General features: G+C 44.1%; 48 protein-coding genes, 1 tRNA gene and 4 pseudogenes (1 of these 53 cut by a window edge). 22 read left to right on the forward strand and 31 right to left on the reverse strand.

The features are described from left to right. The 3 genes in view from R7P36_RS11815 to R7P36_RS11825 are tightly spaced (at most 23 nt apart) and all read right to left on the reverse strand, a layout consistent with a single transcriptional unit that may run on beyond the window. Positions 1–976, reverse strand: the 5' portion of a protein-coding gene (locus R7P36_RS11815; RefSeq protein ID WP_213899584.1) for an acyl-CoA dehydrogenase family protein. The gene continues 179 nt to the left of window position 1, outside the view; only the first 976 of its 1,155 coding nucleotides appear in the window; its start codon is at positions 974–976; its stop codon lies off the left edge, out of view. A 19-nt stretch (positions 977–995) separates the two neighbouring features. Then, the gene (locus tag R7P36_RS11820) at positions 996–2,489 is read right to left on the reverse strand and encodes a CoA-acylating methylmalonate-semialdehyde dehydrogenase (protein WP_033906948.1); all 1,494 of its coding nucleotides are present in this window, start codon (positions 2,487–2,489) and stop codon (positions 996–998) included. Between the two features lie 23 nt (positions 2,490–2,512). Beyond that, a complete protein-coding gene (locus R7P36_RS11825) occupies positions 2,513–3,724 on the reverse strand; it encodes an acetyl-CoA C-acyltransferase (RefSeq protein WP_213899585.1) in 1,212 nt (403 codons plus the stop codon). Between the two features lie 275 nt (positions 3,725–3,999). On the opposite strand from R7P36_RS11825, the gene R7P36_RS11830 reads away from it, so the two are divergent. The 5 genes and pseudogenes from R7P36_RS11830 (at position 4,000) to R7P36_RS11850 (ending at position 9,004) form a co-directional block, all read left to right on the forward strand. Then, positions 4,000–4,374, forward strand: a complete 375-nt coding sequence (locus tag R7P36_RS11830; protein WP_017821195.1) for a MerR family transcriptional regulator — start codon at positions 4,000–4,002, stop codon at positions 4,372–4,374. A 66-nt stretch (positions 4,375–4,440) separates the two neighbouring features. After that, positions 4,441–5,610, forward strand: coding sequence for an isovaleryl-CoA dehydrogenase (locus R7P36_RS11835; protein WP_005387610.1), 1,170 nt, complete (start codon positions 4,441–4,443; stop codon positions 5,608–5,610). A 25-nt stretch (positions 5,611–5,635) separates the two neighbouring features. Continuing rightward, complete coding sequence (locus R7P36_RS11840) at positions 5,636–7,240, forward strand: carboxyl transferase domain-containing protein (RefSeq protein ID WP_065275375.1); 1,605 nt, start codon at positions 5,636–5,638, stop codon at positions 7,238–7,240. 29 nt (positions 7,241–7,269) lie between these two features. Continuing rightward, positions 7,270–8,096, forward strand: a pseudogene (locus tag R7P36_RS11845) (enoyl-CoA hydratase-related protein). Beyond that, complete coding sequence (locus R7P36_RS11850; RefSeq protein ID WP_213899586.1) at positions 8,096–9,004, forward strand: hydroxymethylglutaryl-CoA lyase; 909 nt, start codon at positions 8,096–8,098, stop codon at positions 9,002–9,004. The pseudogene R7P36_RS11845 and the gene R7P36_RS11850 overlap by 1 nt, the downstream one beginning before the upstream one ends. Positions 9,005–9,050: 46 nt before the next feature. On the opposite strand, the gene R7P36_RS11855 is transcribed toward R7P36_RS11850, so the two are convergent. The 4 genes and pseudogenes from R7P36_RS11855 to R7P36_RS24805 form a co-directional block, all read right to left on the reverse strand. Beyond that, positions 9,051–9,929 (reverse strand): DMT family transporter, encoded by an 879-nt coding sequence (locus R7P36_RS11855; protein ID WP_017634269.1) that lies wholly within the window; start codon positions 9,927–9,929, stop codon positions 9,051–9,053. 391 nt (positions 9,930–10,320) lie between these two features. Further along, the gene (locus tag R7P36_RS24795) at positions 10,321–10,857 is read right to left on the reverse strand and encodes a methyl-accepting chemotaxis protein (protein WP_372036153.1); all 537 of its coding nucleotides are present in this window, start codon (positions 10,855–10,857) and stop codon (positions 10,321–10,323) included. Beyond that, positions 10,855–11,634: pseudogene (locus tag R7P36_RS24800) on the reverse strand (PAS domain-containing protein); the annotation flags it as partial. The gene R7P36_RS24795 and the pseudogene R7P36_RS24800, both read right to left, overlap by 3 nt. 414 nt (positions 11,635–12,048) lie before the next feature. After that, positions 12,049–12,267 carry a hypothetical protein gene (locus R7P36_RS24805; RefSeq protein WP_213899587.1) on the reverse strand — a complete coding sequence of 73 codons (219 nt, stop codon included), beginning with the start codon at positions 12,265–12,267 and terminating at the stop codon, positions 12,049–12,051. Positions 12,268–12,441: 174 nt separating this feature from the next. Here R7P36_RS24805 and R7P36_RS11870 point away from each other — a divergent pair, with 174 nt between their 5' ends. Continuing rightward, entirely contained in the window at positions 12,442–12,882 is a 441-nt protein-coding gene (locus R7P36_RS11870; protein WP_005375731.1) for a phosphate-starvation-inducible PsiE family protein, read from the forward strand. A 419-nt stretch (positions 12,883–13,301) separates the two neighbouring features. Here the strand turns inward: R7P36_RS11870 and R7P36_RS11875 are convergent, their stop codons facing one another. Together R7P36_RS11875 and R7P36_RS11880 are read right to left on the reverse strand one after the other, a co-directional pair. Beyond that, entirely contained in the window at positions 13,302–13,910 is a 609-nt protein-coding gene (locus tag R7P36_RS11875; protein ID WP_017635732.1) for a MarC family protein, read from the reverse strand. A 279-nt stretch (positions 13,911–14,189) separates the two neighbouring features. Further along, positions 14,190–14,615 (reverse strand): TraR/DksA C4-type zinc finger protein, encoded by a 426-nt coding sequence (locus R7P36_RS11880; protein ID WP_017821066.1) that lies wholly within the window; start codon positions 14,613–14,615, stop codon positions 14,190–14,192. A 190-nt stretch (positions 14,616–14,805) separates the two neighbouring features. Between R7P36_RS11880 and zigA the strand changes: the two genes are divergently transcribed. After that, the gene (zigA, locus tag R7P36_RS11885; protein WP_064354627.1) at positions 14,806–16,005 is read left to right on the forward strand and encodes a zinc metallochaperone GTPase ZigA; all 1,200 of its coding nucleotides are present in this window, start codon (positions 14,806–14,808) and stop codon (positions 16,003–16,005) included. A 147-nt stretch (positions 16,006–16,152) separates the two neighbouring features. On the opposite strand, the gene R7P36_RS11890 is transcribed toward zigA, so the two are convergent. Together R7P36_RS11890 and R7P36_RS11900 are read right to left on the reverse strand one after the other, a co-directional pair. Continuing rightward, positions 16,153–17,367 (reverse strand): CobW family GTP-binding protein, encoded by a 1,215-nt coding sequence (locus R7P36_RS11890; RefSeq protein WP_053303729.1) that lies wholly within the window; start codon positions 17,365–17,367, stop codon positions 16,153–16,155. Between the two features lie 523 nt (positions 17,368–17,890). Continuing rightward, entirely contained in the window at positions 17,891–19,150 is a 1,260-nt protein-coding gene (locus R7P36_RS11900; RefSeq protein WP_213899588.1) for a peptidoglycan DD-metalloendopeptidase family protein, read from the reverse strand. A gap of 147 nt (positions 19,151–19,297) precedes the next feature. Here R7P36_RS11900 and R7P36_RS11905 point away from each other — a divergent pair, with 147 nt between their 5' ends. Next, positions 19,298–20,170 carry an aspartoacylase gene (locus R7P36_RS11905; RefSeq protein WP_017821070.1) on the forward strand — a complete coding sequence of 291 codons (873 nt, stop codon included), beginning with the start codon at positions 19,298–19,300 and terminating at the stop codon, positions 20,168–20,170. A gap of 207 nt (positions 20,171–20,377) precedes the next feature. Here R7P36_RS11905 and R7P36_RS11910 read toward each other — a convergent pair whose 3' ends face one another. The 6 genes from R7P36_RS11910 to R7P36_RS11935 all read right to left on the reverse strand — a co-directional run bounded on the left by R7P36_RS11910 (position 20,378) and on the right by R7P36_RS11935 (position 25,680). Continuing rightward, positions 20,378–21,391, reverse strand: coding sequence for a CobW family GTP-binding protein (locus tag R7P36_RS11910; RefSeq protein WP_213899589.1), 1,014 nt, complete (start codon positions 21,389–21,391; stop codon positions 20,378–20,380). After that, on the reverse strand, positions 21,381–21,941 hold the full coding sequence (locus R7P36_RS11915; RefSeq protein ID WP_017821071.1) for a carbonate dehydratase: 561 nt from the start codon (positions 21,939–21,941) through the stop codon (positions 21,381–21,383). Before R7P36_RS11915 ends, R7P36_RS11910 begins: the two co-directional genes overlap by 11 nt. 44 nt (positions 21,942–21,985) lie before the next feature. Next, positions 21,986–23,320 (reverse strand): dihydroorotase, encoded by a 1,335-nt coding sequence (locus R7P36_RS11920; protein ID WP_213899590.1) that lies wholly within the window; start codon positions 23,318–23,320, stop codon positions 21,986–21,988. Positions 23,321–23,402: 82 nt separating this feature from the next. Then, positions 23,403–23,873, reverse strand: a complete 471-nt coding sequence (locus tag R7P36_RS11925) for a Fur family transcriptional regulator (protein WP_017821073.1) — start codon at positions 23,871–23,873, stop codon at positions 23,403–23,405. Positions 23,874–23,877: 4 nt separating this feature from the next. Then, on the reverse strand, positions 23,878–24,546 hold the full coding sequence (locus R7P36_RS11930) for a DUF1826 domain-containing protein (RefSeq protein ID WP_025767648.1): 669 nt from the start codon (positions 24,544–24,546) through the stop codon (positions 23,878–23,880). A gap of 339 nt (positions 24,547–24,885) precedes the next feature. Then, positions 24,886–25,680 carry an AraC family transcriptional regulator gene (locus R7P36_RS11935; protein WP_213899591.1) on the reverse strand — a complete coding sequence of 265 codons (795 nt, stop codon included), beginning with the start codon at positions 25,678–25,680 and terminating at the stop codon, positions 24,886–24,888. A gap of 122 nt (positions 25,681–25,802) precedes the next feature. Between R7P36_RS11935 and R7P36_RS11940 the strand changes: the two genes are divergently transcribed. Beyond that, entirely contained in the window at positions 25,803–26,609 is an 807-nt protein-coding gene (locus R7P36_RS11940; protein ID WP_213899592.1) for a sulfite exporter TauE/SafE family protein, read from the forward strand. A 123-nt stretch (positions 26,610–26,732) separates the two neighbouring features. Here the strand turns inward: R7P36_RS11940 and R7P36_RS11945 are convergent, their stop codons facing one another. The 4 genes from R7P36_RS11945 to R7P36_RS11960 form a co-directional block, all read right to left on the reverse strand. Further along, positions 26,733–27,752 carry an alpha/beta hydrolase family protein gene (locus R7P36_RS11945; RefSeq protein ID WP_213899593.1) on the reverse strand — a complete coding sequence of 340 codons (1,020 nt, stop codon included), beginning with the start codon at positions 27,750–27,752 and terminating at the stop codon, positions 26,733–26,735. 400 nt (positions 27,753–28,152) lie between these two features. Continuing rightward, positions 28,153–28,455, reverse strand: a complete 303-nt coding sequence (locus R7P36_RS11950; RefSeq protein WP_054729353.1) for a hypothetical protein — start codon at positions 28,453–28,455, stop codon at positions 28,153–28,155. Positions 28,456–28,660: 205 nt separating this feature from the next. After that, positions 28,661–29,599 (reverse strand): alpha/beta hydrolase, encoded by a 939-nt coding sequence (locus tag R7P36_RS11955; protein WP_005375705.1) that lies wholly within the window; start codon positions 29,597–29,599, stop codon positions 28,661–28,663. A gap of 72 nt (positions 29,600–29,671) precedes the next feature. Further along, a complete protein-coding gene (locus R7P36_RS11960) occupies positions 29,672–30,586 on the reverse strand; it encodes an alpha/beta hydrolase (protein ID WP_213899594.1) in 915 nt (304 codons plus the stop codon). 128 nt (positions 30,587–30,714) lie between these two features. On the opposite strand from R7P36_RS11960, the gene R7P36_RS11965 reads away from it, so the two are divergent. Next, complete coding sequence (locus R7P36_RS11965) at positions 30,715–31,644, forward strand: LysR family transcriptional regulator (RefSeq protein ID WP_115386707.1); 930 nt, start codon at positions 30,715–30,717, stop codon at positions 31,642–31,644. A gap of 69 nt (positions 31,645–31,713) precedes the next feature. Here the strand turns inward: R7P36_RS11965 and R7P36_RS11970 are convergent, their stop codons facing one another. Continuing rightward, entirely contained in the window at positions 31,714–32,907 is a 1,194-nt protein-coding gene (locus R7P36_RS11970; RefSeq protein WP_005386205.1) for an acetate/propionate family kinase, read from the reverse strand. Between the two features lie 363 nt (positions 32,908–33,270). Here R7P36_RS11970 and R7P36_RS24810 point away from each other — a divergent pair. Beyond that, positions 33,271–33,591: pseudogene (locus R7P36_RS24810) on the forward strand (GGDEF domain-containing protein); the annotation flags it as partial. A gap of 402 nt (positions 33,592–33,993) precedes the next feature. On the opposite strand, the gene R7P36_RS11980 reads toward R7P36_RS24810, so the two are convergent. Next, complete coding sequence (locus R7P36_RS11980; RefSeq protein ID WP_054574370.1) at positions 33,994–35,925, reverse strand: DEAD/DEAH box helicase; 1,932 nt, start codon at positions 35,923–35,925, stop codon at positions 33,994–33,996. Positions 35,926–36,338: 413 nt separating this feature from the next. On the opposite strand from R7P36_RS11980, the gene rnb reads away from it, so the two are divergent. Continuing rightward, a complete protein-coding gene (gene rnb / locus R7P36_RS11985; protein WP_318122164.1) occupies positions 36,339–38,342 on the forward strand; it encodes an exoribonuclease II in 2,004 nt (667 codons plus the stop codon). A 71-nt stretch (positions 38,343–38,413) separates the two neighbouring features. Continuing rightward, a complete protein-coding gene (locus R7P36_RS11990; protein ID WP_213899596.1) occupies positions 38,414–39,223 on the forward strand; it encodes a helix-turn-helix transcriptional regulator in 810 nt (269 codons plus the stop codon). 33 nt (positions 39,224–39,256) lie between these two features. On the opposite strand, the gene R7P36_RS11995 is transcribed toward R7P36_RS11990, so the two are convergent. Further along, the gene (locus R7P36_RS11995) at positions 39,257–39,610 is read right to left on the reverse strand and encodes a DUF3024 domain-containing protein (protein ID WP_017821084.1); all 354 of its coding nucleotides are present in this window, start codon (positions 39,608–39,610) and stop codon (positions 39,257–39,259) included. Positions 39,611–39,876: 266 nt separating this feature from the next. On the opposite strand from R7P36_RS11995, the gene R7P36_RS12000 reads away from it, so the two are divergent. Then, entirely contained in the window at positions 39,877–40,701 is an 825-nt protein-coding gene (locus R7P36_RS12000; protein WP_017635752.1) for a phosphate ABC transporter substrate-binding protein, read from the forward strand. A gap of 63 nt (positions 40,702–40,764) precedes the next feature. Here the strand turns inward: R7P36_RS12000 and R7P36_RS12005 are convergent, their stop codons facing one another. After that, positions 40,765–41,445 (reverse strand): MaoC family dehydratase, encoded by a 681-nt coding sequence (locus R7P36_RS12005; protein WP_005375670.1) that lies wholly within the window; start codon positions 41,443–41,445, stop codon positions 40,765–40,767. A gap of 329 nt (positions 41,446–41,774) precedes the next feature. Between R7P36_RS12005 and R7P36_RS12010 the strand changes: the two genes are divergently transcribed. Beyond that, positions 41,775–41,865: transfer RNA gene (locus R7P36_RS12010), tRNA-Ser, on the forward strand. 161 nt (positions 41,866–42,026) lie between these two features. Here R7P36_RS12010 and R7P36_RS12015 read toward each other — a convergent pair. Then, positions 42,027–43,577, reverse strand: a complete 1,551-nt coding sequence (locus R7P36_RS12015; protein ID WP_033907145.1) for a PAS domain-containing methyl-accepting chemotaxis protein — start codon at positions 43,575–43,577, stop codon at positions 42,027–42,029. A gap of 285 nt (positions 43,578–43,862) precedes the next feature. Here R7P36_RS12015 and modF point away from each other — a divergent pair, with 285 nt between their 5' ends. Further along, complete coding sequence (gene modF / locus R7P36_RS12020) at positions 43,863–45,317, forward strand: molybdate ABC transporter ATP-binding protein ModF (RefSeq protein ID WP_161440990.1); 1,455 nt, start codon at positions 43,863–43,865, stop codon at positions 45,315–45,317. On the opposite strand, the gene R7P36_RS12025 is transcribed toward modF, so the two are convergent. After that, on the reverse strand, positions 45,305–46,777 hold the full coding sequence (locus tag R7P36_RS12025) for an EAL domain-containing protein (RefSeq protein ID WP_213899598.1): 1,473 nt from the start codon (positions 46,775–46,777) through the stop codon (positions 45,305–45,307). The two genes, modF and R7P36_RS12025, sit on opposite strands and share 13 nt — an antisense overlap. 348 nt (positions 46,778–47,125) lie before the next feature. Here R7P36_RS12025 and R7P36_RS12030 point away from each other — a divergent pair, with 348 nt between their 5' ends. From R7P36_RS12030 to R7P36_RS12040, 3 genes are all read left to right on the forward strand, one after another. After that, a complete protein-coding gene (locus R7P36_RS12030; protein WP_005386192.1) occupies positions 47,126–47,860 on the forward strand; it encodes an IclR family transcriptional regulator in 735 nt (244 codons plus the stop codon). A gap of 6 nt (positions 47,861–47,866) precedes the next feature. Then, positions 47,867–48,706 (forward strand): arginase, encoded by an 840-nt coding sequence (locus R7P36_RS12035; RefSeq protein ID WP_005375657.1) that lies wholly within the window; start codon positions 47,867–47,869, stop codon positions 48,704–48,706. A gap of 307 nt (positions 48,707–49,013) precedes the next feature. Next, the gene (locus R7P36_RS12040; protein WP_213899599.1) at positions 49,014–52,040 is read left to right on the forward strand and encodes a DUF6701 domain-containing protein; all 3,027 of its coding nucleotides are present in this window, start codon (positions 49,014–49,016) and stop codon (positions 52,038–52,040) included. A 64-nt stretch (positions 52,041–52,104) separates the two neighbouring features. Here the strand turns inward: R7P36_RS12040 and R7P36_RS12045 are convergent, their stop codons facing one another. The 4 genes from R7P36_RS12045 to pcp form a co-directional block, all read right to left on the reverse strand. Then, positions 52,105–53,397 (reverse strand): DEAD/DEAH box helicase, encoded by a 1,293-nt coding sequence (locus R7P36_RS12045; protein ID WP_025768979.1) that lies wholly within the window; start codon positions 53,395–53,397, stop codon positions 52,105–52,107. Positions 53,398–53,567: 170 nt separating this feature from the next. After that, the gene (locus R7P36_RS12050; RefSeq protein ID WP_017821090.1) at positions 53,568–54,554 is read right to left on the reverse strand and encodes a CobW family GTP-binding protein; all 987 of its coding nucleotides are present in this window, start codon (positions 54,552–54,554) and stop codon (positions 53,568–53,570) included. Between the two features lie 63 nt (positions 54,555–54,617). Then, positions 54,618–54,881: a hypothetical protein gene (locus tag R7P36_RS12055; RefSeq protein WP_053303741.1), complete on the reverse strand. Its 264-nt coding sequence runs from the start codon at positions 54,879–54,881 to the stop codon at positions 54,618–54,620. Between the two features lie 198 nt (positions 54,882–55,079). Continuing rightward, entirely contained in the window at positions 55,080–55,718 is a 639-nt protein-coding gene (gene pcp / locus R7P36_RS12060) for a pyroglutamyl-peptidase I (RefSeq protein ID WP_213899600.1), read from the reverse strand. A gap of 289 nt (positions 55,719–56,007) precedes the next feature. Between pcp and R7P36_RS12065 the strand changes: the two genes are divergently transcribed. The 3 genes and pseudogenes from R7P36_RS12065 to R7P36_RS12075 all read left to right on the forward strand — a co-directional run. Further along, a complete protein-coding gene (locus R7P36_RS12065) occupies positions 56,008–56,256 on the forward strand; it encodes a hypothetical protein (protein WP_005375646.1) in 249 nt (82 codons plus the stop codon). A gap of 306 nt (positions 56,257–56,562) precedes the next feature. Continuing rightward, positions 56,563–56,775, forward strand: coding sequence for a cold-shock protein (locus R7P36_RS12070; RefSeq protein ID WP_005375644.1), 213 nt, complete (start codon positions 56,563–56,565; stop codon positions 56,773–56,775). Positions 56,776–57,134: 359 nt separating this feature from the next. Further along, a pseudogene (locus tag R7P36_RS12075) lies at positions 57,135–57,441 on the forward strand (S1 RNA-binding domain-containing protein); the annotation flags it as partial. Positions 57,442–57,671: the final 230 nt, after the last annotated feature.

Here is a 57,671-nt window from a genome sequence, read left to right on the forward strand (position 1 = left end):
CCACATCGGTTGCGAACCGTTTTGCCATAGCGCAATAAGCCGTGGCATCCGGATCATTTCGGTCGAGCTTGCTGGCGGCATAGCGCACTAACTGCCGCGCAGCCACTAGCTCTGTTGCCATGTCTGCCAATTTGAATTGTAAGGCTTGAAACTGCGCAAGCGGTTTGCCGAACTGCTTACGCTCCTGAATATATTGTGTCGCCTGTTCAAGGGCCTGTTGAGCCGTACCGACGGAACAGGTCGCAATATTTATACGCCCTCCATCAAGCCCTTTCATCGCAAAAACAAAACCTTGCCCTTCTTCGCCCAGTAAATGGCTAGCTGGAATAACGACATTTTCAAAAGTAACCGCTCGTGTTGGCTGGCTGTTCCAACCCATTTTGGGTTCTTTGCGCCCATAGCTGATGCCATCTGCGTGAGCAGGGACAACAAATGCGGACACGCCTTTGGCACCCGCTTCTCCGGTTCGCGCCATCACGACCAAAACATTTGTCTCTCCTGCGCCAGAGATAAAGGTTTTGCCGCCATTCAGCACGTAAGTATCACCTTTTTTGCTCGCAGTTGTGGCCAACGAAGCGGCATCCGATCCCGCATTAGGCTCGGTTAAGCAATATGAACCCAACCACTCGCCAGAGACCAGCTTAGAGCAATATTTGGCTCTCACTTCTTCGTTCGAGAAACTCGCGATCATCCAACTCACCATATTGTGGATAGTCATGAAAGCGGTCGTCGACGTACAGCCCATTGAGAGTTGTTCAAAGATAATTGACGCATCCAAACGGCTTAACCCTAAGCCGCCATGTTCTTCTGGTGTGTAGAGACTGAGAAACCCCAGTTCCCCCGCCTCTCTCAATACGTCTTTGGGGAAGATCTGCTTTTCATCCCACTCCGCCGCCATCGGTGCTAAACGCTCATCGACAAATTGTTGAGCGGTATCGGCAAATGCACGTTGATCTTCATTAAGTTCAAAGTCCATAAAAGCTCCTTTTATTCACTCAGCGCAGTTGGATGGTCAGATTGGGCCCCGTTGGAATATCGTCATCAAACCAACGTGCCGTCACCGTTTTAGTCTCGGTATAAAAACGTACCGCTTGTTTACCATACGCATGTAAATCACCATAGAAACTGCCTCTCCAACCAGTAAAGGAGAAAAATGGTAAAGGGACTGGAATAGGCACATTGATCCCAACCTGACCGACTTGAATGTCATGCTGATATTTTCTCGCAGCAGCGCCATTAGCCGTAAAAATGGAAGTGCCGTTCCCGTATGGGTTGCGATTCACCAACTCAATGGCCTCTTGCAACGTTTCGACTTCCATACAAACTAAAACAGGGCCAAATATCTCTTGCGTGTAAATCGACATATTCGCTGTTACACCGCTAAACAAGGTTGGGCCAATCCAGTTTCCATCGGGAAAGCCTTCCACTTCACACTGACTGCCATCCAGTTCACACACTGCGCCTTGTTGTTTGCCATCTTCGATTAGGTCCAATACGCGTTGTTTGGCTTGCTCACTGATCAGTGGGCCATAAGCAGCCTGTTCATCATCCCAAGGCCCTGGGTGTACTTTCGCCATCGCCAGTTTCAGGTCTGCAATCCATTGTTTTGAATCGCCGACAAATACCGCAACAGAAATCGCCATACAGCGTTGCCCCGCAGCCCCTACGGAGGCTCCGATTAGGTTATTCACCACTTGATCTTTGTTTGCATCAGGCATGATCACCATGTGATTCTTTGCACCAGCAAAAGCTTGAACCCGTTTAAAATGTTTAGTCCCTGTGGTGTAGATATAACGGGCAACGGGAACCGAGCCAACAAATGACACCGCTCGAATATCAGGATGAGCCAGAAGAAAGTCGACTTGCTCTTTGCGGCCATGAACGATCTGCAACACTCCTTTCGGCGCGCCAGCTTGCTCAAATAGTTCAGCTAAACGAATAGAGGTCAATGGCACTTGTTCGGAGGGTTTGAGCACAAACGTATTGCCCGCAGCGATAGCGATTGGGAACATCCACAACGGAATCATGGCTGGAAAGTTAAACGGCGTGATCCCACAACACACACCTAAGGGCTGAATCATTGAGTAACTATCAATATCCGTGGCAACGTTTTCGACGGTTTCTCCCATCATGTTGCTAGCAATGTTTGCAGCCTGCTCAACAACCTCGATACCACGCCACACATCGCCTTTGGCATCCGCTAAAATCTTACCCGTTTCATGAGAAAGCAGTGTGGCAAGCTCATCATGATGATCTTTGAGCAAGTGCTGATAACGCAGCATAACTCGGGCACGCTCGGATATTGCCACTTCCTTCCAAGATTGGAATGTCTCTTTCGCATTATCAATGGCGGCTTCCATCTCGTGCTCTGTGGAACATGGAACGTACGCAATGACATCATTAGTGGCGGGATTGGTTACCTCAACCCAATCCGATGTTTGAGATTCACGAAACTCGCCACCAATAAACAAGGGAACCAAACGAGTCATCATTTACTCCTTTCTGATTTCAATTAAAGCGGTATTTCAATGCCTATCGCCGTGGCTTCTCCACCGCCGATACAAAGTGACGCAACACCCCGCATCACTTTTTTGGCTTCGAGATCACCATTGGTGCCTAACGCTTGTAGCTGACGCAAACTGTGAATCAATGTCACCAGAATTCGTGCGCCACTAGCCCCAATCGGATGCCCAAGTGCACAGGCTCCACCTTTAATATTTACTTTGCTCGTATCAAGCCCAAGTTCCGCCACCGCTATTTGTGTCACGACGGCAAAGGCTTCATTGATTTCCCACAGGTCCACTTCATAAATTGACCAATCTAGCTGGAACAGCAGTTGCTCAATTGCGTAGACGGGTGCCAAAGTAAATTCTGCAGGTTTTCTGGCATGTGTAGAGTGCGCCTTGATGATCGCAAGTGGTTTAAGCCCCTGATGACGCGCAGTGTCTTCATCCATAAGCACAAGAGCCGCCGCGCCATCTGAAATGGCACTCGAATTAGCAGCGGTCACCGTACCTTTTTCATCGAATGCAGGTTTGAGTTGAGGAATTTTACCAAGGTCAATCGAGCGTGGGGGCTCATCGTAGTCCAGCTCCGCTTGTTCTGACTTGGTATTGAGTGAAACCGGCGAAAGTTCATCGGCAAACAAGCCTCGCTCTTGAGCTTCCAACGCACGTTTTGCCGACATCACGGCCCATTCATCCATTTGCTCTCTGGTGAACTTAAGCCTGTCAGCGACTTGCTGAGCATAAACACCCATTAAGTGCCCTTCGTAAGCATCTTGTAGCCCATCGAGAAACATGTGGTCATACGCAGACTGGTGCCCCATACGCATTCCCTTTCTCGCCTCCCTCAGCAAATACGGCGCATTGGTCATACTTTCCATACCACCAGCAATGGCAGAGCGAATCGTTCCAGCTTTAATGAGATCGTGCGCTAACATGACGCTCTTCATGCCAGAGCCACACACTTTGTTAATGGTGGTGCACCCTACACCCAAAGGAAGATCTGCCCCCATAGATGCTTGCCTCGCAGGAGCTTGTCCACACCCTGCTGGAAGCACACATCCCATGAACACTTCATCCACCGAAGTCACATTCACTTCGTGCATTGCCGCCTTGATCGCCAGTGCGCCTAATTGAGGAGCAGAGTAAGTTTGCAACTTGCCTTGAAAGCGCCCAATTGGCGTTCTTTTCGCGCTGACAATCCAGATGTCTTTTCCCATGATTCGCATTCCCTTAAGGTATATGTGAACACTTGGCAGACTGATGACACCCTACATAGAATTACTCACCAAGCGCCACACCAGCCTTTATCGCCTTTTTCACTAACAAACTTTCATTCCGCGATTTCTTGACGTTTACGTAAGCATAGCACTAGCCTTTACAATGAGATGAAAAAACACACCAAGCAGACGTTTATATTTCAAAGTTGATGTTCGGCCTTCCCATTTAAGGTTCGATTTCCAGAAACTGGATTTTTATTCGAGGTAAGTATGTTATGGAAAAATACAAGATCAGTGACCTCGCCAAGGAGTTTGATATTACTACTCGCAGTATCCGGTTTTATGAAGACGTGGGTCTGATTGAACCAGAGCGAAAAGGCAATATGCGCGTTTATCAACGCAGGGATAGAATTCGCCTCAAACTGATTTTAAGAGGGAAACGACTCGGTTTTTCGTTGGCAGAAATTCGTGAACTTTTCGAGCTCTACGACATGCAACAAACCGAAGGACAGTTATTGAAAATGCTCAATATCATTGAAGAGAAACAAGCCGTCCTACAGCAACAACTCAACGACATCAGCGTCGTTATGGCAGAGTTGAATGCCGCTAAGGAGCGTTGTATTCAAACACTCAAAAGCAAGCAGACATAAACGCTATACTCAATTAGCAACACCGCTACAGGCTTTTCCACCTTACCTCTGATACCGGGAGACGTTATGAAAAGCACCTATACCCCACTCAATTTCGGACTTGGTGATACCATCGATATGCTCCGAGAACACGTTAATGCCTTTGCTACGGAACATATTGCGCCCATCGCCGCTGAGATAGACCGCGATAACCAGTTCCCGAATCATTTATGGCCTTTGTTGGGAGAAATGGGGTTGCTTGGTGTGACCGTCGATGAAGAGCTTGGTGGTGCAGGCATGGGATACCTCGCTCATGTTGTTGCCATGGAAGAAATCAGCCGTGCCTCTGCGTCTGTCGCTTTAAGCTACGGCGCTCATTCTAACCTGTGCGTCAACCAAATCTTTCGTAACGGCACGCCTTCTCAACGCGAAAAATACCTTCCAAAACTCATTGATGGTACGCACGTTGGCGCCCTAGCGATGAGTGAGCCCAATGCCGGTTCAGACGTGATAAGCATGCAACTGAAAGCGGAGAACAAGGGCGACCATTTTGTACTGAATGGCAACAAAATGTGGATAACAAACGGGCCCGATGCTGACGTAGTGGTGCTTTACGCTAAAACGGATGTCAGCGCAGGTTCACGTGGCATTACCGCATTCATTATTGAACGTAACTTCGCAGGTTTCACTCATGCTCAAAAGCTGGACAAACTAGGCATGAGAGGCTCGAATACTTGCGAACTTGTATTTAACCATTGCGTAGTGCCAAAAGAGAATATTCTTGGCGAGTTGAATCAAGGCGTCGAGGTGTTAATGAGTGGGCTGGATTACGAGCGCGTCGTCCTCGCTGCCGGACCACTCGGGATAATGCAAGCTTGCATGGACATTGTGGTCCCGTACGTACATGAACGAGAGCAGTTTGGAAAATCCATTGGCGAGTTTCAGTTAGTTCAGGGCAAGATCGCCGATATGTACTCTCGAATGAGTGCAGCAAAAGCGTATGTATATACCGTCGCAGCGGCTTGTGATCGAGGTAACGCAACACGCAAAGACGCCGCTGGCGCGATTTTGTACAGTGCAGAACTCGCCACACAAATGGCACTCGATGCAATACAACTGCTCGGTGGGAATGGCTACATCAATGAATACCCTGCTGGTCGTTTGTTACGTGATGCAAAGCTTTATGAAATCGGCGCGGGTACCTCAGAGATTCGCCGCATGTTAATAGGCCGAGAACTGTTCGAAGAATCTCGCTAACGGAACATACGACAAGGAAGTCATTGTGGCCATTATCAAAAGTAAAACTAAGCCAACTGACGAGTTATTTCTTTCCAATAAAGCTGCGATGGAAACGTTGGTCACTCAACTTAATCAACACATCGAGACCATCAAACAGGGCGGCGGTGAAAAAGCCATTGAGCACCAGAGGCAAAAAGGAAAACTCCCCGCACGAGAACGCATCGCGCGCTTGCTTGATGACAACACTGACTTTCTTGAAATCAGCCAGTTTGCCGCCTGGCAAGTGTATGACGAAGCGATCCCCTGCGCTGGTGTTATCGCCGGCATTGGTATCATAGAGGGGATTCAATGCATGGTCATCGCCAACGATGCTTCGGTAAAAGGCGGAACCTACTACCCACTCACGGTAAAAAAACACCTTAGAGCGCAAGAGATTGCCCAACGTTGCCAACTCCCCTGCGTGTACTTGGTGGACTCCGGTGGCGCAAATCTCCCTCATCAGTCCGACGTCTTCCCCGACAAAGAACACTTTGGTCGCATTTTCTTTAACCAAGCGAGAATGTCGGCGAAAGGCATCCCCCAAGTTGCTGTTGTGATGGGGCTTTGCACTGCTGGGGGCGCGTACGTTCCTGCCATGGCGGATGTGTCCATTATGGTTAAAGAGCAAGGCACCATTTTTTTGGCGGGGCCACCTTTGGTGAAAGCGGCCACTGGCGAAGTCGTGACGGGTGAAGAGCTCGGCGGTGCAGACGTGCATTGTCGAAAATCTGGTGTCGCAGATTATTACGCTGAAAATGATGAACATGCCCTAATGCTTGCGAGAGAAGCCATTGCCAATGCCAATAGAACAAGACCTGTTAAGCCAGAAAACACCGTACTTCCTCCCCGCTACGACGCAGAAGAAATCTACGGAGTCGTGAATGCCAACTTACGACTGTCATTCGACGTTCGAGAAATTATTGCCCGCATCGTCGATGATTCTGATTTCGACGAATTCAAATCCTTGTACGGCAGAACGCTAGTGTGTGGCTTCGCTCGTATTCAAGGACACTTGATTGGCATTGTGGCAAACAACGGTATCTTGTTTTCTGAATCGGCACAAAAAGGCGCGCACTTTATTGAGCTGTGCGCCAAACGGAAAACACCGCTTCTTTTTCTCCAAAACATTACCGGCTTTATGGTCGGAAAAAAGGTTGAAGAAGAAGGCATCGCAAAACATGGCGCCAAGCTAGTGATGGCCGTCGCTTGTGCTGACGTGCCGAAGTTTACCGTGATCATCGGTGGATCGTACGGCGCTGGTAATTACGGCATGTGCGGCCGAGCGTATGATCCAACCATGATGTGGATGTGGCCGAACGCGCGTATTTCTGTGATGGGCGGAGAACAAGCAGCAGGCGTTTTAACACAAGTTCGAAAAGACGCGAAGGAACGTCAGGGGGAAGCGTGGTCAGAGCAAGAAGAGCACATTTTTAGAGAATCGATCATAGACTTGTATGAAACACAAGGACATCCCTATTTTGCGAGTGCTCGGCTATGGGATGACGGAATTATTGACCCTAAAAAAACGCGTCAGGTGTTGAGTCAAGCGTTAACGGCAGCATTAAATGCCCCCATTCCTGATAGCGAGTTTGGCGTCTTCAGAATGTAAACATCCAAAGATGAATTAAGGAAGTTAGTATGCAGGAAATGCAACCAAGCATTATTCCCAACGCCCAAAGGCAAGATGATGTTCTTTGGCATGTCGATGATAATGGCGTAGCGACCATTACCCTAAACAGAACAGCTAAACACAATGCTTTTGACGCTTGTACGATCGACTTGCTGATCCACCGCCTAGATTATCTCGCTTTACGAACGGATGTGCGGTGCTTGGTATTAAGAAGTAACGGCAAGCACTTTTCATCCGGGGCCGATTTGAATTGGATGCAGTCGATGGCCGACAGCACGAGGCAAGATAACTTCGTTGATGCCCAAAACTTGGCAAGACTCATGGAAACATTAGATTCGTTCCCTCAACCCACCATCGCAGTTGTTCAAGGTTCCGCTTATGGTGGTGCTTTAGGGTTGATTTGTTGTAGTGATATCGCCATCGCAAGCCAAAGTGCCAACTTTTGCTTAAGTGAAGTTAAGCTTGGTTTAGTTCCAGCGACCATTGCGCCTTACGTCATGCGCGACAAGCTAGACGCTATATCTTAAGTGGTGAAGTCATTTCAGCCGAAGATGCCGAACGGTTTGGTATTGTGCACGAAGTGAAAGAAGCCAAACAGCTTGAAAATGCGGTCGATAGCGTAATCAAGACGTTGCTACTGAATAGCCCAGATGCGATGCGTAAAGCGAAAACGCTCTGCCATCAATGTCATCAAAACCCCATCGATCAACAACTGATTCACTATACTAGCAAGCTCATTGCGGACATTAGAGTATCACCCCAAGGTCAAGATGGGCTGCAAGCGTTTCTTGAAAAACGTAGCCCAAGTTGGGTCACCAAGTCACAGGACAAGTAATGCTACCTTCCAAAGTAAAGATTGTCGAAGTAGGTCCTAGAGATGGGTTGCAAAATGAATCTCCTGTTGCGACCCAGACTAAAATCCGGCTGATCAACTTACTCTCTGATACTGGGCTAACGCATATTGAGGCGGGCTCTTTTGTCTCACCCAAATGGGTGCCACAAATGGCGGACTCAACAGAGGTCATGAAAGCAATAACACGGCGAAATCATGTTACCTACTCTGCCCTGACACCAAACCTAAAAGGCTTAGAACAAGCGTTAGAGGCTGGTGTCAATCAGGTCGCGATTTTCACTTCATCCTCAGAAGGATTCTGCCAACACAATATCAATTGCTCGATTGCAGAAAGCCTAACTCGCTTCGAACCTGTAATGCGATTAGCCACCAAACACGGCATCCCTGTTCGTGGCTATCTATCCTGCGTTGCCGACTGCCCTTACGATGGCCCGACAGCCCCTAAACAAGTGGCGAGCGTGGTCAAATCACTCATCGATTTAGGGTGTTATGAGGTGTCTCTAGGCGACACAATCGGTACAGGCACGCCAAACCGTATCGCTGCTATGCTGGAAGCCGTCATGTTGGTTGCACCTCTTCGCCAGCTTGCTGTCCATTTCCACGACACATGGGGACAAGCTCTCACCAACATTTATCAGGCACTGAGTATGGGCATCAATACCATCGACAGTAGTGTAGCTGGGCTGGGTGGATGCCCATACGCTCAAGGCGCATCAGGAAATGTCGCAACGGAGGATGTACTGTATTTGTGCCAAGGGTTAGGAATAGAAACAGGGATCGACTTAGAGCTACTGGCTAAAGCTGGCTGGATGATCAGCGAAGAGCTGGGTCGGCAGCCTACATCAAAAGTGTCATTAGCATTGCGTAACCGAGTATTATCACTTTCGTAGAAGGCCATCCGGCACCTCAAATTCTCCCAACCCAAGTTAATTTGCTCTACTTTCGGGTAGGGAAGCGAAACCGCCCGCCAGTACGATAAATAATTAGAGAAAATAAGATAAGCACACAACCTACTAGTTTATTTGCCGTTAGTACTTCGCCATACCACAGCACGCTCAGAATAACCGTCCAAACTGGTTCTAATATCATAATTAGAGCAGCGTTACCTGCCTGAACAAATTTTTGCCCCATGGTTTGCATTACGTAACGCAAGCTCGTCGCTAATAAGGTACTCAACGCAAACCACCACCAAATAGAGGAGTCCACCTCTACCGGGAAAGATTCCATAAAAAATGAAACCAACAAACCTAAACAACCTGCTGAAAAAAGTTGCACGCAAGTAAGCAGCAGCACAGGTAGTTTTTGAGAGTATTTGCTGTTCACATTAAAATGAAGCGCCAAAACCAGTGCTGCACCAAGAAACCACAATTGACTGGCCGATTGTTTCCAGCCACCAACTAAAGAAAGACAAGCAAGACCTAATACAGCGATAGGCAAAGAAAGCCAGAAAATTCGTTGTGGTCGTTGACGAAACATAACCCATGCAACAATCGGCACAAACAGCATGGAAAGGCTCATGATAAATGCGCCTTCCCCGAGAGTATCACTGATAGAAATAGCGTAAATCCATGTCATAACGGCACTGCCTAACAGGAGCCCGACACCACCAGCAGAAAGCACATCTTTTAAGTTTGCTTTCAGCAAAGGTCGGTAACATAGAGGCAGTAAGCAGAGCGAAGCGATAGTAAATCGCGCCCCAATAAAGCCAAAAGGTGGTAAACCCTGTATTGTTTCCTTAGAGAATATCCAGCCAAGTGCCGCGATCATCGTCGTCGCAACCAGAATAACCGTCGCTTTGCGTTCTGAGTTAAACATAAGTACTCACAAAATATGGAACACACAATAGCGCAGCAAGAGAGTTTTACTGCGCTATTGTGTAAATTTGAAAGGGGTTTGTGTCGAGCGAAAAAGTGAAAGCCCGATCCTCTCCTGTATTGTTGTCACGCAGATTGAAGTTCTGCTGCTAGATACATTAAATGCAGGCAAAGTCTTAAGGCAAGCCTTTTCGCATACTAAATTACTTTAGCATTCTATACAGCAAGCAAACTGGCTAAAACCTGTACCAGGTGTCGAACTACCTCCCCTTCAAAACGCTTAACTTGACTGCGGCAGGAGTAGTATTGCGACTTCAGCGCTCCTCAATACAGGTTGAATAAGGCGAATTGCTTTTTACCCATCGCCCCTACAATGAAAACTTATTGATTAACTACAACGAGCGGTTAAATTGCTCCACGGCCTCTACAACACGGCTAGCGCCATCTTGTATTTCATTCATCACATTGCCTGCTTTTTCAGAGAGCTCTAGCGTATCTAGTGCTTCTTTTTGGCATTTAGCGATCAGCTTAACTGCGTTATCTGTTCGCTGTAGGTTTTCACTGACCATTGTGACAATTTCATCGGTGGTTGCATTGGTTCTTGTAGCAAGCTGTCTGACTTCATCAGCAACAACGGCAAAACCTCTACCATGCTCACCCGCACGAGCCGCTTCTATCGCCGCATTTAACGCCAATAAGTTAGTTTGGTCAGCGATACCACTGATGCTATTTACCAACTCGCTAATACGCGATGAGTGCGCTTTAAGCTCGTCAATCGCGGTGTTCGCTTGCTGCATTTGCTCGGAAAGTATCTGCATCTTTTCTAACGTTGAGCCTATAACCTCTTGCCCTTGCAGGGTTTGTGTTCCAGTTTCTTGCGAGATTTCATTCGCCAATTGCGCAGCCTGGGCCATTTTCTGTTCCTGCATCACCTGCTGGGTAATATCTGTCGCGAACTTAACGACCTTATAGAGCTCTCCTCTGTCGTTATGGATTGGGTTATATGAAGCCTCTAACCACACCTCTTCACCATAACGGTTAACTCGTTTGAATCGCTCTGATGAAAATTGCCCTTTTGCTAAACGTTGCCAAAACTCACGGTAAGCTTGAGAGCTCGACTCTTCCTGATCACAAAACATGCGATGATGCTTCCCTAGAATCTGATCAAGCGTATAACCCATTGTGTTTAGGAAATTATCGTTGGCTTTTAAAACATGGCCATCTAATGTGAACTCAATCACCGCCATAGAACGACTTAATGCATTTAGCATGTCCTCTTGCTCACGAGATGATTTGATCGTTCGCGTAAGTTCAGAAGCAAAAACAAAAAAGCTTTCTACTTCTCTGTGCTCATTTAAAACAGGCTGGATAATCGTTCTTAACCAGGCTTCCTCACCATTACCTTTCTGTACTTGCAATGCCCCATTCCAGAACACTTTATCTTGGACGGCTTTCTTCATTCGATGAAAGTGATCTGTATTGCGCGAATTTGACGGTACCAATTCATTAATTGATTTCGTTAAGATCTCATCATCATTTAAGAAAAGTTCTTGCTGTAGCTTAGTATTTGCAGAAGTAATGATGCTTTTACTATCCAATGTTAAGCGGATCATCTCTTCATCTAAACTGGTTTGGATTTGCTGCAGGATTTGCAACTCCTGCTTTAATCGTTGATTTTCTTGTTGAAGCGACTTATTAAAAAACATGACTTTCTCTCATTTGACCGACCTTCGGATTAGTCAAAGGTTTATTATTTGTATACCGAATAAACTGCAAGCGGCAAAATCGTTTGGTTGCATATTCAAACGCGATTTCTATTTCTTATCAAAGGACCCCGCAGGGAATACGGCGATTTTTTCTCCAGTGTAACCTAAGCGCAGTATACTGAAATTTCTTCAGCACCCAAGTTGTTTATATATTTATCAATATTAAAGCTCTTTATCGCCAATTTGAGGTTTGTATTTGTGGATATACTTATATGGAGAAGTGGTGTGTTCAGATCAATAAGCCTTTTCATTTAAAAAAAGGGCCTTGACTTAGTTCCAATAATTTTCGCCGTTTTACCGCTTTTCCACCCGACTTTTGAGCGATTACCCACTCCTTATTCGCTTGTATTTCTATTAACAACGCACGGAGGAACCAGCAACAAGCGCATCGATTTGCCCAGTATCAATACGTTGTGGTATCCGCTCATTCAGTTTGCCGTGAAGGTGATGAATCACCACCTCACCAGTCGACTCGTCACGATCAGAAATGAGGCAATGAGGTAATGAGGTAATGAGGTAATGAGGTAATGAGGTAATGAGGTAATGAGGTAATGAGGTAATAACGCATGACACCAGAGATTACATTATGTGTCCAACATTGTGCCCACTCCTAAGTTTCATAACTTCCTTCCCTCGGACGCTTCTATCTCTCACCACAGCAACTATGCTTTAAACGACATGTATTCAATTGTCTAGCTTCAACATATGAAGGTTAAGTGAACATAAACAAGCGAAGGAAACAGGGCCATGGAAGTCGATAAAAATGATAAGTTAACAAAAAAATTACAGATAGTGATTCATTGGTCTGTAAGAGTATTGTCGATAGTTATGTTGTTTGTAATCGTCATGGGTGTGATAGATGTTGCATGGACGATATATCAAAAACTTATCACGCCACCTAAACTCATTCTGACGATTTCAGATATGCTAGCCACTTTTGGTGCTTTTATGGCCGTTTTAATTGCTATTGAAATTTTCATCAATATAACTATTTACCTGAGAGAAAATGTTATTCATGTAAAAATCGTCATGGCCACCGCGCTGATGGCAATCTCCCGAAAGGTCATTATTATAGACTTTGAAACCTTGTCTCCAATGTACCTGATTGGAATTGCGGCTGTAGTTCTTAGTATGAGTCTTGGTTACTGGCTGATCCATAAACTGCCCAATAAGAGCCATACTGAATAAACTTCTCAGCCTCCCGAATTTTCAGATACTCTCAAGGCATGAAAAAGTCTTGTCTTGGCACGTTGGAAGCTAATAAATTCCTCCATGCTAGGCTCTATATACTGCGAGACTACAAGATTATAGAGTAGTGCCTAGGCGGAGAAATTATCGATATTATTTTCTAGCAGCTAATCTTTGAGTATTGGCACAGCTCAATGGGGCAAGTGTTGCTCCAGTTCCCCATCTGATTTATACCCTCAACATCTATGTATTTTAATTTCAACTTTTCCGTGATCCTCTTAAACAAGGTCGTCACGAATAGCCTGAAGGATTACATCCGGCTAAAAGTAACCGCCAGAAAAGTGATTGTCAGGTGGTCGGTCATCTCGCCGTAAAATTAGCTCTTAACGCATACCTTCAGCTCAGTTTGCGAAAAAGCCTTAAAGGTCAAAGTAACTTTCAATCCCATTCAGAGTGTTGGTCGTGGCCACAGCGGCTAATATCAACCCCATGATCCGACTTACAGCACTAGCTCCTGTATTCCCAATAATCCTGTGTATGCCGCTGGCCATTAATAGCAAGATATAAACAACCAATAGTACCAGCAGCATCATAGCCACTGTCTGGACTTGCTCCCAAATATTAAACCGCACGTTCTCTGTGAGTAAAACGGCGGCTAATATTGCGCCAGGGCTAGCAATTGATGGAATGGCTAGAGGAAAAACTGCTGTATCATGATGACTATTGAGCGTTCTGATTTCTTCTGCTGGTTTACTCTCACCAAATATCATAGTCAAAGCAAACAAGAACAATACGATACCGCCCGAGATTTGAAACGCAGACAAGGGAATACGCATTGCTGTAAGTATGATTTCACCAGCAACAACAAAAAACAGTAGGATAGCAGCGGAGAATAGAGTCGCAAACAGAGCGACCTTACGCTTTGCCACTTCTTCATAGCTTTTTGTGGCTGCGATAAAAACGGGCACAGTACCTATGGGATCGATGACAGCAAAGAAAAAGATAAAAGTTGCCACAAAGTCAATCATGCTACTTCTCCAGTACCAATTTAGCTTTAAGGATAGAAGATCAGCTTGAAGTAGCAGAGAAAATGTTTGACGCTAACATAGCGAGAGCTCATTCAGAAAAACAAAAATGGTGCGTTATTTACAATACAGAACTTACTTCTATCCTATCGATAACTATTAATATCTCAAAGGTAATGACTACCATACCTAACGGTAGTCGCCATCGCTTTAGACTTCTCAGAGAACATCAAAAAAAACAAGTGAACGAGAAGAATATCGACGTCATAAGATAGTGAGGCTTTAGTGTTTATACCAGTGCTCTTTTGACTCCATTTGAGCTTTTACTTCTGCACTATATTCAGCAGTAGGTCGTGCCAATAACCTTGGAATGCCGATAGGTTCTCCGGACTCTAAACAATAGCCATACTCCCCTGCGCTCAAGCGAGCCAACGATCGTTGAATCTTAGGTAACAGCTTTTGCTCTCTATCTATGATTCTTAATGCGATTGCAGATTGCTCCTCACTGGACGCCCTATCGCTTTCGTCACTGAATTCCATTGGCGCAATCATCTCTTCTTTCGCGCGTTCAATATGCGCTAACGTCAATTCATAAAGCTCAAATAATCGGTTTTCAAAAAACGCGAGCTGAGCTTCATTCATATAATCCGCCTCGGGCGCTGCAAGAATTTCTTCTTCTGTCATGACATGCTTTTTCTCTTCGTTCATAGAACCTCCACACCGAGATAAGAGTTCGATCTCTAAATTCCGGACATCTGAACCTGTGCAACTAAACGACAAATAAAGCCGCCAATAAGGTGCAGTGCTCGACACACTCACAAACTGCTTGATGCCAGAGTTAAGATCACCGACTATATTAATTGTTATATTATAACATTACACTATAAAGAGCATGAGCATGAACACCCAGAAACTCCCTGTTACGGTTTTGTCCGGCTTTCTAGGCGCAGGAAAAACAACCGTTTTAAGTCATATTCTTAACAATAGACAAGGCAGAAAAGTCGCGGTCATCGTCAACGACATGAGCGAAGTCAACATCGATGCAGCGACCGTTCAGAATGAAGTTTCTCTCAACCACAGTGAAGAAAAGTTGGTTGAAATGAGTAACGGTTGCATCTGTTGTACCCTGCGTGAAGATCTGCTTGAAGAAGTCACTAAACTCGCGCAAGAAGGCAGATTCGATTACTTAGTTATCGAGTCCACTGGCATCGCCGAGCCACTTCCCGTTGCAGAGACTTTTACGTTTGCTGATGAAAACGGGCTATCACTTTCAGACGTTGCACGTTTAGACACCATGGTTACGGTGGTTGATGCGATTAACTTTCTGCGTGATTACGATGAAGCTAAGTTCTTAACAGAGACAGCCGAATCATTAGGTGAAGACGATGAACGCAGCGTTGCTGACTTACTCGTTGATCAAGTAGAGTTCGCTGACGTTATCTTGATAAGTAAAACCGACCTTGCTGAGAAATCAGAAATCGAAAGGCTTCTTGCGATTCTTAAAACTCTTAATACATCGGCCACTATTCTTCCTATCTCGAATGGTGAAGTAGAACTTGATGCGGTACTCGACACACAAAGCTTCAGTTTTGAAAAGGCACAACAAGCCCCAGGTTGGTTGAAGGAAATGCGAGGCGAGCACATACCGGAAACCGAAGAATACGGCATTTCCAGCTTTGCCTATCATGCGAGACGCCCTTTCCATCCAGAGAAGTTTTACGACTTCCTCCACAATGCGAAAGATTACGGCAAACTGATTCGTTCCAAGGGTTACTTTTGGCTAGCAACCAGACCAGAGTTTGTCGGTCAATGGAGCCAAGCGGGAGGCATCGCACGTTATGGTGTTGCGGGTATGTTTTGGAAAGCGATTCCGAAGGAGGAATGGCCGACGGATCAAGATTACCTAGATGCTATAAACGACATTTGGCAAGAACCATACGGCGATATGCGACAAGAATTGGTGTTTATTGGTCAGGGATTAGAGCAAGAGAAATTGATTGCTCGTCTTAACGAATGCTTGTTAACAGAAGATGAGATAGAGCAAGGGCTCGACTATTGGTTATCTCTGGAAGACCCTTTCCCTGAATGGGAACAGTAAACGACTGAGATACAAAAAGCCTCCCACCATTCGGGAGGCTTTTTCGTTACACAGAGCCAATTTTGGTATACCGAGCCAATTCAGTAAGTCCGTTCTCGAAACAACCCGAGATTCAAACATGTAGCGAGGGAATCCTCACCAGTGCATTCAAACCGTCTTCTTCTGGCTCAACTTAGCTATTTTCTTTGGCCAAGGATCTTCAAATGTTGCCCCTTGTTGCCATTGCTCCAATTCCACATCCGTTAAAAAGCAGTTTTCCAGCGCATCAATAAACACATCGACTTCGTTTTCTTGCCCAATCACCGTTAAGCGACAACGACGATCACCAAAGCGGCTTTCAACGCTGTCTATCTTATCTTGTAGGATTTGACGATGTTCCTCTGTGAAGTTTTGCGATTCGTCATTGATTACCGAAGCGCGCCAAAAGCCTGTAATTTCAAGCCCCACATTGCCGTTTGCTTGGCTCCAAAGTAGTGAAACATCGTCTCGAGTTGGGAACCAAAAGAACCCCTTACTGCGGAACACACCTTTAGTTAAATACTGATGGCAGGTATTCCACAAACGCGCAGGATGAAAAGGTCGATCATCTTTGATCACTTTGGCGACAAGGCTTTGTTCGTCTTTATCAGAGAGATTCAACGGCTCATTCGCCGTCTCACGAAGTTCTGCGGTTAACTGCTCAACGAGGAAGAAATTGTAGTCTTGCTCACCTTTCAACATGCGGATATCTAAGTTTCCCCATGACGTTTTGATTATCTCGGTGTAAACATTAAGCGGGTGAATCGCCTGCGCGATGTTGCGAACGGTATTGTCGTCCACTTTGTCCGTCTTGGTGAGCATGATACGGTTTGAGAACATGATTTGCTCTACCAACAAGTTTTCAACGCCGCGAACACCCTGCTGCACGTTCTCCTGCCACTTAGGGATTAAGGCAGAACCTTGTCGATAGTCATCTCGCAACCAAGTCGCATCCACCAACGTAATTACGTCTTTGAGTGCGAATTGTGCGTTACTTTTGAAGTACTCGACCAAAGGTAAAGGATGACTGCTGCCCGACGTTTCAATCACAACCCATTCTGGCGATTTTTCTGCGCAGAGCTTTTTAAGGGCTTTATCGAGCTGCTTTACACCACTCAGGCTGCTGATGCTGTCTCCACTGATCGTAACAAAGTTGCCCTGCTCTTCACTCACCGCATCGGTATTTAAGATAAGCACGCCATCGACGTCTAACTCACTCATGTCATTAACAATAACGGACAGATCAATACCAGAAGAATCGGCTTGTTGAAGAATGTTGCGTAAAAACGTGGTTTTCCCGGACCCGAGAAACCCATGCAAAATGGTGACTGGAATTGATGGCATACTTTTGACCTACAAACTCTGGATGAACGCATGTTATAACATAACAGCTTAGTGAGTTATAGAAGGAATCCAATTGCTGTCTTAGACGCAAAACTTAAGAATCGGTAAAGATCACAGGGGCTGATTTCTCAGAACTCTCCTTCGTTTCTCATCACGTTTCATCACCAGCAAAGGTCTGACTATTGATAAAAATAATAAGTGGTTACAAAACGACCATTGCTTTGTTTATAAAATTGGAGAAAGATGACAATACAGCGATTTATAGGAGGTGGTGTTATGACTTTAGTTCTTACCGTTCTTATTTTCCTAAGTTGTATTGCGATGCTCGCGATTGGTGTGATGTTTTCACGTAGGCCGATCAAAGGCGGAGGTTGTTGCAAAGTGTCCGATGTTGCGGATGTGGGCGCACGTAAAAGAAAAAATCGCAGTCATTATTCTTCTAGGAACACATATTGACACTCACCTATTGCTCCAACCTCACAACACAAAATAGCATAACTGAGCCCTAACAAATTGTCGGGACTCAGTTTTTCGTTTCTACTAGATAATCAAACTCTGATACTCGCGCCAAAAACGAAGGTTTCTGGATGTTAGGAAGCGACTTCGCGATGGGTAAGTCGGCTTTCATTGCATCAACCGGACGATTACGAACTAAAACTTCAAAATGTAAATGTGGTCCGGTTGAACGACCAGTATTCCCAGAGAGGGCTATTTTTTGCCCACGCTTTATAACTTGACCTTTTTTAACCAAGATTTTATTCAAGTGTAGGTAACGAGTTTTGTACACACTGTTATGTTCAATCACTAAATAATTACCGGCATAAGGGTGCTTGCGGACCGCAATTACTTTTCCATCCCCAGTAGAATAAACTGGCGCACCGATTGGTGTCGCGAAATCCGTTCCGTTATGCGGGGTGACTCTTCCCGTCACTGGGTGTTTACGCTTAGGGTTAAACCCAGAGGTGATTCGGCGGTATGCCCTATCGACAGGATAACGGTTAAACGCTCGCTCCAAACTGTTACCAGCTCTATCATAGAACCGTCCATCCTCGGCTAGAAATGCAGCGACTTCGCCCCTCGCTAAGTTAAAAGAAATAGCCTTAATCTCACTATTGCCAGTTTTGTGTTCACCTAAATATTGCTGTTTCACTAATATATCGAAACGGTCACCGGCTCTAAGAGATCGCGCAAAATCAATCTTATCTTTCATCACCTGCGTAATATTTGCGACGTGGCCTGATGCCAATCCTACTCGATGTGCCGAGACTGAAAAACTCCCTTTGATTTCTCCCGAAAATAAGGTTTCACGCCATTCCCCTGAAATTTCCTGAAATTCGTAAGAGAAGGAGCCATCGTTTTCTCTAGTGTAGATAGCCTTCTCTACAAGGCTCATATGATAAATTAGTCGACTCAATTGCCCCATGTCATCCATCACTAATTCAAGCTCTTCTCCGGGCTGAATCATATCTAGCTGGAGGTGATCAAGATCAACTGAGAGAATTTGCTGCAAAATACCGTAAGGGAGACCCAATTGAGCGAAGATACCACTGAGCGTATCTCCCACTTTAACTATATAGTGTATTTGTTTAGGTTTAGGCAACGGAGTCAAACTGCTATCTGAGGGAACCACTATCTTTGATGATGGAAGTGGTGACGAATCACTGCTTTGATTCAGTTGAGCGCTGTGACTATCTTGATTTGGCTCATCCTCTGTAGGTAGAAGCAAAGCGACCGAAAAACAAAACACAGCAACGATTAAAGCAATAAATTTAAACTGACTCATGAGAAACTAAGTATCAATAACAACGATTGTTATGTTATAGCATATCTAGGATTGTTTTTACTCAGTTTAGTAAACGTTTATTCAGTTCACTGGATTGGCTAAGAGAAGACCAGTCATTCAACCCATTCTCTTTGAGAAGGCTCAATAATGAACACATTCAATTCAGCACTTATCGTTGCAGGAACACACGGAAACGAACTTTCTGGTATTTATTTACATAAACTAATCAAAGAAAAACGTTACTCTGTCAATAGATCAACCTTTTCAGCCTGCTCGATCATCGCAAACTCCGAAGCAGCAAAACACAACGTCCGATACATCGATACAGACTTAAATCGCGAGTTCTCAGCAATGAATAGCAATCATTGTCCTGATTTGCATGAAAGCAAGATTGCACATCAATTTATCGAGAAATATGCAAACCAAGAAAAACTGTTGATTGTTGACCTGCACAATACAACAAGCAATATGGGAGCGACGTTGATTTTGCTTTCTAACGATGTGTTTTATCGGAAACTGGGCGCGTACGTCAAACAACGAATGCCATCAGCACATGTCCTTTTCGAAGAGCGAAAAGAATGGCAAGAGCAACCTTACCTTTGTACTGCTGGGCAATATGGAATAATGATTGAGGTCGGGGCGCAAGCACATGGTGCGCTAGAGTACAGTACGTTGGAGTTGATGAAACAGATGCTTACCGCAGTATTGGACTATGTTGAAAAGCACAACCTCAACCAAATAGGCTTACTGAGCGATTATGAGGCGTTTTTTTACACCGAAGAAATCAGGGTTCCACTTGATCAAGAGGGTATGCGGCAAGCACTAGTACACCCTACTATTTGTGGCAGAGATTTTGAGGCGGTCAAACCAGGAGCACCTTTATTAGCGACTTTCGCTGGTTATGATATCCATTGGAATGGCAAAGGGGAAATTTACCCGCACTTTATCAATGAGAGCGCCTACAGTACCGCAAATATAGCAATGGCCCTCGCTAAAAAAAGACGTGTTTCTTCCGTGTAACTTAAAGCAAGTAATTAGGCCACGTGTAACGTGGATACCTCACCCCATGAATAAAACTGTGCCTGAACCGCATAGGCAGAAAATACGGGTACTAACCCCACCCTAATACGGCAGCATAAGTGCCCTAAGCGCAGCTTTAAAAGAAACCCCACTAGAATTTTAAGGAGGTAAGACATTATGGTTAAAAGGAGAGTTTTCTCTTTTCTATCATGATGCCTTCTCCAAACATCGAAATAATCTATCTTTAAATTGGTCATCTAGACCGGAAGAGATCAGTTCTAGGCGGCTTTCTGAACACTCGTCTAGTTCAAACTCTGTGAGTCCATCTGATGTTAGATTGTAACCAAAAATACCGCTTCCCGTGATAAAAACCGCTTTCATTCGTTCGACCTTGAGGTCGAGCAGCAATAATCTCAGCTTTTGATGATCGAACACGTTTTCAGCGGATATACGCCAACCGATACTGTAGAAACCTTCCCCCTGATTGGTTGCTTTTAGAATGCCGCTCTCAGGCATAGGCAACTCAGGAACAAGTGACTTTTTCTCTCTTTCACGATAAAGAACAGAGGGCGTTTTTTGCACGTCAATACGAGTCGCTCCCTCACATTCATGAAAAGGGATAGCGCCATGTTCAGCGAAAATCACTTTTGTTTCCCGCAGACCGAGCTTTGCTATATAAGCCGTCAGCTTTTGCTCATCTTCATCTTGATAGAGATCGCGCTTATTACCTACCACTGTATCTGCGATAGTGATTTGCTGGTTAAACGTTTCATGCTCAGTGTACTTAGGATCCGATAGTTTACGTGCATCGACTAAAGTAATGTTTTTTTGCAAAGCGAGAATTTGACGATAATACTCGGTCGATAGCACTTGCAGTACTTCTTTAGGATGACCAAGGCCTGTAGGTTCAATCAACAATCGATCTGGCCTTGCTTCAGACAATAATTGATTTAAGGCGATTTGCATCGGAAGACCTGCTGCACAGCACATACATCCCCCGGGGACCTCTCGAATAAACACTTGGTCTTGTTGTTTTTTTTGGCCTTGTAACAAGCTGCCATCAATACCAACTTCGCCAAATTCATTGACCAATACAGCCCAACGTTCATGACTCGGTTTATGGGTCAATAAGTGCATTATTGCCGATGTTTTCCCCACCCCGAGAAAGCCAGTGATGATGTTAGTCGGCACTCGCGAAATCAGTGGCTTATTACAGTTCATTGGCAATTCTCCGGTAGCCTTGGACTAGTTCATGGTTGGCAGAAACGACGGATTCGGAAAAAGCTGAATATTCTGGCGGCACTTTAGAGATACTCTCTAAATCAAAACCGACACCAATATTAGTCATCGGTGGTACATGGAAATAAGCGGGTAAATCGAGGCCATCGACGACACAGTTATGACGAATAACACACCTCTCACCGATGACGCTATTGAACACGACGGAGTTGAAGCCAATGAAAACATCATCACAAACCTGGCAAGGACCATGAATAATCGAACGATGAGCAATGGATGAGCGCTCACCAATGGTCACCGCAGCCCCTGCCTTAGAGTGAATTACGACACCATCTTGGATATTGGTGTCACGTTTGATGACGATAGCTTCCATGTCTCCATGGTTATTAACTTCGTCAGCTCGAATAACAGCATAGGGTCCAATAAAAACGTTATCCTCAATAATGACTTTGCCACAGATAATAGCGGTTGGATCGATAAAGGCTGTTGAGGACACCTGTGGCATATGGCCCGTTGGGTTTCTTCTTAACATAATGCTTCCAGTTTGTTTATGGCTCTTTTTTTACGGTCAGCGACTTAACGATTGAAGGATAAACGCATCGCTCCAGCTGGTTTATCGATGACTTTGTTATTGGCATAAACTAGCGCGCCATTGACCCAAGTCTTTTGAATTTGAGCTGAAAATTCATGTCCAGCAAAAGGCGACCAACCACAGTGATATAAACTGTTTTCGTTGCTAACTCGTGTTGGGGTATGAGCATCAACCAACACCAAATCGGCGTAGTAACCTTCACGAATAAAACCTCGGTCTTGAATGCCATAGCGAATGGCCGGGTTGTGCGCAGTTTTTTCGACTACTTGAGTCAAACTCATATGACCTAAACGGACATGCTCGAAGAGAGTAAGTAACGCATGCTGAACTAACGGCAGTCCGGCTGGAGCCTGCTCGTAAGGCACTTGTTTTTCTTGCCAAGTGTGAGGAGCGTGGTCTGTTGCAATAATATCTATTTGCCCCGTATTTAACGCTTTTAACAACGCATCGCGGTCACTAGGAAACTTGATTGAAGGATTACATTTGATCAAATTACCAAGAGCGCCATAATCTTTGTTGCTGAACCAAAGATGGTGAACACAAGCCTCCGCAGTGATTGATTTATCTCGAATGTCTCCCTCGTCAAAAAGTGCTAGCTCCTTCGTCGTTGTGATGTGCAGCACATGCAGTTGGCTGTGATACTTTTTGGCAAGTTCTACCGCATAAGAAGATGAAGCGTAACAGGCCTCTTCGTCACGCAAAATGGGATGGTCTTCGATAGTGAAACCTGGCTTCTTAAGCCTTTGCTTTTGCTGGTTTTGTTTAATAACAGTCCCACTTTCACAATGAGTAACAATGAGTACTGGAGAGTCACGAAAAATTGACTCTAACGCTTGCGGATCTTCGACTAATAAATTTCCTGTTGATGCCCCCATAAATACTTTCACACCACAATGTTGTTTGGGGTTAAGTTGTTTAATCTGTTCAAGATTGTCTTCGGTTGCACCGAGGTAGAAAGAATAATTTGCAAACGAGCTTTCTTTAGCGAGAGCGAACTTGCGCTCTAACGAGTCAATAGTCGTTGTAGCCGGACTAACATTGGGCATTTCCATGTAGCTTGTAATACCGCCGGCTACCGCTGCCCGCGACTCGCTTGCAATTGTGCCTTTATGTGTCAGCCCAGGTTCTCGGAAATGCACTTGATCGTCAATCATGCCTGGCAGTAAATAAGCCCCTTTAGCATCAATTACAATATCTCCGTGTTGTACGGATATATTAGTAGCAATCTTGTCAATTCTTTGATCAACAATACGTAAATCTGTTTCGGTAATGGCTCTTTCGTTGACCACCCGAGCGTTTTTAATCAATGTTGCTGACATAATTCATTCTTTTAGATAATTTGAAAAGGTGGCCAATACTCGGTCACCTTGTGAAGCTATAAGGGGAGATCGTGTGTCTGCCTCATAGGGGGCGGTTTGCGCATTCATCGCAAACACAGGAAATCTCAAATTGTGGGCTAAGAACGGTGAAGCCTTCTTGTATGGCTTTCGCACATACGCTAGAAATAACATTGGCTTCAACCGCTATTTCACTAACCTTTCCACACTGAGAGCAAATCAAAAACTGTGGAACGCCATGCTCCTGATCGCACGCGATTTGAGAACAAACGACGTATTTACTAGATGTATTGAGCTTATGGACAAAGTGCTCTGCTTCAAGGAAATCGAGTATTCGATAAACCGACATCGCTTGAATGTTTTGAGAAAAGTTGTGATTGCAGTAGTCAACTAGTTCGTAAGCAGAAAGCGGCTTCTCCGCATATAGCAGCGAAGTCAGTATCAATTTCCGTTTAGTAGTGAGTTGTTTACCTCGCAGCAGGCAGATTTTCTCTACCTGCTTCATGACGTCATCTACCGTTTTGAGCTTTCTCATATCTCTAGATGAAATCCAATGTGAGTAGTAAGCGACGTTCATTATCTGCAACATGTGGAGAGCGATGTATAAGTCCAGTGGCTTCATTGCCTTCCCAACCACTTCCTTTGAGCAGGGCAACATCGCCAGGCTGCATTCGTCGTATGGCACTTTCAGAGTCGTATAAGCCCGATAGGTGATCAGGTTGACCAAGACTACCGGCACCGAGTTTAGTGCGATCAATGGTATCGTTGGTTAACCATTCGGTCGCTCGGCCGGTATAAGTTATGACAAGTCTGCAAGGCACACGATCAAAGTGAAATTTCGGGCACATCGGGCTGTCTAGGCGAGTTAGTCTCAAACCTGCTTCTTTAACCTCAAACAAACAGCAGAACATATCGACGATTAAAGCAACATCTTCACTCAGCGCATCAGCACACGCATAGCCCTCTAACTTGCTTCGTACCCATTGTGCAGCATCATCTGGCGTGACACTTTGTACCAGTGCCAATCTAGGCTCCTGAGCCAGCATCAGATTAATGTCCTTCGTCAACTCTTTCGAGAGCGTTCGCTGCCATATGGCAATATTGTGCTCTGGTTTGTAGATGTCGCTAAGTATGTTCGCTGATGTCGATATCGCCAACGATGATGTTGTTTGGACACGAAGCGGGTTCTCAACTACATCAATGCTCATATATCTTCCTCCCAAGCGTTAAAAAGGTCAGGTAAAGGTTTTAATAACGTTGATTTTCTAGGGCTATGAGACCTAGTAATCGTTACGATTTCGCTCTAGTTCACGGACATATTGACACAGTCCCACCCCATGTAGAGTCAAGTCAGACAGCGCTTGTGAAGAAATCAACGTTTACTCTCTCTCAATAGGAGACTACTGGTTGTGAGATCAATTCTTTAAACAACAAATTGTAGAGCCCCAAACAAGGAAATGTTATAACATAACAATTAATCTTTTCAATATTTACCTTTTTTGATTAAAGATAATTAGGGGAACATCATGAGCATGCGAGCACGGAAATTATATTCCGCGATTAGAAAAGTAACGCGTGGGTGAATCGCCATAGACCCGACGAAACATCGCAATAAAGTTACTGGGCGTCGAATAACCTAAAGCATGTGCAATATCTCCCACCGATTCCCCTCGAGCTATCATTTCTAATGAATGTATTAGCAGTACTTGTTGCCGCCATTCACTAAAACTCATGTTTAACTCACTTCGAATCAATCGTCTTAACGTCCGAGATGAGACTGCCCCGATACAGGCCCAATGCTCCACTGAATGTTTGCTGTTTGGGTCTATTAAAATCGCTTGAGTAACTTTTTGCAGTCTCGGATCACTGGGCAGTGGGATGTAGAGTGACTCATGAGGGCTATTGACGATTTCATCGGATATTACGGCAAGAATACGTAAAGACTGTATGGATAGATCGTCTGTTTTACTCCATATCGATGCTCTAACCGATAGGGCTTTCAACACATCGCTAAGTTGGATCACACAAGGTCTCATTGGAAACCGCTCACAACTCTCTGGAGTAAACAGTAATGAACGACCTTTCAGAGAACCACAAAAATAAACACTGTGTATCGCACCCGGGGGGATCCAACCAGCTCGGTGAGGTGGTAGTATCCACGTTCCTTCATCGGTTTTGACCTGAATTAGCCCTTCATCTATACACAGTAACTGGCCTCGATGATGGCTGTGCCAATTATGTGGCCGTTGATCCAAATGGTTGAAGTCGCTCCTTTCATGCTGCCACTCCTTAACGATCAGTGCGGCGCCATTTTTCCATTCGCTGTAATCAGAGTTTGTCACTTTATTTACTCAATTCCATTTTGGCCATTATTCATTATTTTCTGTCCTCTTAACGTTACCATAGCAAGTTAGCGTTCGAGTAACATTTTAGCAACGATCATTTTATCGAAGGCAGAACCATCATGAACGAACCTATCTTTATTATCTATTACATTACAGCAGGCTTGGGCATTGGCTTTCTCGCTGGACTCGTTGGTGTGGGTGGTGGTGGAATGGCCGTCCCTATTTTTGCGTTTCTATTTTCACTACAGGGAATAGCTGATACGGAAGTAGTGCATCTTGCGTTAGGGACATCAATGGCTTCGATGATTATTACAACATTGGGCAGCATGCGCGCTCACTACAAAAAAGAGAATGTAGACTCGACAATGGTAGTAAAAATGTTGAGCGGAGTTCTAGTCGGAACATTTTGCGCCACATTCGTAGCATCGTATCTACAAGGAGTCTATCTGGCAGGCTTTTTCAGCGTATTCATGTTGTATGTTGCTTATAAGATGTTTCTCAACACTGAAAATGAGTACAACCCTAACCCACATGGGGCTATCGGTAATATCACTGTAGGCTCGGTGATTGGCTCTGTATCAGCACTTGTCTCTATAAGCGGTGCGGGGTTGATCATCCCCTATCTTGTCCAGCAAAATTTTGAGGTAAAACGTGCTATTGGTACCTCTGCTGCGATAGGTATCCCTATCGCGCTGTCAGGAAGCCTCGGTTACATGTTAAACGGATGGGGAAACACAGATTGGAACAACTTAGTATTAGGATACATATACCTTCCTGCAATGCTCAGCTTCTCCATTAGTAGCTACTTAACTACTAGCCTCGGCGTGCGTTGTGCAGAGTATTTCCCAAATAAAGTTCTTAAGAAAATCGTTGGTATTTTGTGTGTTCTTCTAAGTTTCAAAATGTTGGTACAAGTACTTAGTTAGAGCAAATAACACGGTCACTAGTAGGCCTTGCACTATGGTGAAAGGATAAGCCTGCAAAAACTTACTTCTCGCTTTGCTGGTCCAAGCACACAATGTGTAAGAAAGCTCCTCATTGTTGCACTCTTATGACTTTGTTAACCTGGCCAGAATTACATCCAAAATGTGCTGATGATTGTCCTTTCTGGAAACCTCGTCACGCTCCTGGCAAAGTGCTTCCTCCCCTTCTGATGCGAGAATTTTAATGCCACGCTCAGTACATTCTGCGAACGCACTAAACTGACTCGCACTAGGAATCTCTTGAAACGTCACATTGGGAAGATCAACAAGTGATTCGGCTGGTGTCAGTGCGGGATGTAGCCGATCAGAAAGCGTCACCACGGTGATAGCATTGTTCATCAAGGCCAGAGTTTCAGGGACAAAAGTTTTCGTTAGCTCAGGGTTGATAACGACGACCGATTTCAGTTTGTTTTCAGACTGAAATCGGGGGAATTTTTGATCCGGGATGCTGGTAATATCAACGTTATTTTCACGTAACCAATGACAGTCTACATTGGTGGCGTTGTGACACGATGTTCGATATTTCTCCGGGCTTATTTGCGCTCCGGAGAGCATCAGCATAGATGTGCCGCCCAGAAAAAAGCCGACCCCCTGCACTGCATCAGTATCTACGCCTCCGGACAGTATCCCGGCCGAACTTAATTCGTTCAGTCCAAGCACCAAATCACTGGTTCTGAATGTGATTTCATCAACAGCCATTTCTGCATTGATTTCGTTCGGTGTAGGAGGCTTTGGTACCACAACGACATAACCTTGTTGCGCCAGGCTCGAGGCTATCCAACCACTGTGGAAAAACGCTGACCGTGTTCCGCCCTGCGACAAAAGCACAACGGGAAATTTTCCACTTGCTAAAGGGGCATCTAACTGCGTTTCGACTGATTTAAAAATGTTCCCCCTACCAAACGTGAAATTGTTTTTTTCGTTAGTTGTGGGATACCAATAATAGACTTCTACTGGCTTATCTCTGTCTTCACTGAATCCCGTTTTGATTGTTAGCGCAGAATGGTATTTCGGCTCATTCGTACTGGCGCTGGCACTGACACACAATGTAGCGAGTAGAAAAGACATTATTATTTTGGTTTTCATTTTTCCCTCAGCCGGTCAACACATTCTTCTGCACGGCATCTAGAAAAATAACGCGCAGGAGATTCTCCATATATTTTGCGAAACATAGCAATTAAGCTATTCATAGTCGAGGTAACCCAAAGAAAATGATAGACCGCTCCAGCTAGAGCCTTTCTTTTCAATAATTTTCTGCGGATATCCACCATGCAGAAGTTTGTACTTTACTCATTGTAAACGACTAATCATTGCCTCTTAAGGCAACATTAGAAAACCAACCGTATTCACAATCCATAACTCCATAACTCATAGTTACACCGATGTATATCTAAGTGAGCCGAAGCTTCATTGCCCATCCAGTGCCCTTTGCATTTTTATAGCAAGGTAGCCAAGCACCATTTTATTACGGACCATTGCTGCGCGGCTAATGCTTTTGTTTTGTATCGTAACTGATTTGCTTACTGACGTTCTTTAGTTGCACTCCTACCTTATTAAATGCCTTTTGAATAGTTGTGGAAACATGCTGGCGGCCCTCTCCTTCAAAAAAGTTAGCTCGATCTTGCTTCGTTTCGAATACACAGACTATTTCTAAACTTTGTGGAAAAGAAGAGAATTTGACGGTATGAGTCACCCAAAGAAAGCCATCGTAGCCTTTTAGCGTATCTTCACAAACTTCGGTCAACACTCCTCTAATTAGATTCTCGACCTTCTTATCTGATTTGCGCATAAATTAAACTTCATTCCTATCTAACGCCTTTAATTAGGTTTCAGTGTACATTGTCTTAAACAGTATTTGGCAGTGGTATTTAGTCAATAGCCTGTAGATGAGGTTATTCGCACGAAGATTTACCGACCTACTCGCTTCGAACTACATCTTACGCTGTTAAAAATAAGCGCTTTGCAACTCTACAAAACGCTTCTAACTTATTAGATTATTTTAAGTGTGTTTCAAGGAATGCAGAAACCTTGTCCATTGCAATGCCGACTGCTTCTGGATGGTCATACAGTTCATAGTGAGACCAGTTTTCCAAATTAACCAGCTGTCGGTCTTTTGATTGAACAGAGCGGCCATAAATTTCCTGCCCATCACGATAAGCACCAAACGCCCCGACTTTTTGCCCTACCACGGCCATAACAGGCTGAGTCAATAACGTTTCGGCAAATGCAAAGGCATCCCAGCTCAGTGTTTTCTGTGCATGTGAAAACAGCATACGAGTTGCACCACCTTCGGTTTGTCCACGTGATGTTTTGTAGTATTCAGTAGCTTCGAACACGTCTCGTTCTGTTAATCCATTTTCTTTTGCAAATTCAATATTTGGAGGAAGAAGTTCATCGATTTTCAGCTCTGAGCCGCGAGCTTCGGCTGTTCTCTGTGCAGCCATAGCTTCAAGATTGGCGATAGGGTCGTACATACTAAAGCCTTCACGGAACAAGCGACCTAAGTTAACAGGCGTAATACCTACGACAGCTTTCAAGCGCTTTTCGGTTAGGGCTGAATTGATCATGTAACCACCACCGCCGCAGATACCGAGTCCACCAATTCTATTCTCATCGACATAAGGTAAAGTCACTGCATAGTCGATAACGCGACTGATATCTTCAACACGTTGACTTGGGTCTTCTACGTAGCGAGGCAATCCCCCCGATTCTCCTTGGAAGCTCGCGTCAAATGCGATCACGACGTAACCTAACTCAGCAAGGGCTTTACCATAGACAGCGCTGGATGTTTGTTCTTTACAACTACCAAAAGGATGAACACTTATCATTGTTGGGTAGCGTTTCGATTCATTGAAGCCTTCTGGAAATAAAATTAATGCAGACATATCCCAGGCCATATCAGCATTTCTAAAAGTGATTTTTTGCATATTCATAATCAATACCTTAAGAGTAAAAAGCCTTGAGAGCAGAAAGGCTCGAAGCAATTGAGCCTTTCATCGGGAATATTAAAGAGTGCGTTGGAAGAAAGATGCGAGTTGGGATACTGCGTCATCGACGTATTCGGCAACATCATAAAGCGACATATGGTTTGCACCATCAATGGCATACAAGGTTTTATCTGAACTCGCTGCACGTTCTATCAGGTCATCACTCATCCATTTGCTGCCTGCGTCACTACCAACGACAGCAAGAATTGGCTGAGTTAGGAATGCTTCCGCTTTGTGGTACGCATCGTAAGTAATGATCTGGTTTAAGTTACGAGTTAGAGCAAAACCCGGCGCATTTGGATGTTCACAACGTGGTGTGTGGTAATACTCCCAAGCTTCGCGTAGCTCTGCATTTGAGGCATCTTCTTCAAGCATCGGAGCTAGAGGAATAGTCGCGAATTCTGTACCATTCGTGTCGGTTGTGCGAGCATTCGAACCAAATTCTAAGTAACCAACAGCGTCAGCATCGTTAACCGAATTATCCCAACCATTACGGAACATTTGGCCAATGTTTACGGCACTAACCATACCCAGTGCTTTGATTCGACGATCATTGATCGCTGCATTTGCACTATAGCCCGCACCAGCACAAATCCCCATTGCGCCAATTTTATCGTTATCGACGTACTCTAACGTTGTCAGATAGTCGACGACTGCGCTCACGTCTTCAGTACTCGTGTAAGGGTTTTCCATTTGGCGAGGCTCACCTGTACTTTCACCTTGATACGAACGGTCAAACGCAATGGCAATTATGCCGCTTTTTGCAAGTTTACTCGCATATAGGCCTGCGGTTTGCTCTTTTACGCCACCACCTGGGTGTGAAACAACAACCGCCGCATATTGTTTACTTGCATCAAAATCTGTAGGGAAGTTGATAACCGCTGAAATCTCAATACCTTGACCATTGAGATTTTTGAAAGTGACTTTAGACATAGCGACATTCTCCAATAGAGGTTAACTGTTCATCTCAGGCTGACCTAAGCTTCGAGGTAATATTAGTCAACACACTGTTTCGGATAAATATCGCTTTATCTACATGACTGTTTAGTTATACTTAACAAATGAGAATAGAACCTTCTTTAATTTCATCACTGACGTGGTTTGCACATATTGCTCGCCATCGCAGTTTCACTAAAGCAGCCTTAGAAATGGGGATAACCCGTGCTGCCTTATCACAACACCTGAAAGCGTTAGAGCAACAGCTACAAGTTCGGTTAATCAATAGAACCACTAGAAGTATGTCGTTGACTCAAGAAGGCCAACGTCTGCTTGATATTTTGCAACCTTCATTGATGAACATTGAGCAGGTCGTTAACGAATTGAACGACTCTCATCTTGAGCCTTCGGGATTAATCCGTATCAGTGTATCAAGAACCGCTGCTCGGCTGCTTATTGAGCCCTATCTAGGTGAGTTCCTCTCTCGTTATCCTAAAATACGCCTAGAGCTAATTATGGATGATGGGTTTTCTAACATCGTCGCAGAAGGCGTTGACGCTGGCATTCGCTTAGGGTTAAGCTTAGATGAACATATGGTTGCGGTCCCTATTACTCCGCCGTTAACAACTGCAATAGTGGGCTCTCCTGAATACTTTAGGCAAAATGGACTACCTCAAACTCCTGAGGATTTAGAAGGTCACAATTGCCTTGCTTATCGTTTTACCTCTAGCGGAACAATTGATCATTGGTCGCTAACCTCTCCAGATGTTGCAAAGCGCACCCTCGTTTTCGAGCCTAAAGGCAATGCTATTTTTAATGATGACTATAGTATGTTACAAGCTGCAATACAGGGTGTGGGTTTAGTGAAGCATATTGATTTATGGGTGGAAAAGCACATAAATGAGGGAAGATTGACCCGAGTTCTGACACCTTGGTGCAAAGAGTTTCCTGGGTTTTATTTATATATACCTTCACGAGAGCATATGCCGAAAAAAATCCGCGTCTTGATGGATTTTTTAATCGAAAAGCGCGAAGCTCTGAAACTCAAAGAGTAATTACCAAATTGCTTTAAATAAAAAAAGCGAGCACGAGGCTCGCTTTTAACTTTCTGTTTTCGTTATATATTACAATAGCTCAACCGATTGTTTAGCTATCACAAATTCCTCGTTAGTAGGAATAACAAGAGCTTTGGCACCTAACAACTCAGATGTTGCAATAACACCTGCGTTACCAAATCTTGCATCTTCGTTACCTTTCTCATCTTCAACAAAACCTAACAGCTTTAGGTTTTTCAAGATTTCACGACGAATTGGTAGTGAGTTTTCACCAATACCACCAGTGAAGATGATGCCGTCTAATGAATCCAGAGCCGCTAGGTAGGAAGTAATGTATTTCGCAACGCGGTAAGTGAAGATCTCAAATGCCAACTTCGCACGTGAATTCCCCGCTTCCATTGCTTCTAGTACGCCACGAGCATCACTTGTCACACCAGATACACCTAAGAAACCTGACTTCTTGTTCATCATCTCGAACACTTCGTCTTTTTCCCAGCCTTTACGGAAAAGAAACTCGATAACACTTGGATCAAGGTCACCACAGCGAGTGCCCATCATTAGGCCAGCTAACGGCGTCAAACCCATACTTGTATCAACACATTCGCCATTTTTAACCGCACTCACTGATGCACCGTTACCTAAGTGCACAGTGATAAAGCTGCTCTCTTCAACCGGCTTATCTAGCATTTTCGCTGCTTCACGGCTTACGTAGTAGTGGCTTGTACCGTGAGCACCGTAACGACGCACTTTATGCTCTTCGTAAAGCTCGTAAGGAAGTGCGTACATAAAGGCTTTGGCTGGCATTGTTTGGTGGAAAGCAGTGTCAAATACAGCAAATTGAGGCAGTGAAGGGAACGCCGCCATTGCCGCTCTCATGCCTTCAGCGTTCGCTTTGTTATGAAGTGGTGCAAGTTCAGCAAGGCGCTCTACTTCTTGAATAACTGTTTCATCAACTTTCACAGTTCCTTTAAAGGTTTCACCGCCTGCGACAATGCGATGGCCTACAGCGACAAATTTTGAGCTCAAACCTAGAGTTTCGAGTAGTTTTACCACTCGCTCAACAGCGTACTGATGATGGTTACCGCCAGCCGGAATTGCTTCAACGGTTTTTTCTCCCTGATATTTCCAACTGATTTCAGCTTCAGGTAGGCCAAAACACTCACCAATACCTGATACCAAAGCTTCACCGGTTTCAGAATCAATAACAGCAAATTTTAATGAAGAGCTACCAGAGTTGATCACCAGTACAAACGAATTAGACATGAAATAGTTATCCTGTTGTAGAGCAGAGGTTGTAATAGCGCTTGTGCGCTGCGTACTTCTTGTTTTCCCCTCTATTATTCAATAATTTTTTAATCTTTCAACAATCTTTTAGTAAAAGCGATTTGATTGAACAAATTTTGTTGATCTATAGCAAGTTTTGATTTTATTTGAAGGCTAAAAAATATCACTTGTTAAACATAATTTATGAATAGGTCAATTTGTACAAAGTCAGATATATAAGCTACGTTGTTTATTGGGTGAACAAAAATAACAAACCAATCAATAAATCGGGGTAATAATGTGCCCACTATTGCATTTCTATTAGTAATCTTAGGTTTGATTTTGCTCTGCTGGGGATGGCAGATGACAAAAAACATCTGCTCGAAAACTGACGTAACCGGGTGGACTTTCCTATTATTGTTAATCAGCTGTTTCATTTTTGCTTATGCCGTTTTTTTGCACGCCATCATGCAAAAACCTATTGCTTCTCTCTTAGAAACGGGGGTTTCTCTTATACTTTTTGGCGGCAGTATCTTTGTCGTGCTGGTGATTAAGTGGAGCAACGATTCGATATTAGAGCTTCATACTGTTGCTGAAAGAGAGAAGCGCAATGCCGTCCATGACGCTCTTACTGGGCTCCCTAATCGTAAATACTGCTTTGAGTCTATCGAAGACATGACACAACCTGAAGGCCAATGACTGATTCAAATTATGAGATAACCTCAAAAACGTCGAAAGATTGATAATACGTTTCAAGGTAAGCCGGTTAATTTCTTTTCACAGCAAGCCGCACTGAAGGCTCACGCTCTATCGTTGAGAACACGATTGCGCTAGCACATGGATTAGGGTATTAGGTCGTAGCAGAAGGCGTTCAAGACATGGACACACTGCATTTTTCGAGAAGTCGAGGCTGTGACATCATTCAGGGTTACTTGTTCTGCCCTGCCCTTAGACGAAGTAATAAGTTGGGTAAACAAACACGATGAAAAGCAAAACCGTATTAGACGCGCATAAAAAAGCCGAGCACTTTGCTCGGCTTTCAATTCTTTTTGTAGCAACTTAAACCGTCGCTTTAATCACTCGTGATTATGCGTCTGTACGACGGCCACGACCGTGACCACGTTCACCACGATGTGCACCACGGTGATCACCACCACGGTTGCGATCGAAACGACGTTCGCCACCTTCACGATTGCCATCGCGGTTGCCGTCACGGTTACCACGGAAGCCACCTTCGCGACGGCCGCCTTCACGACGATCACCACCACGGTTGCCGCCTTCGCGGTTGCCACGGTAACCACCGCCATCACGACGACCACCATCGCGACGACCACCGTCACGGCGACCACCACGAGACTCGCGGAAATCATCGAAGTCACATACTACAGCACCAACATCTTGTTGACGGATACGTAGTTTGCTTAGCTTGTTCGCCGCGTCTGAAGTCATTGCTTTAGGTAGCTGTACGAATGTGTGACCTTGAGCTAGCTTGATCGCACCGATAGAACCTTTACCTAGACCTAGTTCGTTTGCTAGAGCGCCAACGATGTCTTTAACTTGAACGCCTTGCTCACGACCAACTTGAAGCTGGTAAGTATCCCAGTCTTGGTTGTTGAAGTTACGACCGCCGTCGCGACCACCTTCACGGCGCTCTTTACGACGTTGCTTGTCACGCTCAATTGCTTCAACCATTGGGTCTTCGCCAATGTAGAACAGAGGACGTTTGCCTTGCTGACGCTTAAGAAGCATAGCAGCAAGTGTTGCTGGGTCGATGTCTAGAGAACTTTGTAGTTTCTCTACCAGCTCAGCAAATTTGTCTAGTGCTTTGTGCTCTTTCTCTGCTTCAAGCTCAGCGCCTAGCTTAGCTAGACGAGCTTCAGCAACTTGGTCACGTAGAGGAAGTTGGATTTCTTCCATAGATGACTTAGTTACACGCTCGATAGTGCGAAGCATACGAATTTGGTTAGTGCGAACTAGAAGGATCGCTTTACCCTTACGTCCAGCACGGCCAGTACGACCGATACGGTGGATGTATGACTCAACATCAAATGGGATGTCGTAGTTGAATACGTGCGTAATACGTGGAACGTCAAGACCACGAGCTACAACATCAGTTGCAACTAGGATGTCAATAACACCTTGTTTGATGTGATCAACAGTACGTTCACGTAGAGACTGAGGAATGTCACCGTGCAGTGCAGCTGCTTTAAAGCCACGTGCAGATAGCCAGTCAGCCAGACGCTCAGTATCTTGACGAGTACGTACGAATACGATTGACGCGTCAGTTTCTTCAGTTTCAAGAAGACGAGACATCGCTTCATCTTTCTCTACACCTTTCACTACCCAGAACTGTTGTTGAACTTTGTCTACAGTGTGGTTTTTACCAGCAACGTCAACCGTTACAGGGTCACGAAGGAAACGTTCAACGATCTTCTTCAGCATTGGAGGCATAGTTGCAGAAAACAGAACGCGTTGTGCTGACTCTGGAGCGTGCTCCATGATCGCAGTTACGTCATCTACGAAACCCATGTTTAGCATTTCGTCTGCTTCATCAAGAACGAAAGTACTAACTTCGTCTAGGTGTAGACGTTCGCGATTGATCAGATCTTGAACACGGCCTGGAGTACCAACAACTACATGAGCGCCACTTTTAAGAGCACGCATTTGGTCGACAATAGATGCGCCACCGTAAATCTCTAGAACTTTCAAACCTTTGATATTTTTACCAAGGTTTTTCATTTCCGCTGCAACCTGAATTGCCAGCTCACGAGTCGGAGCAAGTACAATCGCTTGCGGTTTGCGTTGGTTTAGATCGAGTTTGTTGAGAAGAGGCAGAGAGAACGCTGCTGTTTTACCTGTACCTGTTTGAGCTTTACCCAGCGCGTCAGCACCTTCCAATAGGTGTGGGATTGCCGCAGCCTGAATTGGAGTTGGTGACACGAAACCCATTCCGTCTAGAGCAGAAAGGATAGAATCATTCAGAGATAAATCACTGAATTGAATAACAGAATCTTGCATTGGGATCCTACTTAATTAAACAAAAAAACAGTCCCATATGCTCTTCCAATTCGATACTGATCCATCCAGATACTGATTCCATTCAGACGGGAACACAGCACAGTACACAACCGCGATAAGCCATTAGGGACGACTAAGGGAGGCGGATTATTCCTTAAAAGCATAAAAAAATCCAGAAAAAATTGAATTACATCACAATTTATTCTCAACAATGGTATTTTTAGCATATTTTTCCACCAGCCCTACCATTCCCCGTAGATTCGCGTAGCTCACAGATGAGAATTTCATCAATATTTAAGCCAATTTCTCGTGGTTAAATAGGCAAAATTCACGGCGAAATTACGCTCCACAGGTAGTAATAATAGCTCGCAATGATTATAGTGTGCCCAACTCCATAGGTAATTTAAGAAAAGATGTTTCAAGATAACCCACTACTCGCTCAGCTTAAGCAGCAAATCCAAGAAAACCTGCCTAAAAAAGAAGGCTCAATAAAAGCCACAGATAAAGGCTTTGGCTTTTTGGAAGTGGACAGTAAGACTAGCTTCTTCATCCCGCCTGCGTACATGAAAAAGTGCATGCACGGTGACAAAGTCGTCGCCATTATCCGCACCGAAAATGAACGCGAAGTTGCAGAGCCACAAGAGCTGCTGGAACAAGCCGTGACTCGCTTTATTGGTCGAGTAAAAATGTTCAAAGGCAAGCTCAACGTAGCACCTGATCACCCACAGCTTAAAAAGCTATCTCTTAAAGCGAAATTAAAGAAAGGTCTAAAACCTGACGAGTTCGCCGAAGGTGATTGGGTTGTCGCACATCTTACTCGCCACCCTCTAAAAGGTGATAACTCTTTCTTCGTAAAAATTTCTGAAAAAATCACTGACGCGAATGATAAAATTGCGCCTTGGTGGGTAACGCTTGCTCAAAACGATCTACCAAACTCTGAGCCAGCAGGCATCGATAACTGGGAACTGAAAGACGACGCGGAGCTAGAACGCGTAGACATGACTCATGTTCCATTCGTCACTATCGACGGTGAGTCGACTAAAGATATGGACGATGCGCTGTACGCGAAGAAAACCGTATCTGGCGATTTCGAACTCACCATCGCTATTGCGGACCCAACCGCCTACATCACACCTGAAGATGAAATGGATAAAGTAGCGCGTGAACGTGGCTATACTATTTATCTTCCAGGCCGCAACATCCCGATGCTACCTCGCGATTTAGCGGACAACCTATGTTCTCTGATTGAAGGTGAAACCCGCCCTGCTATTTGCTGTACCGTAACGGTAAGTAAAGATGGTGTGATTGGCGACGATATTAAATTCTTCGCGGCAAACATCAAATCACATGCACGCCTAGCATACGATCACGTGTCTGATTGGTTAGAACACGACAGCTCTGAAGCATGGCAGCCATCTGAAGAGATCGCGACCATCGTTCGTGATCTTTATGAGTTCTCTCTTGCTCGCTCTGAATGGCGTGAGAAAAACGCAGTGGTCTTCCCAGACCGCCCTGACTACCGTTTTGAGCTCAGTGAAGATAACGATGTAATCGCTATCCACGCAGACATGCGCCGCAGTGCAAACCGCCTTGTTGAAGAATCCATGATTACCGCAAACATCTGTGCAGGTCGTACATTACGCGATAAATTTGAAACAGGTGTCTTCAATACGCATGCAGGTATCAAGAGCGAGAAGATTGAGGAAGTGGTTAAACTTGTCAATCCAGAAGGCCAGTTGGAGTTCACAGCGGAGTCTATTGCTACACTAGAAGGCTTTGCTGCGTTGCGCCGCTGGTTGGCTGCTCAAGAAACGTCTTATCTAGATAACCGTATTCGTAAGTTCCAAGCATACAGCGAAGTGGGTAATCAGCCTCTGCCTCATTATGCAATGGGTTTAGACATCTATGCAACTTGGACATCACCAATTCGTAAATACGGTGATATGATCAACCACCGTATGTTGAAGGCCGTCATCCTTGGTAAAGAACCTGTACAAAAACCAGATGACCAAGTAGGCGAAGAGCTAGCTCTACATCGTAAACATCATAAAATCGCTGAGCGAAATGTCTCAGATTGGCTATATGCACGCACGCTTGCTGATGAGCCGAGCAAGAAAACTTGTTTCACAGGTGAGATTTTCGATATTAATCGTGCAGGCGCACGTGTCCGACTTCTCGAAAATGGCGCAGCAGCCTTTATTCCTGGTGCACTAATTCTTGATAATAAAGAAAGAATTGAGTGCAATGGCGACAACGGTACCATCTCTATCGATAAAGAGGTCGTATACAAACTTGGGGATACATTGGAAATTGTCCTTACGGACGTAAACCAAGAAAACCGCAGTTTAGTTGCAAAGCCAACCCAGGTATTCGCTGAACAACCAGCAGCACAAACAGAACAGACTGTAAGTGAATAATACCGAATGAAGTTAAAAGGCGCTCTATTGAGCGCCTTTTTTATTTGTTATGTAAAACGATAAGAAAGAGTATGCCGAACATTGAGATCATTCGCTTTAAACACTTCACTGCGCGCAAAAGTGAGCGTTACACTGCAACACATAATGGGTTATATATTGTTGAAGAAGGTGCCCTATTAGTTCATCAACCTAATGGCGAGCAATTTGAACTTAAAGCCGGAGATTTCACACTCTATAACTCCGCAGATCTGAGCAGTGCAGAAGCCGTCTCTAGTGACGGAGGCTTTAAAGCACTGGCTTTAGTCTTCAATCCAAATATATTCTGTGACTTTAAGAAAGCGCACCCGATGCTACGTTCCAAAACGGAAGAAAGGCGCTTCTATCCTTTTTCAACGCAATCCAGTAGCGAAGTAGCACAATTGAAGGACATGTTGGTTAAGTTAGCGAGTCGCAATGCTCCAGACTACACACAAAGCCATATCGCAATGGCATTGCTGTCGTTGATGGTTGAGGTAGAGCCAAACATCCTATCTATCATAGATGATGCAAGTAGCCTGAGCGACTCTCAAAAAGCCATTAAGTACATTGAGGGTAATATTGAAAAAGACATCACGCTAGAAGGCTTAGCGGCTCATATGAGCATGTCCATCGCAACCTTAAAACGTCGCCTCGCCGCAGATGATCTTTCGTTTTCTCAGATATTAAAGGTGAAACGGATAAACTTCGCAGCAACCCAACTGCGCAAGTCAGAAAAATCAATAACAGAAATAGCGTTTGAGTCTGGCTTTAAAAGTGCAGCGCATTTCAGTACAGCATTTAAATCCGTTTACAACATGACCCCCAAAGACTTTAGAAACCAAGTTGTTAGGCCTAAAGTATAAATCATGTCGGCATTCGCATCCGTTGGGCTCGCCCTATTCCCAAAAACACGCTTGAGGATCGCGCTCCAACTCGTTGAGTAAGTCCTCAAGCATTCGGCTAAATGGAAGTGGCTTATAAGGCACCCACCTTAACAGCTCGTTGTGATATGTGGGAACATAGAAATACCAAAGTTGGTTTTCCTCATCAAACATGATCTTCGCGACGGGAGAAGTATACTCGCTATGCTGGGAGTCGAGGAGAAAATGCGCCCGATGAAGCTCAACGCCATTTTCTACTAGCTCATAGAGGCACTTGCCCTGTTCGACAGGCAAGTTAGCATTACGCGCAGAGCAGAGCGATTGAACTGATTTGTATAAACGACTTGTCGCCATTTGGGACACTGACATCAACGTTCTCCCGATGGATGATAGTTAGAGCTGTCGATCCTAGTATATAACCTTTACATCATCACCGATGGTAGTTATCTACCTAACTCAAGTATAAGATAGCTATATTATCATTTGCCCAGATTATCATCTCAGTCCACTTGGAAACGCTAGCTCCATCACCTCTTGACTAGAAACAATTCCCCTGTTTAGCGCTAACAGTTCACAAAAGTGTAACCTGAACGCAATATCATAAACTCTGCTTTATCCCGTATATGGAGTTTAATATGTTACGTTTTACTGTGGCGACGTTATTGGCCATAGCAGTCTCCCTCCCTACCATTGCAAAAGAAATCAACATCTCGGGTTCAACGTCGGTTGCTCGTGTGATGGATGTACTTGCTGAGGAATACAACAAAACACACCCAGACGATTACGTTGCTGTTCAGGGCATTGGTTCGAGTGCTGGTATCACCATGGTCAATAAAGGAGTAGCCGAAATAGGCATGAGCTCTCGCTATCTGACTGAAAGCGAAAAAGGTGAAGATCTCAATGTATACCCTATCGCTTATGATGGCCTCGCTGTTGTTGTAAACCGTACCAACTCTGTAGAAAACCTTTCTCAGCAACAGCTGTTTGATATTTACAAAGGTAAGATTAAGAATTGGAAAGAGGTCGGGGGCGCAGATCAGCCTATCGCGGTGGTTACTAGAGAAGCGTCTTCAGGTTCACGTTACAGCTTCGAAAGCTTGCTGGGACTGACCAAAATCGTTAATGATCGCCTTGTCTCGGATATCAGCCCAAACAACTTGGTTGTAAACAGCAACAGCATGGTAAAAACCATTGTTAACCATAACACTCGCGCCATTGGTTTTATCTCTGTAGGGTCAGTAGATCGCTCGATCAAGGCGATTCAGTTAGATGGTATTGACCCAACCTCGACAAACATTAGCAATCATAAGTACAAGTTGGCGCGACCATTCCTAGTGCTATACAAAGTAGATAAGATTAGCGATGCAGGTAAAGGTTTTATCGCTTTCCTTCGTTCAGAGCAGGGACAAAAAGCGATTGCAGATTACGGTTATACACCAGTAAAAAACTTTAATCAGTAAAAATAAAAAAGAGAGCACCTTGATGCTCTCTTTTCCTATGTCGTGTTCTCTCCGGTTTCGGAATTAGAAATGCAGTTGAATTACAGAGACCACAACCGCACCAGGTCGACGAATACCTTCAATTTCCACTTTAATTTCGCGCTCAATCTCCAAACCTTTTTTGATTGGCGTTACTTTTGTTAACGTGCTGACTGCACGAACATTATTGCCTGCTTTGACAGGGTAAGGGAAACGGACTTGGTTTAAACCCAAGTTAACTACCATTTTAGCTGTTGGGAACATTGGCTTGTCTGGATCAACTGAATCCGTCAGTTTAGGCAGCAATGCTAATGTTAAAAAGCCATGAGCGATAGTTGTCTTAAATGGAGATTCAGTTGAAGCACGCTCTGGATCAGTATGAATCCATTGCATGTCTTCCGTTACCGCACCAAATTGGTTAATACGTTCTTGAGACACATGAACCCAATCACCAGTGTGAATAACTTCGCCAATTTTTTCACTTAACTCGTCATAAAGCTTTTGAGCCTCAGGTGCCATTACGATCGGTGCAGGTTGAGGTGCAACTTCTTCGTTGACGGCTGGCTGCTGGTGATCACGAACTTTTGAGAAAAGAAAGCTATTTTGAGCTTTCCCCAAAAAGTCACTCCAATAATCGCGTAACGTTGGAGACATCCAATTCATAAACTCGGATTGATGAGCAGAAATCGCATCAACTTTGTCTTTAAATAGATTTGTGACCTTCATAAACACCCTTAAGAATTCTAAGCACAACTGGCTATACCAGTTAATTTTGAATTAGTTCACAAAGTCTTGCAAATACTTTCGGGCGAACACATGTACCCTAAAAGCATGTTATGTCTTATATATCAGCAAGATAACAATAAAACACCATTTTATTGACGTGCGCCAATATAAAGTAAAAACTCTATAAATTGGTACTTTTTGTCCCTTTTTCACTCCGTTTTCAAACTGTCCAACATCACATCAGTGATCATAAAACAAGCAAACAGTACTTCTATTATAATTCAGCACTTTACAAGTCGGGCTATGCTCCTTATTATACCGCCCACAACGGAGAGATGGCTGAGTGGTTGAAAGCACCGGTCTTGAAAACCGGCATACGTTAATAGCGTATCTAGGGTTCAAATCCCTATCTCTCCGCCACTTATTTAGAGAGCTCGCATTTATTGCGAGCTCTCGTCGTTTTAGCTCTTACAAAAACGAGATTTAGAAATCCTCGCTCGTAAGCGAATCCAGCACTTCACTATATTCGAGTTAAAAGCCCGCTAATTTTTAGCGGGCTTTTAACTTCGATTTTCTAAAGTTTAAGCAAACTTCTTAATCATTTCAGACAAGTCATTGGTGCAATTTTGCACTTTGGTGTTCATATGATTCGTTTCAGTCATCAGTTCATACGATTCACTGTACTTTAAATTAAGCGACTGGATGTTTTCATTTATTTCATCCGTTACATAAACCTGCTCTTCTATCGCGACCGCAATTTGTTGGTTTCGTTCGACGACGTCCTGAACAAGGGATTCCAATTGTTGAATGCTATCCAAAGCAGTACCTAACAATGTTACCGTTCCGGTCGACATTTCATTACCTTTCTCTAACGCAGAAACCGCTGATTTGCTCCCATTTTGAATCCCTTCAATGGCCGATTTAATCTCTGTTGTCGATTCCTGAGTTCTTTTAGCTAAGGTTCTCACTTCATCTGCTACAACGGCAAACCCTCTGCCTTGTTCGCCTGCCCTCGCGGCTTCAATTGCAGCGTTCAACGCTAATAAATTAGTTTGTTCGGCAATACCATTGATGACTTCAACAACGGTTCCAATTTGCTCGGTTTGTTGGTTCAAACGTATGACCACTTTAGATATTTCGCCGAGCTCACCCACCAACTCTAAAACCGATTGGTTAACATTATCGATAACGCTACGGCTGTCTATCATCGTATTTTGCGCTTCTAACGTAGCCTCGGCGGTCGCTTGAGCATTATTTGATATCTCAGATGAAGAGGCTTGCATCTCGTTGACCGCTGTTGCGACCGAGTCAATCTCCACTTTCTGTGCGCTTAAGTTCTCCGTCACTTGCTGGCTATTTGTCGCAGCACTGTTAGCACTTGCGCGCGTTTCTTCGCAAGAGTCTTTTACAGACACGCCAACGCGCCCCAATAGCGCATTTGCAAATTGCTTACGCATCTTCATACCCAGCTCAATCTCAGCCAGATCGTTGATTCTTCCGCAATAAATATATTCCATGAGTGGATTGTTGAAGTCTTGCCTAGCCTGTTTAGCGAGCTTCTCAACTGGTCTGGTTAATACATAAATAGAGAAAACGGAAAGTAACGCAACAACGCCAAACGCTATCACTGGTGATTGATTCATTTGTAGAATGAGTAAGCCAAGAAGGTTTGAAATTAAAAGGAAGAAGGCCGATCTCATCCACAAACGTGTACGAGGAAGATACATTTTCCACGGCTTACGATTATTTCGAAGCTTCGAATACGCTTTTTCCGCTCGCTGGATGTGTATACGCTCAGGTTTAAATCTCACTGATTGGTATTCCACAACTTCACCATTAGATTTTATAGGAGAAGCAAACGCGTCAACCCAATAATAGCCGCCGTTTTTACGTCGATTTTTGACCATTCCCATCCAGTGTTTGCCAGTTTTCAGGTGAGTCCATAAATCTTTAAAAGCCTGTTTTGGCATATCAGGATGACGCACAACATTGTGGGGTTTACCGATAAGCTCCCCTTCATCAAACCCCGCTACTTCATTAAAGTTTTCACTGGCATATTTGATGTAACTGGAGGTATCGGTAATGGAAACTAGGCTGTAACTCGAAGGGTAATCGTATTCCGTTTCACTCATAAACATGTGTCCTTACATTGATTAATTAACAAACGGCAAATATGAATTTATCAGCATAACATTTACATGCATAATGATAGGTTGATTCAAAAATAAAACAAAATTATTGACAAGCTTACTTGTTACTTAATGACTCTAGTCGCATTTTTATCCTCTAATACAAGGCTTCGTTAATATGCACAAGACTGAGCACTGTTCAAAATTAATACACAAAAGCGCTTCCGTACTGAGTTCGTAAATTGTTATAAGTAATCCACTAAAACGAAAACAAGGAAGACAAACACAATGACTATTCACTTTCGTCAGCTTGCAGCTAAGAGAAACACGACACACTTGTTTATTGACGATTGGAAAATTAACACTCAGCAGTCTTGGGGGATATTCAGCGCGGATGGAGATATTGGCTCTCTGCTTGGAGACCTTATTTGTGATGAAATGTCACCAAATAGTGGGGAAATTGAGCTAAATGGGCTGTCCGTTGCGCAAGTGTCGTTATCAGAGCAACAACGATTACTGGAAAGAGAATTAGAAAAGGATGATACGGATTTTCTTGATCGTATCGACCAAGGAAGCACTGTTTATTCATTAATCCTCGAACAGAGCCAAGACACTAACTTAACTGAACAGCTAGTTAATGATCTCGACCTAAGTCATCTTAGAGATAGTGGCTTCCGTGTTCTCTCTACCGGAGAAACCAGAAGAGTAATGCTCGCCCGAGCTTTAGCCACACAACCTGACTTAGTATTACTCGATAATCCATTTACTGGCTTAGATATTGCGCACCGAGCTGCTCTCGCTCGCTATTTACACTCGCTTTCTCAAAATGTGCAACTACTCATAACCTTCTCTCGCGAATCTGACATGCCTGAGTGGATCAATAGCATCGCGCTTTTCAGTGCAGGAAAGCTTGATAGTACAATGGATAAGTCCAGTTGGGATAATCATCCAATCATTGGACAAATTAAATCTCAGTCAAAGCAACAGAGTGAAGAAATGATGAGCTTGATACGTCAGCATCAGCACTCGACACCATTCAACAACCCAATATTTGAACTAAAGAATGGGACTGTTGAATACACCGATAAGAAGATTTTTACTGACTTGAACTGGCGCATAGACAAGGGCCAACATTGGCAGGTCAAAGGCCCAAATGGTTGTGGAAAGAGTACCTTACTTGGATTGATCTTTGGCGATCATCCGCAATGCTACAGCAATGACATTGATATTTTTGGTACAAAGCGTGGTACTGGCGAGACAATCTGGGAAATTAAGCAGCATATCGGTATGGTGTCTTCAGCGCTACACCTCCAATATCGAGTCAATTGCAGCGCATTAGAAGTCATTTTGTCAGGATTTTACGATTCGATTGGGTTGTATAACCAGCCAACTCGCAAAGAAATGGATATTGCAAACGAGTGGCTCGATATCTTACATATGAGCCAGTACAAAAAAACCTCATTTAAGCAATTAGAGTACGGCCAGCAGCGACTGTTACTGATTGCAAGAGCCATCGTGAAACAACCCACATTATTGATTTTGGACGAGCCGTATCAAGGGTTAGATTTTTTGGGTAGACGGTTAGTTAAGAACACACTTGAACTCATCGCTAGAGAGAATTTAAGCCAACTATTGTATGTGTCTCACTACCAAGAAGATCGCTTAGATAGCATCAAAAATGAGTTAGAGTTTGTGTTTGATGAAAATGCTCAGTGTTATAGAGCTAACGTCTACCAATCATAATGACTTCGCTGCGCAAGCTGCTCATAAGGTAATGGTTTGGAGTACAGGTATCCCTGATGATACCTCACTCCCATCTGCTTTAAGTGTTCAGCTTGCGCTATGGTTTCCACGCCTTCAGCGATCAATTGTACTTGTAATTCTTCCGCGAAATGAACCATCGCTTTTAAGACAGAAGCACTAAGGCTAGGAATACCAATGGTTTCGACAAAGCACTTATCGATTTTTAAGTAATCTATGCGCATGTGCTGTAGAAATGCTAACGAGGTTTGGCCAGTTCCAAAATCATCGATCAGCACATCAATACCATGCACTCGCAGCGCTGCAATGCATTTTCTCGCCTCTGAATCAATGAGCTGGCGCTCCGTTATCTCTACCCCTAATGAGACTTTGTTTCGGCTCAACTGTCTGTCGAGCAATTGAATTTTTCTGATCGCGTTTGGTCCGACTAAATAACCAGGCGGCACGTTAATACCAAGGTGGACAGGCTGATCAAAGCCTAATTTACTGAAGTCCTCTGCCGCTTTATCCAGAACGAAATCAGTAAGTAAAAAAACCAATCCACTTTGCTCTGCCGCAGGGACAAACTCATCCGGAGAAATGAACCCCTTACTTTGATGCTCCCATCGCACAAGCGCTTCAAACCCGAATAACTGGCCGGTATCAACGTTAACTTGCGGTTGGTAATACAGGGTCAACTCTCCTCTTTTTATTGCTCTTTTAAGATCCAGTATCAAGTTGCGATGAGGATCAATAAATTTATTCAACGCATACAAACAAAGGTAGATCACGAAAATAATTGGAATTGAGTACAAAAAATAGGAAAGTGTTCTCTGTTTGACGAAAAGATCGCTGGCTTCACTCAAAGCTTCATACTCAAACATTTGCGACGATTTGATACCGATAGGATTACTTCCCGCTCTTAATGCTCCTTCGGGTGAAACTTGCTCATGAATAAACAGCGCAGAGCGTTTTAGGCGTAAATCGTTGTTAAACCCTATTGTCGCATTAAAGTAGTCATGATCGATAATCGTTACGGCTTGATAACCGCGCTCTCCTTCCGTTACCACAAGCAAGAACTGATCGTACAAACTATCTACACTACCAAACGCTAGCGTTTGTCCCTTAGGAAAGGTGATGTGCTCAGCTAACGGTTTAGAGATACTTCCCAATTTCGAAGAACAAGTAATGACTCCCTCTTTCACAATGAGCATTTCTTCAATATCTCGTTCAAACATTAAGCTTTGCTGGAGCTCTTCACATCGTTCAGGGTGTAGCAGCGCCGTGCGGTTTTCTGTCTCTATTTGGAATAAAATTTCATCTGCAATTTGCACATTTTTTTCTAATAAATGATTGAGATTGTTTTGCACGCTTTCACGAGCTAAATACAAAACCTCTCCAATAACCAAGGGAATAGGCAGAAGAAAAATGATGGCTTTTTTAAAAATCGCCTTATTCAGCATATAAAAGTAACCTTTTATAAAACCGATTTACTGAGATGGTACCTCGATTCCGATACCCGCTAGCAACTCACGTTTTTTAACATTATTTGTTTGGATTAACTCAGTATGCGAAACGCTGAGTAATACCGCAAACTAAACAATGTCTTAATCACTCCTGTTCCAATTTAGTATCAAGCGCCTCAAACCTGAGACTTTAATTCGACACCATGTTATGTCTATCGGTACTTGCGAAAGTCTTTACCTGTCTGTTTCTCATCATGTAAGAATTACCCATTAAAATTATTTTTCTTTTCTCAGTGATTAAGAATTATATTTGTCGTAACTCCTACAACACGTTACAACACTCTCATGACGACAAACAAAGCTAATGCTAACCAGGTAAACGAAAAATCACTGCAGTTGTTAATGCAAGTTGCAGTTAGTCCGTTCCCAGTTTCTGCGAAAACGCTAAGCGAGCAATTGAACGTTCCTTTAAGCAGCCTTTACCGACACTTAAAACTGCTTAAAGAATGGAACTTGATCGAAGAAAGCGTTCACGACAAGACATTTGTCGTTGGTCCGGCGGCATTATTACTCATGCACAGCTATGAGACCGCGCAACATGGGCTCGACATGGTCGAAACCATACTGGCTAGGTTGGTACAACAAACCGGGGAAATGGCCGCTTATATGGTACCAGCGGGTTATCGTGCGCTTTGTGTCAGACAGAAAGAAAGTATGCAGGCGCTGCGTTGCAGCTTCGTCCAGGGTCAAAGTCAACCTCTGCTGCGCGGTGCCTCATCTAAAGTGATGCTCGCTTTTATGCCTCAAAGTCGATGCGAGAAAATCTTGAGATATTTTAATCAAGATCACCGACGTGACGAGTGGGAAAAAGAGCTCACAACCATCCGTAAACACGGATATGCCGTCAGTACTTCTGAGATTGACCCTGGTGTGTCAGGTATTAGCGCACCGGTAATGAAAGGAAGCAAACTGATTGGCGCAGTCTCGGTGATGGCTCCGGCCCACCGAGTCGAAAAGGACAAGCAGCGCATTATTTTACATGTACTGCAAGCGGCAAGGGCACTACCACCAGAAAGGTAATTCATCATGTTAAGCTTTTTCAAACGCTATAAACTCCACCACACCGTGAAACAGCCGCAGCATTACCCTTTTTCTTTTATGACAGTGTGTGAGTATTTGCCACCCATGTCTAAGGGCGCGTTTGAATTAGCTGATCAAAGTTTGGAAAATGCTAGTGATTGGCTTTACCAACAACACGATCATGAAACCGCTGAGAACTATGGGCACTTCAACCACGACAAACTGGAGAATGGCGAGTTTCAAGAAGCATTAAGCCTTTCGCTTTCTCGCCACTCAATTCCTGTTTTAGTAACTAACTGTACCGAGGCAATCTTGTCCATGTTACCTGTGGTCGTATCCTATCGAGACGAAGTGGGTGTCGTAAATATCGGGCATAACATGAACTTGAAGCCGACACTTGAGCCACGCTTAGGCTCTGCATTCCATTTTGCTCTTTCTCGCTATCAAAACGTACGATTGTTTTTTGCTGGCGTCAGTGAGCAAGAGACGAAGCAGGAAACGTGGGAATACGCGGAAGATCAAGGTTGTGATTGGGTGACCGAGAAAGAGTTTTCTTTTCGTCATCGCAATAACGTTAAGCAACAGATCGGCAATTACCTAGACCACTGCGACCAAATAATCATTAGCATCGACCTTGGATCTCTAAAAACCAAAAACAGCCTTGATGGCGCGTCAGAAATTGATATCCAAATGGTTCTACGCACGATTAGGCAATGTTTGGTTGCAGGTAAAGTGAGAGCAATTCAGCTCGTTGGCGATCGAGATTGTCTGGTGTATTCGAGACAAACGAAAGCCATACTAGAAGAGTTATATCAGATGGCTCCACTCATCGTTCACGCTGCATAGCGTTATAAACATTCAGAATCAGGATCGCTTCCTTCCTGATTCTGAACCAACATGCTTACTTATTATCCTTAACTAACAAATAGTTACACATATAAATCGACACACATCACACTTGCCTCTTGAACTAACCTGACACTTACGTTGTAATAAGGCCGCTAAACTTTGGTATGACATACGAAATAAAAAATAACCAAAGTTCAATAACTAAGCGGCTTCAAAACAAAAAATTACCGCAGCTATTCCAATTTCAGTGAGCATTTGCTCACGCTCGCTTGATGCCATCTTGTTCCACTCATTAGGACATTTGATGATGCGTCTTTGCAGTATTTTCACTGCGGTTCTTTTTTTACCGCTAACCTCACACGCCACCACTTATGACGTAAAAGATCTATCTGAGTTAGCTCAACTTTGCTCACACAAGAGTTTTAGTATCGAAAGCGATGGCACGACTTATCGCTGTACAGGGAAACTAGTCCTACCCGCTGGTGATAAAATTGTCTCCTCATTACCGGAAAAAGAGATAACGTTAAAAGCAGATTATGGAATTGTGTTAGAGGGGAATAATACGATTGGTGAACCCAATAAACGTATCTCTCTACACGCCCTCGCTACCGGATTAACGGTTAACAATGAGAAAGCATCAAACCTCGACGATTACCAAAACAAGCACACTGTTATCTATGGTGATCTTCTATCTGCTTATCCAACAAAGCTGCATAACGTTCTCATCGATGGGGATATAGAGCTAACAGGTGAGGCCCTTCATATTAATGGTGAGTACAACACCATTATTGGTGACATTTTGACTCACAGCACGACCAATATATTTAATACAAACATCTGTGGTAAGGTCGAATCACAAGGCGAAACACTACACCTAAAAACAAACCATCCTTTACAAGACCATTTTGTCGTCGGTGATGTTTCTGCGCACAACTCTCTGATTATAAAAGATATGTCGATCTATGGTACGGCTGAATCTGTAGGATCGTCAGCTACATTAAGTGGCTCATTCTATAGTTCCACCGCAGCAATTAAATACTTCCAAACATTGAACTTCAACAACGCTCCAAATCAGCCTAGTCAAGTTTGTGGTGAAATCCAACAAACGCCAGGAAGTGCACAAACGAAAGCACAAGACAACAAATACACGCAATACTGTGGATTGGGCGAGGCTGATTGTCACTACTCTTCCCAAGTCTGTCCAATCACCCCTCAAGATGTGCCGAATTGCAGCATGCAGCCTCCATCGGAGAACGACTTAAACCTCAGCGTCACACCATCGGACGACATGGCACTGATGTGCGGCGACGATCTTCCGCAATTTACAGCAACAACAACCAATGATGGAGAAGTTGTAAGCGCAGAAGTCAGTGCTGTCCTATCACACCCTGACTTGTTCACTTTAGAGGTGGTTAAAGGTCAGCAGACATTAGGAGCCAACCAATTTATATCTGACGAGAATGGTGAACTTGTTGTTCGAGTGGTTCCGAATAATATTGATACGATCTCGTTAGATACCAACTACACACTAACTTTCACTATGGCGAAAGACACGAGCAAGCATCAAACTGTTCGCTTTATGTTTACGCCATTTATGTTTGAGGCCTACTCAAAGACGAAAAGCGCAACTTTAAATGAAATACGCGTTATTGCAGGTAAACCAGAAAACGTGCATACGCGATTGCTTGCTTGTGCCTCCACCGGCGAACCTGTAGTGGCAAGCAACTACAATGGTACGCCTAAGGTTTTTCATCCATTGGTTCAACCATTAGGAGGAAGTGAAGGAAACTTTAGCTATTCAGCGGAATTTAAAGACGGCTTGTCTGAACATGGTCTTATCACGAACGAGTCCGGCATATTTGAAGTGACATTGTCCGATCATTTTGAATGTGAGGGATTTGAAGAGTGTCCAGAAGAAGGCAAAGTGGAAGTGAAAGGGACATTTAATGTGCACTCGCGACCATGGACACTCGCTATTTGTGACAACCAACGTGCTTTGCCTTCTGGCACCTCTGAACAAGGAGAAGGGTTTCTTGCTGCCGGAGAACTTTTCTCTCTAACGGTGAAACCAATCATTTGGCAACCTGACGGCTCTGTAAGTGGGTCTGTTGAATCAGCACGCTATTGTGATGCTTCTATCACCCGTAATTTTACGCTTGATGACGCTCCAGCAGCATCGGTTGTCTTGTCGAGTGAGCAACATACGCCATCAGAGACAGCGAACCAAACCTCAAAATTGCTAAAAAGTAGTGACTCACTGGCTCAGGCGCATAATTCAGCCAAGAATGATCAATTCTTCTTTAATGGATTATATTGGGAAGAAGTCGGGAGCTTGAGAGTAAAAGCAAACCTAGAAAGTAAATATCTAGGTATGACTGTGAACGAAGGCTATCGTTACGTTGGTCGTTTTTACCCAAAATATTTTCAAGTGCAAGACCAAGAATGGCACTACCCACATGGCCAAACTTTTGCTTACATGAATCAACCTTTTGAGAAAGTCACTTACGATGTTGTCGCACTCAATGCGAATAAGGAAAACGTGAAGAATTACGTCCACTTTTCGTCTAACCTTCAACAACATTTCGATTTAGGCGAGCTAAGCTCATACTCCGATCGGTTTTTGCCGCCTAAGCCTAAGAAGGTAGACTGGAAACTACTGGGTAGCGCGAGTGTTGGAACGTTTGTTATAGAGAAGCCCTCGACCAATGCGACTTGTAACAATAGCCCATGCTGGAAAAAGAACACGACAGATAAGCAATATCCTGATGGTCCATTCAATACCGAGACTAATAGTGACAGCAGCCAAATAGGTTTAGTCTCAGTAAAAGCCGTTGATGAGGTAAACTTCTTCGACGATAGCGAAGTGCTCACAAAACAACCAGACATTCGATTCGGTCGTTTGAACTTTCAAGATGTAGGTGGCAACCAAGGCATGGTGATCAAAGTGCCACTTGATGTGGAAATTTGGCAAAACGGTCGATTTACGACTAACTTCGATGACAGCTCAACAACGGCGAATGGTGAATATTACTTCAGCACGCCAATTTGGTCGCATGCGCCTGCAAACAACGCCCTGCTTTCTGGCCTTGGAACGATGAGTATCGGCAGGATAACCGATATCGTTGCAAGCCAAATTGACTCAGCGCGCGAGCAAATACAATTCCACCTAGATTTAGACAGCTCAGGCAATCGCATCCCTTGGCTGAAATACGATTGGGATAGCTCTACAAGTGAAGAGGAAAACCCACCCGTCATTGTTACGTTTGGTATTCACCGAGGAAACGATCGCATTATTTATCGTGGTGAACCGAATGTGCTTGGCCTAAATTAACGCGAAACGACAAAACAAAAAAAGCCCCTCAATTGAGGGGCTCTTTTCACACAGACTGTGTAATTTACTTTGCGCCACGACGCGCTTTCAGGCGCTTCACCATAGCAAGACGACGCTCTGCCGACCCTTGGTCTGTTGCCGACTGGTTCGGGTTATTACGACGACCTTGACGATTCTTAAACGCTGGTTTTGAGTGCAGCTTTTCAATGTAAGATTCACGCTGTTTTGGTTCATAGCCTGCAAGCTCAATACGGCGAATGCGTTGCTGGATTAGATTTTCAACCTGAACAACCGTGAGCTCTTCATCTCGATTTACAAATGAAACGGCATGACCTTGTTTACCTGCACGGCCTGTACGACCAATTCGGTGAACGTAATCTTCCGCTAGGAAAGGCATGTCATAGTTCACAACGTGAGGTAAATCTTCAATATCTAGACCTCGAGCAGCGACATCGGTAGCCACCATGACACGTGCTTTACCGGACTTGAACTCTTCTAACGCACGACGACGAGCACTTTGAGCACGGTCACCATGACAAACCACCGCTTTGATACCATCAAGTTTCAACTCTTTTACAACGTCGTTTGCGGTCTCTTTGTAGTTCACAAATACCAACACTTGTTTCCAGTTCTTACGACCAATCAGCTCCGAAAGCAGTTCCGTTTTTCGCTCTTGATCAACTGGATATAACACGTGAGCAACTGTCTGTGCTGTCGTATTCGCTCGCTCAACTTCAATACGCTTAGGCTTACGCAGGATATCTTTTGCTAACAGATTTAGTTGGCTCGAAGTCGTTGCAGAAAACATCATAATTTGCGGATCAGTATCCACATCTAGCATGATCTTACGTACTGCGTGAATAAAGCCCATGTCCAAGATACGGTCTGCTTCATCAAACACTAAAAACTCTAAGTGTGCGACCGAGACATTACCTTGTTCAATGTGCTCTTCCAATCGACCAGGTGTAGCCACTAGGATATCTACACCGTTTTCTAATGCCGTTACTTGAGAAGACATTTTACGGCCACCGAAAATCGCAGCCACCGACAGGTTCGTGTATTTCGTGTAAGCTTTGATGTTGTCAGCAATTTGTTCAGCAAGCTCACGAGTTGGAGCCAAGATAAGTGCGCGAGCAGTCTTACGAGAAGCGCTACGGTTACTGTCTAGCAACTGCTGAATCATAGGCAGAGAAAACGCAGCCGTTTTACCAGTACCTGTTTGTGCTGTAGCGAAAATATCATGGCCTTTGCGAGCCATTGGAATCGCCTTCTGTTGAATTGGCGTTAACTTTTCATAACCGCATTCTGCCAGTGCTTTAACCACTTCTGGCGCAAAACCTTGAGATGAAAATGACATTGAGCGTATTCCTTAAACAAACCACTAAAAATAGCTTTAAAAATTTAGCCGTGCACTATACCCGAATTTGAGTGATTTATCTCACTTTTCTCATTGAAATCCTACAAAAGAAAAAACGGTGAGCACAGATATATTAGTGGTTCACCGTTTTCGTTTAACCTTTGCGCGATTTAATGTTTGATGCCAGATAACTGAAGGAGAATTCGCTCAAGCTCATCCCATGGCAACAGCTGAGAATCTATCACTTCTAATCGTGATTCAAAGCCTTCTAAGCTGATTTCATTCACCGACACGACTCGGTTGGCAACATTAAACGCGTAACAACCTTGATCCGTATTGACCACTGCTTTAACACGCTCTGCGGTCAAGTCCGAAAGCATAGAGAAAAGCTTTTCAAAATCAAACTTATACTCTGCCCCAAACAACCACCCACAACTAAAATAACCCTGCCCTTTGTTCTCTTTGCGCACAAAGGCTTCACCAGGCGCCAATTGGAATTGAGGCTCTTGATGAGCGTGGTCATGATGATGTGACTCGATATGGGAAGAAGCGCTGCCGTAAACCCGCTCAATATCCAAGACTTCTATCGGCAACTCACCGTCATGAATAAGCTTACTGAATACTTTTGAAGGGGATTGGTCCGTCACCCAGTCATTAAACACATCAAGATCGTGGCTGGAACATAGGTCAACCTTACTACCAATAACCACATCTGCACTGTCTAACTGGTCCACGAAGTTTTGGTTAGAAAGATACTTTTCATCGCTTAAGTTACGCGGATCAACCAAGGCAATCGTCGCTTTAAGATCAACGTAAGGTTCATACTGCTGTGAGGTAAGCGTCGCGATAACCTGTTTTGGATGACCAAGGCCTGTTGGCTCAATCAATAAACGGTCCGGTTTTTGACGCAATAATGCGGTGATACCTACCGACATCGGCACACCCGCAGTGCAGCACATACAACCACCTGGCACTTCTTTAATCAGCGCGCCTTGGTCGGTCATCAATGCACCGTCGATGCCAATCTCACCAAATTCATTGACCAAAACCGCCCAGTTTTCTTTTTCCGGTTTGTTCTTCAGTAGATTTAAAATCGTGGTCGTTTTACCGACACCCAAAAATCCGGTCAGTATGTTGGTTGGTACTCGATTTGACATGCTTATCTCCGACACGTTAGTGCATTAATGCTCCAGCAAAGTATACGGAGAATGTGACTCGCTTCAACGCTTTTTATCGCACTCATCAAGCTCATTGCGTGATGCGTTGGCACACATTTTTCGAGCTTGTTTGGGTTGACTTATCAACTCTGAACGCTTCATATCGGACAAGTACCTACCGGTATAAATAACGCAGGTAAAAAACGCGATAATAGCGACTACGATGGGAAGAACTCCGAGCGTGTTTTCGAATTTAAGCGCAGCAATAGCCAACGCGAAAACAACGACAGAGATAAGTGCGATTGACTTACTTTTGTTGCTTTTCATAATAACTCGCCTTTCGTAAAGTTAGCCCCCTAACACCTCCTGTACTAGAGGAATGTCAGTTTGAACAACATCCAACCTGACTATTCAATGCTACTCCTTTCGCTACTTGTGAAATTTGACAAAGCTAACATTTACTACAACATCAAACGACGAGCTTATTATTATCTTTCATATACTTACTGGATTTTAAAACACTTACTAGCAAATCGACCCGCCGCTGACCAATATGTCGTTTTCATCGGCAATACAAACTTGCGCCACCAGCTTTAGTCCTTCGACTATCATGTCCAAAGACATAGAAGGCTGACTGCCATCTGCTGCTTGTACTGGCAATAATGGAATATGAACAAACCCGTGACGAATCGGATTGTCTTTCAAGTAATGTTGGATGCCATAAAAAAGGTGGTTACATACAAATGTTCCAGCACTGTTGGAAATCTGGCTAGGTATACCCTGCGTTTGCAATGTTTGCACAACACGCTTTATCGGTAGTGTCGAGAAGTAAGCATCAGGACCATCAGCCACCACGGGTTCATCAATCGGTTGATGACCAGCGTTATCTGGAATACGAAAATCATCGACATTGATTGCGACACGCTCTGGGGTTATCGCGCTACGCCCGGCCGCTTGCCCTACAGTAATCACACAGTCTGGCTGGTGCGCTTCTATTGCTTCAATAACGACTTTCACCGAGTCATATCGAACTACGGGGACTGGGCAAGTAACTATCACACCTCCTTTTATGGCCGCGGCCTCTAATTGCTTGACCGCTTCTAAGGCGGGGTTAATGGCGTCACCACCAAAAGGTTCAAAACCGGTAATCAGGACTTTCTTCATAACAGCCTTTAGGAAAAGAGTTTCACAAATTATTGCACTCCCCTTCACCCCATCCAATAGCAAAAGTATTGATGAGATAAACCAGACAACATTATGTGACTCATGTCTAACCAGAGAGTGTTTTCTGCCTCATTGAATCTAGGCAAGTTCCGGACTATCGAGACTAACTTATTGATGATTAGTGGCAGGGCAAGGTTCTCTCATTACATGACGCACGTAGAAGCTTGGTTTCCACGCTTAACTTAGGTAGAGTACGCGACCGCAATGCAATTCGAAGAGATTGAATACAATGAATATTGATAACCATGTAATCGAAACGATTGAAGAGTTAGAGGCATTTCTGCATTTAGTAGAAAGCGGCGCTCTTGGCCTTGAAGGTGTCACTGGCGTTGCGCTAGCCACCTCTAATACCGATGGTCGTCCATTTGTTGCCGTATTAGGAGAAAAGCACCAATTGCTCCTTGGCCGCTGGGTTTCGCAGCACGTATATGACAATGGTAAAGACATCGTTCGTAACGGCCCAACCAGAAAACACTAAGCGCTCGACGCCACCTATAACATCACGCCGTCTTATACACCAAGCGTATGCTTTGAAAGCAATGCGCTTGGTGTACTCAAAAAATAAAAAAGAAAAGGCTAGCCTTTATTAATTTTGTCGGTATACTGCACATCAGCTCTTACGGAAAGAGCTATTAATGTAATTAAAGATCAAAGTTTCTCTCAGTTCCACATCGAATTCCTCGTTTACGTTCCTGCGACAAAATAGTTATCTCTAAAATCATATAGTAGCACTTGATATTAGCTAAAAATTCAATATTTAAAACAATCAAATATAGAGGTATCTATGTCTAATAAATTAACTGGTTCAGTAAAATGGTTCAACGAAACTAAAGGTTTTGGTTTTATTTCTCAAGACAATGGCGGTGATGACGTATTCGTTCACTTCCGTTCTATTGTTTCTGAAGGCTTCAAAACTCTTACTGAAGGCCAAAAAGTATCGTTCGTTGTTGAACAAGGTAACAAAGGTTTACAAGCTGCTGAAGTAACTGCTCTGTAATTCTTTGTGTGGCATCAATGTTGTTGGTGCCACAATCCCCTTCCACTTATTACTGCCCTTACTATTCTCTATCTAAGTTTATATACCCAAATCACTTACCTCTCCCACACCATCATTAATCACTTTCAATAAAGTCACTTTGGTATACATCTTTAGGTAATCACACAACCTACCTTGCAATTCCAGTTTGGAATTAAATTAATCTCATTCATATCTGAATCACTTCGCCTCATGCTTTGCTCATAAAAATAAAGTTTATAAAATAAAAGCGATTGGCGAATATAAGAGAAAAAATGAAATTAAATATATCTGCTCAATCAATAAATTCTAATAACTACGAGCACATAATCCCTAGCTGAGAGGTTGAGTCAGCACTGAAATGTCATTACATGAAGCCATTTATCGGACAACACTTCATAGGGACAGCGTCTGGATTCACATACTTCGCGGGATTTGTTGAGTTAGAGGAACCGAATCGAAGGTCTCATTCCTTTATCAAGTTTCCAAAATGGTGAGTTCGAATTTGATGCAGTCAAACAAAAAATTTCTAGCCAGAGCACCACGTTTACTTTAGGGACTAAAGTGCACGTATTGGTTAAAGACGTCGATTCGAAACAAAGAAAGATCATGTTCAATTTAAAAGATACAGAACACACGGTAGGTTAGTCTGTTTTTTAACCCATTGTTCAAAAATAAAAAATAAGCTTTAGATATCGCGATTAACTTGTGACATTTCGCTGACATCAGCTCATTCTAAAACCCTAATATCTGGCAAAGGAAACGAATCTAATTTTTGTTTCCAGACACCATCGCAGAGTGTATTTCCAGCACTCTGTTTGCCTCGAGAGGTTCTTATGACAGCCTAGGATCTCTCGAGGCTTTTTTGCACCGATTCA

The organism is Vibrio sp. 397, from assembly GCF_033339395.1.
In the GTDB taxonomy this organism is placed as follows: domain Bacteria; phylum Pseudomonadota; class Gammaproteobacteria; order Enterobacterales; family Vibrionaceae; genus Vibrio; species Vibrio alginolyticus.

Coding starts and splice junctions, on each gene's coding strand:
- R7P36_RS11965 (WP_115386707.1), top strand. CDS start 30,715: ATGAGAATAGAACCTTCTTTAATTTCATCACTGACGTGGTTTGCACAT.
- rnb (WP_318122164.1), top strand. CDS start 36,339: ATGTTTCAAGATAACCCACTACTCGCTCAGCTTAAGCAGCAAATCCAA.
- R7P36_RS12045 (WP_025768979.1), bottom strand. CDS start 53,397: ATGTCATTTTCATCTCAAGGTTTTGCGCCAGAAGTGGTTAAAGCACTG.
- modF (WP_161440990.1), top strand. CDS start 43,863: ATGACTATTCACTTTCGTCAGCTTGCAGCTAAGAGAAACACGACACAC.
- R7P36_RS11980 (WP_054574370.1), bottom strand. CDS start 35,925: ATGCAAGATTCTGTTATTCAATTCAGTGATTTATCTCTGAATGATTCT.
- R7P36_RS12005 (WP_005375670.1), bottom strand. CDS start 41,445: ATGAAGGTCACAAATCTATTTAAAGACAAAGTTGATGCGATTTCTGCT.
- R7P36_RS11915 (WP_017821071.1), bottom strand. CDS start 21,941: ATGTTAAGAAGAAACCCAACGGGCCATATGCCACAGGTGTCCTCAACA.
- R7P36_RS11835 (WP_005387610.1), top strand. CDS start 4,441: ATGAAAAGCACCTATACCCCACTCAATTTCGGACTTGGTGATACCATC.
- R7P36_RS12070 (WP_005375644.1), top strand. CDS start 56,563: ATGTCTAATAAATTAACTGGTTCAGTAAAATGGTTCAACGAAACTAAA.
- R7P36_RS11890 (WP_053303729.1), bottom strand. CDS start 17,367: ATGCCATCAATTCCAGTCACCATTTTGCATGGGTTTCTCGGGTCCGGG.
- R7P36_RS11850 (WP_213899586.1), top strand. CDS start 8,096: ATGCTACCTTCCAAAGTAAAGATTGTCGAAGTAGGTCCTAGAGATGGG.
- R7P36_RS11875 (WP_017635732.1), bottom strand. CDS start 13,910: ATGATTGACTTTGTGGCAACTTTTATCTTTTTCTTTGCTGTCATCGAT.
- R7P36_RS11920 (WP_213899590.1), bottom strand. CDS start 23,320: ATGTCAGCAACATTGATTAAAAACGCTCGGGTGGTCAACGAAAGAGCC.
- R7P36_RS11940 (WP_213899592.1), top strand. CDS start 25,803: ATGAACGAACCTATCTTTATTATCTATTACATTACAGCAGGCTTGGGC.
- R7P36_RS12050 (WP_017821090.1), bottom strand. CDS start 54,554: ATGTCAAATCGAGTACCAACCAACATACTGACCGGATTTTTGGGTGTC.
- R7P36_RS11830 (WP_017821195.1), top strand. CDS start 4,000: ATGGAAAAATACAAGATCAGTGACCTCGCCAAGGAGTTTGATATTACT.
- R7P36_RS11925 (WP_017821073.1), bottom strand. CDS start 23,873: ATGAGAAAGCTCAAAACGGTAGATGACGTCATGAAGCAGGTAGAGAAA.
- R7P36_RS12015 (WP_033907145.1), bottom strand. CDS start 43,577: ATGAGTGAAACGGAATACGATTACCCTTCGAGTTACAGCCTAGTTTCC.
- R7P36_RS12025 (WP_213899598.1), bottom strand. CDS start 46,777: ATGCTGAATAAGGCGATTTTTAAAAAAGCCATCATTTTTCTTCTGCCT.
- R7P36_RS11855 (WP_017634269.1), bottom strand. CDS start 9,929: ATGTTTAACTCAGAACGCAAAGCGACGGTTATTCTGGTTGCGACGACG.
- R7P36_RS11945 (WP_213899593.1), bottom strand. CDS start 27,752: ATGAAAACCAAAATAATAATGTCTTTTCTACTCGCTACATTGTGTGTC.
- R7P36_RS11995 (WP_017821084.1), bottom strand. CDS start 39,610: ATGTCAGTGTCCCAAATGGCGACAAGTCGTTTATACAAATCAGTTCAA.
- R7P36_RS11930 (WP_025767648.1), bottom strand. CDS start 24,546: ATGAGCATTGATGTAGTTGAGAACCCGCTTCGTGTCCAAACAACATCA.
- R7P36_RS11955 (WP_005375705.1), bottom strand. CDS start 29,599: ATGAATATGCAAAAAATCACTTTTAGAAATGCTGATATGGCCTGGGAT.
- R7P36_RS12065 (WP_005375646.1), top strand. CDS start 56,008: ATGAATATTGATAACCATGTAATCGAAACGATTGAAGAGTTAGAGGCA.
- R7P36_RS11900 (WP_213899588.1), bottom strand. CDS start 19,150: ATGAGTCAGTTTAAATTTATTGCTTTAATCGTTGCTGTGTTTTGTTTT.
- R7P36_RS12055 (WP_053303741.1), bottom strand. CDS start 54,881: ATGAAAAGCAACAAAAGTAAGTCAATCGCACTTATCTCTGTCGTTGTT.
- R7P36_RS11950 (WP_054729353.1), bottom strand. CDS start 28,455: ATGCGCAAATCAGATAAGAAGGTCGAGAATCTAATTAGAGGAGTGTTG.
- R7P36_RS11970 (WP_005386205.1), bottom strand. CDS start 32,907: ATGTCTAATTCGTTTGTACTGGTGATCAACTCTGGTAGCTCTTCATTA.
- R7P36_RS11990 (WP_213899596.1), top strand. CDS start 38,414: ATGCCGAACATTGAGATCATTCGCTTTAAACACTTCACTGCGCGCAAA.
- R7P36_RS11825 (WP_213899585.1), bottom strand. CDS start 3,724: ATGGGAAAAGACATCTGGATTGTCAGCGCGAAAAGAACGCCAATTGGG.
- R7P36_RS12000 (WP_017635752.1), top strand. CDS start 39,877: ATGTTACGTTTTACTGTGGCGACGTTATTGGCCATAGCAGTCTCCCTC.
- R7P36_RS12035 (WP_005375657.1), top strand. CDS start 47,867: ATGTTAAGCTTTTTCAAACGCTATAAACTCCACCACACCGTGAAACAG.
- R7P36_RS24795 (WP_372036153.1), bottom strand. CDS start 10,857: ATGCAGGAACAGAAAATGGCCCAGGCTGCGCAATTGGCGAATGAAATC.
- zigA (WP_064354627.1), top strand. CDS start 14,806: ATGAACACCCAGAAACTCCCTGTTACGGTTTTGTCCGGCTTTCTAGGC.
- R7P36_RS11905 (WP_017821070.1), top strand. CDS start 19,298: ATGAACACATTCAATTCAGCACTTATCGTTGCAGGAACACACGGAAAC.
- R7P36_RS11880 (WP_017821066.1), bottom strand. CDS start 14,615: ATGAACGAAGAGAAAAAGCATGTCATGACAGAAGAAGAAATTCTTGCA.
- R7P36_RS11870 (WP_005375731.1), top strand. CDS start 12,442: ATGGAAGTCGATAAAAATGATAAGTTAACAAAAAAATTACAGATAGTG.
- R7P36_RS12030 (WP_005386192.1), top strand. CDS start 47,126: ATGACGACAAACAAAGCTAATGCTAACCAGGTAAACGAAAAATCACTG.
- pcp (WP_213899600.1), bottom strand. CDS start 55,718: ATGAAGAAAGTCCTGATTACCGGTTTTGAACCTTTTGGTGGTGACGCC.
- R7P36_RS11820 (WP_033906948.1), bottom strand. CDS start 2,489: ATGACTCGTTTGGTTCCCTTGTTTATTGGTGGCGAGTTTCGTGAATCT.
- R7P36_RS12040 (WP_213899599.1), top strand. CDS start 49,014: ATGATGCGTCTTTGCAGTATTTTCACTGCGGTTCTTTTTTTACCGCTA.
- R7P36_RS11910 (WP_213899589.1), bottom strand. CDS start 21,391: ATGAACTGTAATAAGCCACTGATTTCGCGAGTGCCGACTAACATCATC.
- R7P36_RS11960 (WP_213899594.1), bottom strand. CDS start 30,586: ATGTCTAAAGTCACTTTCAAAAATCTCAATGGTCAAGGTATTGAGATT.